The sequence below is a fragment of the Salipiger bermudensis genome (genome assembly GCF_017309175.1).
In the GTDB taxonomy this organism is placed as follows: Bacteria; Pseudomonadota; Alphaproteobacteria; order Rhodobacterales; family Rhodobacteraceae; genus Salipiger; species Salipiger bermudensis.
This window is the reverse complement of record NZ_JAEKJV010000012.1, coordinates 111,287-154,495: the sequence shown is the minus strand read 5'-3', so window position 1 is coordinate 154,495 and position 43,209 is coordinate 111,287. Positions and strand designations below refer to the sequence as shown.

The 43,209-nt window shown below is 67.6% G+C and carries 42 protein-coding genes and 1 pseudogene (1 of these 43 running past the window's edge); 26 read left to right on the top strand and 17 right to left on the bottom strand.

Translation table 11 applies throughout. From position 1 onward, the window contains the following. Positions 1–848 precede the first annotated feature (848 nt). Positions 849–1,082 (bottom strand): annotated as a pseudogene (locus JF542_RS16705) (transposase); the annotation flags it as partial. A gap of 23 nt (positions 1,083–1,105) precedes the next feature. Further along, the gene (locus tag JF542_RS16700) at positions 1,106–1,390 is read right to left on the bottom strand and encodes a LysR family transcriptional regulator (RefSeq protein WP_007800308.1); all 285 of its coding nucleotides are present in this window, start codon (positions 1,388–1,390) and stop codon (positions 1,106–1,108) included. Positions 1,391–1,609: 219 nt separating this feature from the next. On the opposite strand from JF542_RS16700, the gene JF542_RS16695 reads away from it, so the two are divergent. After that, positions 1,610–2,230: a MarC family protein gene (locus JF542_RS16695; RefSeq protein ID WP_007800306.1), complete on the top strand. Its 621-nt coding sequence runs from the start codon at positions 1,610–1,612 to the stop codon at positions 2,228–2,230. Positions 2,231–2,291: 61 nt separating this feature from the next. Next, the gene (locus JF542_RS16690; protein WP_007800304.1) at positions 2,292–2,873 is read left to right on the top strand and encodes a retropepsin-like aspartic protease family protein; all 582 of its coding nucleotides are present in this window, start codon (positions 2,292–2,294) and stop codon (positions 2,871–2,873) included. A gap of 51 nt (positions 2,874–2,924) precedes the next feature. On the opposite strand, the gene JF542_RS16685 is transcribed toward JF542_RS16690, so the two are convergent. Together JF542_RS16685 and JF542_RS16680 are read right to left on the bottom strand one after the other, a co-directional pair. Further along, positions 2,925–3,383, bottom strand: coding sequence for a DNA polymerase III subunit chi (locus tag JF542_RS16685; protein ID WP_207076665.1), 459 nt, complete (start codon positions 3,381–3,383; stop codon positions 2,925–2,927). Between the two features lie 59 nt (positions 3,384–3,442). Continuing rightward, on the bottom strand, positions 3,443–4,915 hold the full coding sequence (locus JF542_RS16680) for a leucyl aminopeptidase (protein ID WP_207076664.1): 1,473 nt from the start codon (positions 4,913–4,915) through the stop codon (positions 3,443–3,445). Between the two features lie 149 nt (positions 4,916–5,064). Here JF542_RS16680 and lptF point away from each other — a divergent pair, with 149 nt between their 5' ends. The 6 genes from lptF (at position 5,065) to rsmA (ending at position 12,579) form a co-directional block, all read left to right on the top strand. Continuing rightward, complete coding sequence (lptF, locus tag JF542_RS16675) at positions 5,065–6,180, top strand: LPS export ABC transporter permease LptF (RefSeq protein WP_207076673.1); 1,116 nt, start codon at positions 5,065–5,067, stop codon at positions 6,178–6,180. Further along, a complete protein-coding gene (gene lptG, locus JF542_RS16670) occupies positions 6,177–7,271 on the top strand; it encodes an LPS export ABC transporter permease LptG (protein ID WP_007800297.1) in 1,095 nt (364 codons plus the stop codon). Before lptF ends, lptG begins: the two co-directional genes overlap by 4 nt. Continuing rightward, positions 7,271–9,454 carry an LPS-assembly protein LptD gene (locus JF542_RS16665; RefSeq protein ID WP_007800295.1) on the top strand — a complete coding sequence of 728 codons (2,184 nt, stop codon included), beginning with the start codon at positions 7,271–7,273 and terminating at the stop codon, positions 9,452–9,454. Before lptG ends, JF542_RS16665 begins: the two co-directional genes overlap by 1 nt. Continuing rightward, the gene (locus JF542_RS16660; RefSeq protein ID WP_207076663.1) at positions 9,445–10,677 is read left to right on the top strand and encodes a peptidylprolyl isomerase; all 1,233 of its coding nucleotides are present in this window, start codon (positions 9,445–9,447) and stop codon (positions 10,675–10,677) included. The genes JF542_RS16665 and JF542_RS16660 overlap by 10 nt, the downstream gene beginning before the upstream one ends. After that, a complete protein-coding gene (gene pdxA, locus JF542_RS16655) occupies positions 10,674–11,663 on the top strand; it encodes a 4-hydroxythreonine-4-phosphate dehydrogenase PdxA (RefSeq protein ID WP_242533799.1) in 990 nt (329 codons plus the stop codon). Before JF542_RS16660 ends, pdxA begins: the two co-directional genes overlap by 4 nt. 79 nt (positions 11,664–11,742) lie before the next feature. Then, positions 11,743–12,579: a 16S rRNA (adenine(1518)-N(6)/adenine(1519)-N(6))-dimethyltransferase RsmA gene (gene rsmA, locus JF542_RS16650; protein ID WP_207076662.1), complete on the top strand. Its 837-nt coding sequence runs from the start codon at positions 11,743–11,745 to the stop codon at positions 12,577–12,579. 90 nt (positions 12,580–12,669) lie between these two features. Here rsmA and JF542_RS16645 read toward each other — a convergent pair whose 3' ends face one another. From JF542_RS16645 to JF542_RS16615, 7 genes are all read right to left on the bottom strand, one after another. Next, a complete protein-coding gene (locus JF542_RS16645; protein WP_207076661.1) occupies positions 12,670–13,392 on the bottom strand; it encodes a DUF4167 domain-containing protein in 723 nt (240 codons plus the stop codon). Positions 13,393–13,613: 221 nt separating this feature from the next. After that, positions 13,614–14,462: a peptide chain release factor N(5)-glutamine methyltransferase gene (gene prmC / locus JF542_RS16640; protein ID WP_207076671.1), complete on the bottom strand. Its 849-nt coding sequence runs from the start codon at positions 14,460–14,462 to the stop codon at positions 13,614–13,616. 11 nt (positions 14,463–14,473) lie between these two features. Then, entirely contained in the window at positions 14,474–15,523 is a 1,050-nt protein-coding gene (gene prfA / locus JF542_RS16635; RefSeq protein ID WP_207076660.1) for a peptide chain release factor 1, read from the bottom strand. Between the two features lie 93 nt (positions 15,524–15,616). Beyond that, complete coding sequence (locus tag JF542_RS16630; RefSeq protein ID WP_207076659.1) at positions 15,617–16,027, bottom strand: DUF1499 domain-containing protein; 411 nt, start codon at positions 16,025–16,027, stop codon at positions 15,617–15,619. A gap of 174 nt (positions 16,028–16,201) precedes the next feature. Next, complete coding sequence (gene speB, locus JF542_RS16625) at positions 16,202–17,161, bottom strand: agmatinase (protein ID WP_207076658.1); 960 nt, start codon at positions 17,159–17,161, stop codon at positions 16,202–16,204. Between the two features lie 22 nt (positions 17,162–17,183). Continuing rightward, positions 17,184–18,350, bottom strand: a complete 1,167-nt coding sequence (locus JF542_RS16620; RefSeq protein WP_207076657.1) for a M20 aminoacylase family protein — start codon at positions 18,348–18,350, stop codon at positions 17,184–17,186. A 58-nt stretch (positions 18,351–18,408) separates the two neighbouring features. Further along, positions 18,409–19,569, bottom strand: a complete 1,161-nt coding sequence (locus JF542_RS16615) for a M20 aminoacylase family protein (protein ID WP_207076656.1) — start codon at positions 19,567–19,569, stop codon at positions 18,409–18,411. Between the two features lie 63 nt (positions 19,570–19,632). Here JF542_RS16615 and mazG point away from each other — a divergent pair, with 63 nt between their 5' ends. Together mazG and JF542_RS16605 are read left to right on the top strand one after the other, a co-directional pair. Then, on the top strand, positions 19,633–20,469 hold the full coding sequence (gene mazG / locus JF542_RS16610) for a nucleoside triphosphate pyrophosphohydrolase (RefSeq protein ID WP_207076655.1): 837 nt from the start codon (positions 19,633–19,635) through the stop codon (positions 20,467–20,469). Between the two features lie 83 nt (positions 20,470–20,552). Next, the gene (locus JF542_RS16605) at positions 20,553–21,554 is read left to right on the top strand and encodes a Fe(3+) ABC transporter substrate-binding protein (protein WP_207076654.1); all 1,002 of its coding nucleotides are present in this window, start codon (positions 20,553–20,555) and stop codon (positions 21,552–21,554) included. Between the two features lie 355 nt (positions 21,555–21,909). Here the strand turns inward: JF542_RS16605 and JF542_RS16600 are convergent, their stop codons facing one another. The 3 genes from JF542_RS16600 to fabD form a co-directional block, all read right to left on the bottom strand. Then, on the bottom strand, positions 21,910–22,143 hold the full coding sequence (locus JF542_RS16600) for an acyl carrier protein (protein WP_007800270.1): 234 nt from the start codon (positions 22,141–22,143) through the stop codon (positions 21,910–21,912). A gap of 218 nt (positions 22,144–22,361) precedes the next feature. Next, positions 22,362–23,099: a 3-oxoacyl-ACP reductase FabG gene (fabG, locus tag JF542_RS16595; protein WP_207076653.1), complete on the bottom strand. Its 738-nt coding sequence runs from the start codon at positions 23,097–23,099 to the stop codon at positions 22,362–22,364. A 134-nt stretch (positions 23,100–23,233) separates the two neighbouring features. After that, a complete protein-coding gene (fabD, locus tag JF542_RS16590) occupies positions 23,234–24,175 on the bottom strand; it encodes an ACP S-malonyltransferase (protein WP_207076652.1) in 942 nt (313 codons plus the stop codon). 183 nt (positions 24,176–24,358) lie between these two features. Here fabD and JF542_RS16585 point away from each other — a divergent pair, with 183 nt between their 5' ends. The 12 genes from JF542_RS16585 (at position 24,359) to JF542_RS16530 (ending at position 36,021) form a co-directional block, all read left to right on the top strand. After that, positions 24,359–25,558, top strand: coding sequence for a cytochrome b/b6 domain-containing protein (locus JF542_RS16585; protein ID WP_207076651.1), 1,200 nt, complete (start codon positions 24,359–24,361; stop codon positions 25,556–25,558). Between the two features lie 289 nt (positions 25,559–25,847). Continuing rightward, entirely contained in the window at positions 25,848–26,882 is a 1,035-nt protein-coding gene (pyrC, locus tag JF542_RS16580) for a dihydroorotase (protein WP_207076650.1), read from the top strand. 172 nt (positions 26,883–27,054) lie between these two features. Next, positions 27,055–27,735, top strand: coding sequence for an orotate phosphoribosyltransferase (locus JF542_RS16575; RefSeq protein WP_207076649.1), 681 nt, complete (start codon positions 27,055–27,057; stop codon positions 27,733–27,735). Between the two features lie 245 nt (positions 27,736–27,980). Beyond that, positions 27,981–29,465 (top strand): replicative DNA helicase, encoded by a 1,485-nt coding sequence (locus JF542_RS16570; RefSeq protein ID WP_007800257.1) that lies wholly within the window; start codon positions 27,981–27,983, stop codon positions 29,463–29,465. 61 nt (positions 29,466–29,526) lie between these two features. Beyond that, positions 29,527–30,564: an alanine racemase gene (gene alr / locus JF542_RS16565; RefSeq protein ID WP_207076648.1), complete on the top strand. Its 1,038-nt coding sequence runs from the start codon at positions 29,527–29,529 to the stop codon at positions 30,562–30,564. Further along, a complete protein-coding gene (locus tag JF542_RS16560; protein WP_207076647.1) occupies positions 30,561–31,343 on the top strand; it encodes an MlaE family ABC transporter permease in 783 nt (260 codons plus the stop codon). The genes alr and JF542_RS16560 overlap by 4 nt, the downstream gene beginning before the upstream one ends. 17 nt (positions 31,344–31,360) lie before the next feature. Beyond that, complete coding sequence (locus JF542_RS16555) at positions 31,361–32,107, top strand: ABC transporter ATP-binding protein (protein WP_207076670.1); 747 nt, start codon at positions 31,361–31,363, stop codon at positions 32,105–32,107. Between the two features lie 3 nt (positions 32,108–32,110). Further along, on the top strand, positions 32,111–32,494 hold the full coding sequence (locus JF542_RS16550) for a hypothetical protein (RefSeq protein WP_007800252.1): 384 nt from the start codon (positions 32,111–32,113) through the stop codon (positions 32,492–32,494). A 4-nt stretch (positions 32,495–32,498) separates the two neighbouring features. Beyond that, on the top strand, positions 32,499–32,966 hold the full coding sequence (locus JF542_RS16545; protein WP_007800250.1) for a paraquat-inducible protein A: 468 nt from the start codon (positions 32,499–32,501) through the stop codon (positions 32,964–32,966). 174 nt (positions 32,967–33,140) lie between these two features. Beyond that, positions 33,141–33,986, top strand: a complete 846-nt coding sequence (locus JF542_RS16540; RefSeq protein WP_423734654.1) for a DNA repair protein — start codon at positions 33,141–33,143, stop codon at positions 33,984–33,986. A 57-nt stretch (positions 33,987–34,043) separates the two neighbouring features. Continuing rightward, positions 34,044–35,408 (top strand): DNA repair protein RadA, encoded by a 1,365-nt coding sequence (gene radA / locus JF542_RS16535; protein WP_007800245.1) that lies wholly within the window; start codon positions 34,044–34,046, stop codon positions 35,406–35,408. 40 nt (positions 35,409–35,448) lie between these two features. Further along, positions 35,449–36,021 (top strand): CvpA family protein, encoded by a 573-nt coding sequence (locus JF542_RS16530; RefSeq protein ID WP_207076645.1) that lies wholly within the window; start codon positions 35,449–35,451, stop codon positions 36,019–36,021. 425 nt (positions 36,022–36,446) lie between these two features. On the opposite strand, the gene JF542_RS16525 is transcribed toward JF542_RS16530, so the two are convergent. Genes JF542_RS16525 through JF542_RS16515 form a run of 3 tightly spaced genes read right to left on the bottom strand, consistent with a single transcriptional unit; the run spans position 36,447 to position 39,011 of the window. Beyond that, a complete protein-coding gene (locus JF542_RS16525; protein WP_007800242.1) occupies positions 36,447–36,551 on the bottom strand; it encodes a hypothetical protein in 105 nt (34 codons plus the stop codon). After that, complete coding sequence (cydB, locus tag JF542_RS16520; RefSeq protein ID WP_207076644.1) at positions 36,551–37,567, bottom strand: cytochrome d ubiquinol oxidase subunit II; 1,017 nt, start codon at positions 37,565–37,567, stop codon at positions 36,551–36,553. Before cydB ends, JF542_RS16525 begins: the two co-directional genes overlap by 1 nt. Positions 37,568–37,583: 16 nt before the next feature. After that, on the bottom strand, positions 37,584–39,011 hold the full coding sequence (locus JF542_RS16515; RefSeq protein WP_207076643.1) for a cytochrome ubiquinol oxidase subunit I: 1,428 nt from the start codon (positions 39,009–39,011) through the stop codon (positions 37,584–37,586). A 223-nt stretch (positions 39,012–39,234) separates the two neighbouring features. Between JF542_RS16515 and purF the strand changes: the two genes are divergently transcribed. From purF to trmFO, 4 genes are all read left to right on the top strand, one after another. Further along, on the top strand, positions 39,235–40,701 hold the full coding sequence (gene purF, locus JF542_RS16510; RefSeq protein ID WP_007800237.1) for an amidophosphoribosyltransferase: 1,467 nt from the start codon (positions 39,235–39,237) through the stop codon (positions 40,699–40,701). A gap of 167 nt (positions 40,702–40,868) precedes the next feature. Continuing rightward, entirely contained in the window at positions 40,869–41,132 is a 264-nt protein-coding gene (locus JF542_RS16505; RefSeq protein WP_242533798.1) for an amidophosphoribosyltransferase, read from the top strand. A gap of 32 nt (positions 41,133–41,164) precedes the next feature. After that, entirely contained in the window at positions 41,165–41,812 is a 648-nt protein-coding gene (locus tag JF542_RS16500; RefSeq protein WP_207076642.1) for an SDR family NAD(P)-dependent oxidoreductase, read from the top strand. Between the two features lie 238 nt (positions 41,813–42,050). Beyond that, a protein-coding gene (gene trmFO, locus JF542_RS16495) for a methylenetetrahydrofolate--tRNA-(uracil(54)-C(5))-methyltransferase (FADH(2)-oxidizing) TrmFO (RefSeq protein ID WP_040544808.1) crosses the window boundary here: on the top strand, positions 42,051–43,209 show its 5' portion. 194 nt of this gene lie beyond the right edge of the window; 1,159 of the gene's 1,353 nt are visible here — the first part of the coding sequence; the start codon lies at positions 42,051–42,053; the stop codon falls past the right edge of the window.

Genomic DNA, 43,209 nt, shown 5'->3' with positions numbered 1-43,209 from the left:
TTGAAACCTTGGCCCGCGTCACCGACAATCCAACCGTCAGGCTGCCCGCAGTGGCATCCTGATCAGGCCCGGACCTCTCCGAAGGTCGACGCTCCTACACCATGCCGTGGGGCACTATCTCTTGGCAGTTTGGTTACACCAGAGATTTTACCAAGCCCAGCATGGTGTTCTTGATCTTTCGATCACGGGTCCCGAACGGGTACCAAACCATGACGATCTGCCAATACCTTCACCGACGCGCTGACGACCTTTACTTCCGGCGCCGGATTCCGGGGTCCTCCCGAGAAAATCGCCCCATCATGCTTCGCCTGCCGATGTGGGACGAAAAATTCGCGCATACGTCGATAGAAATCCTCTCCCGGGAGTTCATCACGTTGTTCGAGTCCTTTGTCTGCCTGCAGCCACCTCTGCCCGACACTCTGGTCCACGCGTATATCCACGCGACGCTCTCCGAGTCGCTGGAGACGATCCGCAGGCAGCACCGCATGACGCGCATGTCCGGCCGCGTTCGCCCTGAAGACGGAATGCGGCGCGATGCCCTGCTGGTCGCGATCGAAAGCCTCGTCGAGGATGGGCTGCAGAAGACATTTCCTCCCTCCGCAATTAATCCGGATTGGTCTCCCGCCTGCCTTGAGGCCGTGGTTCACCAGCATGCGACGGAGCGCGACGCCATCCTGTCCCCGCAACGGACCGAACAGCTGTGCGAGACGTTCCGGACGATTTCCGGTTTCGCACCTTACGGTCTGGAGCACATCGGCCAGATCCGCGAGGCTTTCCTCATGGCGCGCGCAAACGCGCTGAGATCTCTGACGAGCCAGCTTGCGACACAGAAAGAGGCAGCAGGCCATGGCAACCATTCCGGTCGTTTGCTGAAGCGGCAGGCCGAAGAGCACCTTGATGATCAGACAGAACTGGATGGCGGCGTCGGAGAAGACCGGCGGACGTCCGGGCTTGCCTGCGTTCGGCGCAAGCCAGTCCATGTCCCGGTCTAGCCAGACGAGCAGAGGTCCGCGCCGCTTCAGCGCGTCGTTATAAGATTTCCGGCTGGTCGTACGGTAGGGGGCAGGTTCGAGCTTGCTCATGGCAGGCTCTTAACCCACCGGATTCACGCAGTTAATCCCGGAGGCTGATGAGTTCTGCAACAACGCCCATCGACCTGCCCGACCGCCCCGAGAATCCTCTGCGCCTCCTCGTAGAACAGCCGTCCGTTGTCGGTCAGCGACATCGACCGCGTCGACCGGGTCAGGAGGCTGGCGGCAAGGCTTTGCTCGAGCAGTTTCACCTCGCGGCTCAGCAAAGCCGGCGACACGCCGAGGTCTTCCGCCGCGCGGGCAAAGCTGCCGCGTTCGACAATGCGACAGAAGGCGTTCATGACCGAGAGCTTGTCCATGCCCCATCCAAAGCACGATCCCTGCGAGAGCGAAACCAGCAAAGCGTTGATCGCGCAGAGATCCCGCCACGCCGCAGGCCAAACGGCCCGCGCTCGCGGAGGGCGATCCGGCGCGGCGGGAAGGCGGCGACGGGCAGCCCCTTTCCTCCCGCGCCCGCGCGACCCAATCAGGTGAACACCGCGCTGGACAGGCCGGGCGCGCCGTCCTACCCCTGAGCCATGGACAGCGCCTTTCTCATCACCGCCTTCGCCACGCTTTTCGTGGTGATCGACCCGATCGGGCTCACCCCGATCTTCATCGCGCTGACCTCCGGGGCGGACAGCCGGCACCGTCGCATCCTCGCTCTGCGCTCCTGCGGCATCGCCATCGCGATCCTGATGCTCTTCACCTTCTTCGGCGAGCAGGTACTGGGCTTCATCGGCATCTCGATGCCCGCATTTCGCATCGCCGGCGGCATCCTGCTCTTCCTGACCGCGCTCGACATGCTGTTCGAGCGCCGCTCCAAGCGGCGCGAGGACAAGGCCGGGGAGGAAGACGCCCTGCCCGACCCGTCGGTCTTTCCCATCGCAATCCCGCTGATTGCCGGCCCCGGCGCCATCGCCACGATGATCCTGCTCGTGGGTCAGACCGGCTCGGCGCTCGAGATGGCGGCGGTGATCGGCGTGATGATCTCGGTGCTGCTGATCGTGCTGATGATGTTTCTCGCGGCCCCCATCATCGAGCGCCTACTCGGCCATACCGGCATCGTCGTGGTCACGCGGCTGCTGGGGATGTTGCTCGCAGCGCTCTCGGTGCAGTTCGTCATCGATGGGCTGCGCAACATCGGTGCGGTCGGATAAACCCTGTTATCCTGCGCCGGAGCCTCTACATTGAGGGAAACGCCCCGCCACGGATGAGACCATGACAGGACACGAATACGGACGTCTGGCCTATCTCGGCCTGCTCGCACTGGCGCTGGTCCTGTGGTTCTTCTTCCGCGACCGCACCCGGCTCGGCCTCAAGCTGCAATATCTGGGCGTCTGGGCGCTGATCCTGCTCGGCGCCATTGCGGCGGTCGGGCTCTGGGGCGACATCCGGCAGACAGTCATGCCGCAGCAGGCGGTGTTCGCCGAGGACGGTCGCGTCGCGCTGCCCCGCGCGCCCGACGGGCACTATTACGTCTCGCTCGATCTCAACGGCGTGCCCACGCGCTTCGTGGTCGACACCGGCGCCACCGGCATGGTGCTGTCGCGCAACGATGCCGAGCGCGCCGGGCTGACGCCGGATCAGCTGATCTTCCGCGGCCAGGCCAACACCGCCAACGGCATGGTGCGCACCGCGCCGGTGCGGCTCGAGAGCGTGGGTCTGGGGCCTTTCACCGACCGCAACGTCCGCGCCTATGTCAACGAGGGCGAGATGCGGACCTCGCTTCTGGGCATGAGCTACCTGCAGCGCTTCGACCGGCTGGAAATCTCGAACGGACAGCTGATCCTCGAGCGCTGAACCGGGCGATCCGGAACGACCGGGCAGGCAGCGCCGCGATGGCGGCGCCGCTCAGGCCTCGGCCTTTTTCTCCCAGCGGCCGCTCTCTTCCGACCAGTATTGCGCCTTGCACCCGGCGCCCGTGAGCGCCCGCCACTGGCCGCGCGCCGCGTCGAGCGCCATGCCGTCATGGCCATCGAAGAGGATGCAGACCCGTTCGAGCCGGTTGACCTCCTCGGGCGCCACGCCCGCGCCGTCCACCGCCATCAGGCAGGCGGGATCGTTGGGCAGCGCCTCCTGCACCGTGAGCAGCACCGGCTGCAATGCATCGTGCTTTCCCCCCGCCTGCCCATGCGGCAGGAAGCCGTCCTCGGGCCCCATCCAGAGCCTCTGATCGAGCCAGTCCATGCGCCCGGGATCGGTGCCGCGCACCGCCACGCGCCAGCCCGCCGCCAACGACTTCTCAAGCAAGAGCGGCAGCGTCGCCTCGAGCGGGCGCTGGGTCAGGTGGTAGAAATAGGCCGCCCCCATCTCAGCCTCCCGCGATCGCGAGGCTCAGGGCGCGGCCGGCCAAAGCGGCGGCCATGGGCTCAGCCCTCCTTGCTCTCGAACCCCTCGCGCACCAGCCGATCGAGCGCCATGACGCCCCAGCCGGTGGCGCCCTTCGGTGCCAGCGTGCTCTCGGACTTGAGCGAGGCGACCCCGGCGATGTCGAGATGGATCCACGGCATCTCGTCCTTGACGAAACGCTTGAGAAACTGTGCCGCGGTGATCGAGCCGCCGGGGCGTCCGCCGACGTTCTTCATGTCGGCAATGGGGGATTTCAGCATGTCGTCATAGGCCTTGCCGAGCGGCATCCGCCAGGCGCCCTCGCCTTCGGTCTCGGCGGCCTTGAGGAAGCCCGCGGCGAAGCGCTCGTCGTTGGAGTAGACCGCGGCGTTCTCGTGCCCCAGCGCCACGATGCAGGCGCCCGTAAGGGTGGCGAGATCGACCATCGCGGCGGGCGTCTCGAATTCCTGCGCGTACCAGAGCACGTCGCTGAGAACGAGCCGGCCCTCGGCATCGGTGTTGATGACCTCGATCGTGTCGCCCTTCATCGAAGTGACCACGTCGCCCGGGCGCACGGCATTGCCCGAGGGCATGTTCTCGACCAGCCCGACGAGCCCGGTGACGTTGGCCTTGGCCTTGCGCAGCGCCAGCGCCTTCATAACGCCCGAGACCACGCCCGCGCCGCCCATGTCCATCGTCATGTCTTCCATGCCGCCGGCAGGCTTCAGAGAGATGCCGCCGGTGTCGAAGACCACGCCCTTGCCGACCAGCGCCAGCGGCGCGCCCTCGCCGCCCTTCCAGCGCATGATCACCAGCTTCGAGGGCGACACCGAGCCCTGCCCGACACAGAGCAGCGCGCCCATGCCAAGCTCTTCCATGCGGTCCTCGTCGATCACCTCGACCTCGACACCCAGCTCGCGCAGCCCCTCGAGCCGCGCGGCGAACTCGGTGGTGGTCAGCACGTTGGCAGGCTCGCTAACCAGATCGCGGGTGAAGAACACCCCGCCGGCCACCGCCAGCATCGGCGCCACGGCCGCCTCGATCTCGGCCGGCTTCGAGCAGAACACATGCGCCGGGGCCAGAGCCGTGCCCTTGTCGCTCTTGTGGTCGGTGAAGGTGTAGCCGCGCAGCGCAAGGCCGAGCAACGCCTGCTCTAGCCCGATCTGGCTCTCGCCCAGCACCGTGACCGGACGCGATCCCGCCGCCTTGGCGATGGCGGCGCCCGCCTTGCGCGCATCGGCGACATCCGGCCGGCGCTCGAGCTTCACGATATCGACCGCCTCGGCTTCCATGCCGGAGGGATAGGAGAGGCTCACCACGCTGCCGGCAGGCTTTTTCGCCCACCCCTCATCGGCCACGGCGCGGGCCACCGCACCCTTGGTCAGCCGGTTCAGCCGCCGCGCGCCGCGTCCGAGCTTTCCCGCGCTGTCGATGAAGACGGCGACGCGGCCTTCCGCGCCCGCCACGGCGTCGAGATCGGTTTCGGCAAAGGTGAACTCGCGCAGATCGGTCATCATGCTCTCCTGTTGTCTTTCCCTCAGAGTCGTAGAGCCGCGTGACGGCATTGACCAGAGGCAGCTTTTCCAGCACATACCAATCCGATAGCTTGGACCGCAGCACAGGATCTGGAGGGCACATACGCGTGCAGAGATTCGACAGATACATGCTGTCGCAACTCATGGTGGTGTTTGGGTTTTTCGCCCTGGTGCTCGTCATGGTCTATTGGGTCAACGCGTCGGTCAGCCTGTTCGACGAGCTGATCACCGATGGCCACTCGGCCCGCATCTTCCTCGAGTTCAGCCTGCTCAGCCTGCCCGGCGTCATCGCGCTGGTGCTGCCGATGGCAGCCTTCGGCGCGGCGGTCTACGTGACCAACCGCATGTCCAACGAATCCGAGATGACGGTGCTGCAGGCCGGCGGGCTGTCGCCGTGGCGGCTGGGCCGCCCGGTGCTGGTCTTCGGACTGCTGATCGCTCTGATGATGTCGGTGCTGACCCATGCGCTGGTGCCCGCCTCGGTGGCGCAGCTGCGCGATCGCGAAAGCGAGATCTCCGAGTCGGTGGCCGCACGGCTGCTGCACGAGGGCACCTTCCTGCACCCGGCCCGCGGGGTGACCTTCTACATCCGCGAGATCACCGACGATGGCGAGCTGCGCGATGTCTATCTCAGCGACCGCCGCAACGACCAGCGGACCGTGACCTATACCGCCGAGACCGCCTATGTCACCCGTGACGAAGGCGGGCCGAAGCTGACCATGCGCAGCGGGTTGGCGCAGGAGCTTCAGACAAAGGACCTGACCCTTTCGACGACCAATTTCACCGATCTGACCTATGACATCAGCGGGCTGATCACCTCAGGCGGCTCCGAGCGGCGCCGGGCGCGGCAGATCCCGACGCTGGAGCTGCTGACCCAAACCGAGGCGGTGGCCGAGGAGGTCAATGACAGCATCGGCGAGGTGCTCGAAGAGGCGCACAACCGCTTCCAGATGCCGCTGCTCTGCGTGGTCGCCGCGCTGATCGGCTATGCCGCGCTGATGACCGGCACGTTCTCGCGCTTCGGCGTCACCAAGCAGATTGTCGGCGCGATCTTCCTGCTGGTTCTGGTCAAGCTGGTCGAGAGCGCCATCACCGAACCCGTGCGCTCGACCCCGGCGTTCTGGCCACTGGTCTACCTCCCCAGCCTCGTGGGTTTCGCGCTGGCCGCCGTGCTGCTCTGGCGCGCGGCGCGGCCGTTCCGCCCCGAGCGCCGGCGCGGGCAAGATGCCGAGGTGGCCGCATGATCCTGCACCGGTATTTCGCCCGCCGCTTCCTGACCATGTTCCTGTCGATCCTGACAGTCTTTGCGCTGTTTCTCGCACTGCTCGATCTGGTCGATCAGCTGCGCCGCTTCGGCAGCGACGTGAGTTTCGGGCAGGTCGTCTACCTGACGCTTCTGAACCTGCCCTCCGGTCTCTACGAGATCCTGCCGCTGGTGATGATCCTCGCCACCGCCGCACTGTTCCTGATGATGGCACGCAGCTCCGAGCTGGTGGTGGTGCGCGCCGCCGGGCGCTCGGGCCTGACGGCTCTCGCCGGTCCTGTGGCGGTCGCCCTGGTGATCAGCGGCGTGTCGGTCGCCATTTTGAACCCGATCGTCGCGGCGACCTCGCGGCAGTCTTCGGATCTCACCGAGAGTTACAAGAGCAACGGCGCCTCGACGATCTCGATCGGGCGCGAGGGGCTGTGGCTGCGCCAGGGCGGCGACGAAGGAGATACGGTGATCCGTGCCGCGCGCGCCAACCCCGACGCCACCGTGCTCTACGAGGTGAGCTTCGTCGAATACGAGGCCGAGAGCGGCCCGCTGCGCCGCATCGAGGCCGAGGAAGCGGCGCTTCAGGACGGTGCCTGGGTGCTGCGCGACGCCAAGGCCTGGCCGCTGCAGAGCGGGCGTTCGCCCGAGGGCATGTCGGAGCGGTTCGAGCGCCTCGAGCTACCGTCGGACCTCACTCAGGACGGTATCCGCGACCGCTTCGGCAAGCCGTCCTCGGTAGCGATCTGGGACCTGCCGGAGTTCATCGAAGGGCTCGAGATGGCCGGCTTCTCGGCCCGGCGCCACGTCGTCTGGCTGCAGATGGAACTGGCCCGGCCGGTCTTCCTCGTGGCGATGGTGTTGGTCGCCGCGGGCTTCACCATGCGCCCCGCCCGGCTTGGCCGCACCGGCTTGCATGTACTGGCGGCGGTGCTTCTGGGCTTCGGCCTCTACTACGTGCGGAACTTCGCGCAGATCATGGGCGAGAACGGCCAGCTGCCGCCGATCCTCGCCGCGTGGATTCCGCCCATTGCCTCGCTGCTGCTCGCGCTGGGGCTTGTCCTGCAGATGGAGGACGGCTGATGAAGACCGCCCGCGCCGCGTGGCTCGCCGCCCTGCTGGCGATGACCGCCCCTGCGCCGCTCTTGGCGCAGACCGTGACCGTGGCCGCCGATGCCTCCGACGAAGGTTCCGAGCCGGCGCTGCTCGTCGCCGACCAGGTGTTCGTCGAGGACGGCTCGCGGCTTGTCGCCACCGGCAATGTCGAGGCGCTGCATGACGGCATACGCCTGAGCGCGACCCGCATCCTGTTCGATCAGGACGCCGGCCTGCTGACCATCGAGGGCCCGATCCGCATCACCGACGAGGCCGGAAACCAGCTGCTCGCCGATGCCGCCGAAATGGAGGAGGGTCTGCGCAACGGCCTGCTCAGCGGCGCGCGGATGGTGATGGACGACCAGCTCCAGCTTGCCGCCGTCGAAGCGCAGCGGGTCGGCGGGCGCTACACCCAGCTCAGCCGCGTCGCGGTGACCTCCTGCCAAGTCTGCGGCCGCAACGAGACGCCGCTCTGGCAGATCCGCGCCGACCGGGTGATCCACGACCAGGACGCGCGCCAGCTCTACTTCGAGGGCGCCCAACTGCGGGTGCTCGACGTGCCGATCCTGTGGGTACCGCAGCTGCGGCTGCCCGATCCCACCCTCGAGCGCGCCCGCGGCTTCCTGACCCCGACGCTTCGCAGCACCTCGCTGCTGGGCACCGGTCTGCGCCTTCCCTATTTCATCCCGATCGGCGACCATCAGGACCTGACCCTGACCCCGTACCTGTCGAGCGAGACCCGCACCCTCGAGGCGCGCTACCGCCGCGCCTTCACCTATGGCAACATCGAGCTCAACGGTGCGATCACCAAGGACTCGCTGCTGCCCGGCGACACCCGCGGCTACTTCTTTGCCGCGGGCGAATTCGCGCTGCGCAACGGGTTCCGCTTCGATTTCGACATCGAGACCGTCTCGGACGACTCGTATTTCAACGACTACGACTACGGCGACAACGAGCGCCTCGACAGCGCCTTCACCCTCAGCCGCGCCCGTCGGGACGATTTCTTCTCGACCGATCTGATCTACTACGAGACGCTGCGCGCCGCCGAAGACGACGAGACCCAGCCCTCGGTGATGGTGAACACCGAGTACGAGCGACGGTTCTTCCCCGATCGCATCGGCGGCGAGTTCCGGCTCGGGGCGATCCTGCACGGCCATTACCGGCGCTCGGATCTCGACATCGACAGCGATGACGAGGACAGCGTGGTCGACGGGCGCGACATGGCGCGTCTCAGCGCCGAGGCCAGCTGGCGGCGGCGCTGGACGCTGGCGGGCGGCCTCCGGCTTGGCGTGCTGGGGCAGCTCTGGGCCGACCGCTACGCGGTCTGGGACGATGCCAGCGCCGATGCCGAGGCGTCGCAGCTTACGCCGGGTGCCTCGGTGGAGCTGCGCTGGCCGCTGGTCAACAGGCAAGCCTTCGGCGGCCGTTCGCTGCTCGAGCCGGTGGCACAGGTCGGCTGGATCGGCGGCGACCGACCCAACATTCCCAATGACGAGAGCACCCGCGTCGAGTTCGACGAGGCGAACCTGCTGTCGCTCAGCCGCTTCCCTGCGAGCGACCGCCACGAGCGCGGTCTCGTGGGGGCGGCCGGGCTGCGCTGGCAGCACCAGGCGCCCACCGGCTGGACCGCAGGCGTCACCGTCGGACGGGTCTGGCGCGAGCAGGTCGACGACGATTTCGGCCGCTCTTCCGGTCTCGATGGCAAGACCTCGGACTGGCTGATCTCGGGGGGGTTCGCCAACCCGCTCGGGCTCAGCCTCTCGGCCCGCGGCCTGCTCGACTCGAACGGCGAGTTCGACAAGGGCGAGGCCCGCGCGAGCTGGTTCAACGACCGCACCGAGCTTGACGCTTCCTACCTTCTGCTCCTTGCCGACCCGCTCGAGGACCGTGACGAGAGCCAGGCGGAGTGGCGCTTCGAAGGCCGCTACCGGATCAGCCGCCACTGGACCGGCTCGGGAGAGTGGCGCTACGATCTCGCGGACCGCCGGGTTGACCGCGCCGGTCTGGGGCTGCAATACCGCAACGAATGCGTTCAGGTGGAAGCGTCGGTCTTGCGCCGTTTCGCTTCCTCGACCAACCTCGAACCGTCCACGGAGTTCGACCTCACGGTCGCCCTGACAGGCTTCGGCACCGCCGCAAGCGACAAGGAGTATCGACGCACATGCAAATGACCCCTGCCCGCCTTCTTCGCGCCCTCACCCTGACGGCCGGGCTGGCGCTGACCGTGACGCCGGGCACGGCACCGGCGCAGAACCTCTTCGCCCCCGCCATCACCGTCGACGAGATGGTGATCACCGGCTACGAGATCGAGCAGCGGCGCCGCATGATGACCCTGCTGAACGCCCCGGGCAACGTCAACGAGCTGTCGCGCGAGCAGCTGATCGACGACCGGCTGCGGCTCAAGGCGGCGCGCGCGGCCGGCATCGAGCCCTCCGAACAGGACATCCTCGACGGCATGGACGAGTTCGCCGGCCGCGCAGACCTAAGTCGCGAGCAATTCGTCGCCGTGCTCAACCAGGGCGGCGTCGACGAAGAGACATTCCGCGATTTCGTCCGCGCCGGCACCGCCTGGCGCGATCTGGTGCGGGCGCAGTTCGCCTCGCGCACCCAGGTCACCCCCGAAGAGGTCGACCGGGCGCTGGCCAGCGGCGGCGGAAGCTCCGACGTGCGGGTCCTGCTCTCCGAGATCATCATGCCGATCAATGCCCAGAACGCCGAGTCCGTGCAGGCCCGTGCCGAGCGCATTTCGCAGATGACTTCGACCGCGGATTTCTCTGCACAGGCACGGCAGTATTCCGCCACAGCGACGCGCGACAATGGCGGCCGTTTGCCGTGGCGCGATCTCACCGAACTGCCGCCGCAGATCCGCTCGCTCGTGCTTGGGCTGGCGCCGGGCGAGGTCACCGACCCGCTGCCGATCCAGGGCGCGGTGGCGCTGTTCCAGCTGCGCGACATCGAAGAGACCGGCTATACCCGCCCGGACTACGCAGCCATCGATTACGCCGCCTACTACATGGCCGGCGGCCGGTCGCCCGAGACCCTTGCCCAGGCGCGGGTGCTGGCCGAACGGATTGACCGCTGCGACGATCTCTATGCCGTCGCCAAGGGCCAGCCCGAGGAGGTGCTCGACCGTGGCGCCCTGCCGCCCACCGAGATCCCGACCGACATCGCCTACGAGCTCTCCAAGCTCGATCCCGGCGAGGTGTCGACCGCGCTGACGCGCGCCGATGGCCAGACGCTGGTGTTCCTGATGCTCTGCGGCCGCACCGCCGCGGTGGCCGAGGATGCCGATCGCAGCCAGGTCGAGATCGGCCTGCGCAACCGCCGCCTGAGCGAGGTCTCCGACAGCTACCTCGCGCAGCTGCGCGCCAACGCGCGCATCGTCGAGCAATGAGCCCTCGGCCCGCCCCCGTGGCGATGAGCTGCGGGGAGCCCTCGGGCATCGGCCCGGAGCTCGCGGAAGCCGCTTGGAAGGCGCTCGGCGCGGCGCTGCCCTTCGTCTATCTCGGCGCACCGGAGCATCTGCCCGGCACCGTTCCCCACATCGTGGTGGAGCGCGCCGAGGAGGCGGCGCAGGCCGCCAAGGACGGCCTGCCGGTTCTGGCGCTCGACATCCCCGGCCCGCGCGTGCCGGGCACGCCGCAGCCGACCCAGGCCGCAGGGGTCATCGCCTCGATTGCCCGCGGTGTCGGGCTGGTGCAGGAGGGAGCGTGCTCGGCACTCTGCACCCTGCCGATCTCCAAGCAGGCGCTGGCCGAGGGCGCGGGCTTCGCCTATCCCGGCCATACCGAGTATCTCGCCGCCCTCGGCGGGGTCGACGAGGTGGTGATGATGCTGGCCTCGGACGAGCTGCGGGTGGTGCCGGCCACGATCCACATCCCGGTCTCCGAGGTGCCCTCGGCGCTCACCCCCGCGCTGCTCGAGAAACGCCTGCGCATCACCCATGCGGCGCTGATCGAGCGCTTCGGCATCAGCGCGCCGCGCATCGCCGTGGCCGGCCTCAACCCGCATGCAGGCGAAGGCGGGCGCATGGGCCGCGAGGAGATCGAGCTGATCTCGCCGGTGCTCGAGAAACTGCGCACCGAGGGCATGGATCTGATCGGCCCGCTGCCCGGCGACACCATGTTCCATGCCGAGGCGCGGGCAGGCTATGACGCGGCGGTGGCGATGTATCACGACCAGGCGCTGATCCCGATCAAGACGCTGGCCTTCGACCGTGGGGTCAACGTCACGCTCGGCCTGCCCTTCATCCGCACCTCGCCCGATCACGGCACCGCCTTCGGCATCGCAGGACAGGGCGTGGCCAACCCGACCTCGACCATCGAGGCGCTGCGCATGGCGTGGCGGATGGCCGGGGGAGAGCTGGAGGGCGCCGCGTGAGCGGGGCGGTCGTTGCGGGGGCGCTGCCCCCGTCCGCCGGGGGCGGACTCCCCCGAGGTATTTTGGAACCAGAGAAGACATGAGCGCCATCGACGGGCTTCCACCGCTGCGCGAGGTGATCGCCTCGCATGATCTGTCGGCGAAAAAATCGCTTGGGCAGAACTTCCTGCTCGACCTGAACCTCACCGCCAAGATCGCGCGGCAGGCGGGCGACCTGTCGGGCATGGACGTGCTCGAGATCGGGCCGGGCCCGGGCGGGCTGACCCGCGGGCTGCTGGCCGAGGGCGCGCGCAAGGTGCTGGCGATCGAGAAGGACACCCGCTGCCTCCCGGCGCTGGCAGAGATCGCCGGGGCCTATCCTGACCGGCTCGAGGTGATCTCGGGCGATGCGCTGCAGATCGACCCTCTGGCGCATCTGACGCCGCCGATCGCGATCTGCGCCAACCTGCCCTACAATGTCGGTACCGAGCTTCTGGTGCGCTGGCTGACCCCGGAGGACTGGCCGCCATTCTGGCAGACCCTGACGCTGATGTTCCAGCGCGAGGTGGCCGAGCGCATCGTGGCGCAGCCGGGATCCAAGGCCTATGGCCGGCTGGCGGTACTGGCACAGTGGCGCACCGAGGCGCGCATCGTGCTCAGCCTGCCGCCCGGCGCCTTCACCCCGCCCCCCAAGGTCTCCTCGGCGGTGGTGCATCTGCGCGCCCTGCCCGAGCCGCGTTTTCCGGCAGAGCGCGCCGTGCTCGAGCGCGTGGTGGCCGCGGCCTTCAACCAGCGCCGCAAGATGCTGCGCGCCGCGCTGAAGGGGCTGGCGCCGGATATCGAAGACCGGCTCGAGGCTGCGGGCATCGCCCCCACCGAGCGCGCCGAGCAGGTCTCGCTCGAGCAGTTCTGCGCCCTGGCCCGGGCGCTGGCCTGACACCCGCGAGCCGCGTCACGCACCAGAAAAGAAAAGACGCCATCTCCGCGGCTGGAGATGGCGTCTTTTTTGTCTCGAAGGTGGCGTGCCTTACTCGGCGGCGTCGGGCGTCGGTGCCTCGTCGCTGCTGGCCGGCTTGCGGCTGCGACTGGTCTTCTTCGCGGGCTTTTCGCTGGCCTCGGCCGGCTCGCCCTCGGCAGAGGGCTCTGCCTTCTTGCGCGGGCTGCGACGGGTGCGCTTGGGCTTGTCCTCGGTCGGCGCAGGCGACGGGGCCGAGCGGTTCTCGGGGGTCTCGACCAGGCCTGACTCAGTGCCCTCGCTCGTGTCGATGACGTCGTCCTGAGCGGCAGGCTTCGGCTCGGACCGCTGCTCTGCCCGCGGCGCCGGCTGCGGTTGCTCGCCATTGCCATTACCATTGCCATTGCCACCGTCGGGCTGGCCCTGGTTGCTGTCGCGATCTTCGCGCTCGGCGCTCTTCTGCGCGTCGCGCTCAGCACGCTCCTTGTCGCGCTGCGCCTGACGCTCGCGGTTCTCGCGCTCCTGCTGCTCGCGCTTGGCGTCGACCTCGCGCTGCGCTTCGGAGAGCATGCGCAGGTAATGCTCGGCGTGTTGCTGGAAGTTTTCCGCAGCCACCCGGTCATTGCCAAGCGCCGCATCACGGGCCAGCTGGTTGTACTTGTCGATGATCTGCTGCGGCGTGCCGCGCACCTTGCCCTCGGGGCCATTGCTGTCGAACACACGGTTGACGACGTTGCCCAGCGAGTTGCGGTTGCGGTTGTTCTTCGACCGCGAACGGGATTTCGAGGATCGCATCTGTTCTGCTATCAGCCTTGTGTCTGACTGTCCCTGTGACCCTGCGGCGCCTCTGGCGCCATCGTGTGCGGGGTCACATCAATGTTGGGTTGAAGTCGGGCGGGACCGCCGAAGGCATCCACCGCACCGAACCCCTCCTGCTAACCATGTCGGGGCCGCGGAAACAAGGGAAAATGTCGAAACAGCAGAGAAAACCGCTGAAAGTTGCGACGATCCGCGGCTCAGACCGCGGCGATTCGCCCGACCACGACCCGGTCGCGCCCGTCGAGATCGATGATCACCGCCACCTCTTGAAGCCCCGCGGAGCGGAACAGATCCGCCACGGCGGCGCCCTGGCTGGGGCCGATCTCGACCATAAGCCGCCCGCCCGGGAGCAGGTGCGAGGGCGCACCGGCGGCAATCATGCGATAGGCGGTCAGGCCGTCGCCCTCGTCGGTGAGCGCCATGCGCGGCTCGTGGTCGCGCACCTCGGGGGACAGGTCGTCCATCTCGTCGAGGGCGATATAGGGCGGGTTCGAGACGATCAGGTCAAAGCGCTCGCGGTCGTCCTCTCCCAGCGCGCCGAACCAGCTGCCTCGGGCCAGCGCCGCGCGGGCCTCGAGCCTGAGCGCGTTGCGGTTCCAGAACGCCACCTCGAGCGCCTCTTCCGACAGATCGGTGCCGATGCCGGTGGCCCCCTCGCGCTCGCAGAGCAGGGTCAGCAGGATGCAGCCAGAGCCGGTGCCGAGATCGAGCACGCGGGAAAACGGCCCGGCCAGCGCCGCCTCGATCAGGATCTCGGTCTCGGGGCGCGGGTCGAGCACCTCGGGGGTGACGAGGAACTCGCGGCCATAGAACTGGCGCCGCCCTGTGATATGCGAGACCGGAACATGCGCGGCGCGGCTCGCGATAACCGCGTTGAAGAGCAGCGCGTGCTCGCTTTCCACCGGATCCGGCAGGAACAGCGTCAGCCGCCCCGGCGGCACCTTGAGCACGTGCGCCAGCAGGCGCCGCGCGTCGCGGCCGGGATCGGGGATACCCGCCTCGGCCAGCCGCCGCGTGGCCTTTGCCAGCAGCGCCGAGCCGGTCATCTGGGCTGCGCTCACGCGCCCATCTCCGCCAGCTGCGCGGCCTGCGCGTCGGCGGTGAGCGCGTCGATGATCTCGTCGAGGTCACCGGCGAGGATCTGCTCGAGCCGGTAGAGCGTCAGGCCGATGCGGTGATCGGTCATACGGCCCTGCGGGAAGTTGTAGGTGCGGATGCGCTCCGAGCGGTCCCCGGAGCCGACCTGCGCCTTGCGGTCCGAGGCCCGCGCATCGGCGGCCTTCTGGCGCTCGAGGTCGAACAGCCGCGTGCGCAGCACGTTCATCGCGATCTCGCGGTTGCGGTGCTGGGATTTCTCCGAGCTGGTCACCACGATGCCGGTGGGAATGTGAGTGATGCGCACCGCCGAGTCGGTGGTGTTGACGTGCTGGCCACCGGCGCCCGAGGCGCGCATCGTGTCGATGCGGATGTCGGCGGCGGCAATGTCGATATCCACCGCCTCGGCCTCGGGCAGCACCGCCACGGTGGCGGCAGAGGTGTGGATGCGGCCGCCGCTCTCGGTCTCGGGCACGCGCTGGACGCGGTGCACGCCGGATTCGTATTTCAGCCGGGCGAAGACGTTGTCACCCTCGATCCGCACCACCAGCTCGCGCAATCCGCCAAGCTCGGTGGGCTGTTCCTCGATCACCTCCCAGCGCCAGCCACGCGCCTCGGCATAGCGCTGGTACATGCGCGCGAGGTCGCCGGCGAAGAGTGCCGCCTCCTCGCCGCCGGTGCCGGGGCGGATCTCGAGCATGGCGGGCCGCGCATCGGCGGCATCCTTGGGCAGCAGCGCCAGCTGCAGCGCCTTTTCGGCCTCGGGCAGCCGCGCGCGCAGAGCGGGAAGCTCTTCCTCGGCCAATTCCTTCATCTCGGGATCGTCGAGCATCGCCTCGGCCTCGGCGAGATCGGCCTGCAGGCTGGTCCAGTCGTGGATCTGGTCGACCACGGGCCGGAGCTCGGCATATTCGCGGCCAAGCGCGGCAATATCGCCCGATCCGTCGGCCATGCGGGCCTCGAGATACTCGAAACGTTCACGAATTTGCTGAAGACGGTCAGAGGGGATCATGGCGCAACTGTCTTCCCCGAAACCACCGGCGGGTCAAGTGCGGGCCCGACGCCAGGCGCGAGATTTCCGCCGCCGGCCCCTCCGAGACGAGGCTCACTCCGCGGTGTCGAGCTGCGCCAGCCAGCCGTCGACGCGGGTTTTGTTGGTGCCCATGTCGGACTGGCCAAAGCGCTGCCGGCCGTAGAGCTCGAGGAAACCGTCGTTGAACTGCGCGGTGGTGTAGTCGGGAAAGCCCATCCACTGCGACCGGGTGATATAGGTCACGCGACCGTCATCGGGGCTGCCGGCAAGCACCTCGGTGCGCGGGGTCTCGAGGATGGTGCGGTGGAGCATGGCGAACATCGCCTCGTTGCCCGGCACCCGGCGGCGCACGCCGTGAGCGAGGTCCTGGTCAGCCGAAACCTTGGGATCGACGTGCCATACCTCGGGGTCAGAGGGGGCGAGCCGGATCCAGGCCAGACCGCCGATGACGACAAGCACGATGAGCCAGAAAATCTTACGCACGGAGACCGGTCCTTTCGGGTCTTGCGGTTGGGTCGGAACAGATCCCGGACCGCGCGCGGCGACCGGCACACTCGGCACGGACCGTCCAACACACGGACGGCCCTGTGTTCCCATGATTCCGGCGGCAGGAAAAGGCCGACGGTCTCACGTTCGCGGTATCCCGCGCAGCATGGCTCAGCGGCGGGTCCAGCCCCAGAGGCAGAGCAGCTCGGTGGCCACGTGGGCGCCGGCGATGGCAGTGGCGCCAGTGGTGTCGAAAGGCGGTGAGACCTCGACGACGTCCCCGCCCTTGAGGTCGATCCCGGCGAGCCCGCGCAGCATCACCGCCGCCTGATGACTGGTCAGCCCGCCCCAGACAGGCGTTCCGGTGCCCGGCGCGAAGGCCGGGTCGAGCGCATCGATGTCGAAGCTCAGGTAGACCGGGTGATCGCCGACGATCGCCTTGGCCTGCGCCACGATGGCCTCGGGCCCCTGCCCGTGCACCGCGCGCGCATCGAGGATGTGAAAGCCCAGCGTGTCGGGATTGTCGGTGCGGATGCCGATCTGAACCGAGCGCGTGGGATCCACCAGACCCAGCTTCACCGCCTTGTACATGAAGGTGCCGTGGTCGATGCGGTCGAAATCGTCATCCGCCCATGTGTCGGTGTGGGCGTCGAACTGGATCACGCTCAACGGGCCGTACTTGGCCGCATGGGCCTTCAGCAGCGGCAGGGTGATCGAGTGATCGCCGCCCAGCGTGACCATCGCCGCGCCCTGCTCGAGGATGCCCTTGGCATGCGCCTCGAGCGTGGCTGGGAAGGCCGGTACGTTGGCATAGTCGAAGGCCAGATCACCATAATCTGCGATGGCGAACTCGCTCAGCACGTCATAGCCCCAGCCATAGGGCGCATCGCAGGGCTGCAGGAGCGAGGCCTCGCGGATCGCGCGCGGCCCGAGCCGGGTGCCGCTGCGGTTGGTCACGGCCTGATCGAAGGGCACGCCGGTCACCGCCACGTCGACCCCGCGCAGGTCCTTGGTATACTTGCGCCGCAGGAACGAGGCGGCGCCGCCGAACACGTTCTCGAAGCTCGGCCCCTTCAGCTCCTCGCGGGTGAAGGCGTGATCGATCTGGGTCTTTGCGTCTTCCAGTGCCATGCTGTCCCTCGGTATTCTTTTGTCAGCTCTTGAGCGGCAGCGCGGTCTCGATCAGCCGCGCGAAGAAGCTCGCGCCGATCGGCGCGATCGCGTCGTTGAAATCGTATTGCGGGTGGTGGCAGTTCGGCGTGTCGCCCTGCCCGAGGAACAGGTAGGCGCCTGGCCGCGCCTCCAGCATGTAAGAGAAATCCTCTGCCGGCATGATCGGGTCGATGTCGTCGCGCACGTTTTCGGGCCCGACCACCTCGCGCGCGACCTGCGCGGCAAAGCGCGCCTGCTCGGTGTGGTTCACTGTCGGCGGGTAGCCGCGATGGTAGGTCACGGTGGCGGTGCAGCCATAGACCTGCGCCTGCATCTCGGCGATCTCGCGCAGGCGTTTCTCGGCGAGGTCGCGGATCTCGGGCCGGAAACTGCGCACGGTGCCGGCGAGGAAGGCGGTGCCGGGGATGATGTTGTGCGCGGTGCCGGCGTGGATCTGCGTCACCGAGACCACCAGCTTGTCGATCGCCGAGACGTTGCGGCTGACGATGCTCTGGAGCGCCTGCACCATGGCCGAGGCCGCCGGGATCGGGTCGACGCTTTCCTGCGGTTCGGCGCCGTGGCCGCCGACGCCCTCGATATCGATGCGGAACTCGTCCGCCGAGGCCATGAGCGGGCCCGGTGCGGTAACGATATGGCCCTCGGGCTCGCCCGGTGCGTTGTGGATGCCGTAGACCTCTTCGATGTCGAAGCGGTCCATGATGCCCTCCTCGACCATCACCTTGCCGCCACCGCCGCCCTCTTCGGCGGGCTGGAAGAGCAGCGCCACGCGGCCGGCGAAGTTGCGCGTCTCGGCGAGGTACTTGGCCGCGCCCAGCAGCATGGTGGTGTGACCGTCATGGCCGCAGGTATGCGCCATGCCGGGGATCTTCGAGGCGTGCTCGGTGCCCGAAAGGTCCTCCATCGGCAGCGCGTCCATGTCGGCGCGCAGCCCGATGGTGCGCCCGGGCTCGCGCCCCTCGATGATCGCCACCACCCCGGTCTGGGCGATGCCGGTGTGGATCTCTGCGATGCCGAAGCTCTCGAGCTGCTCGACCACGAACGCGGCGGTCTTGACGCAATCGAAAAGCAGCTCCGGCTGCTGGTGCAGGTGCCGGCGCCACGCGGTCAGCGTGTCGGCCTCGGCGGCAATGGAATTGATCACTGGCATGTCGCTCTCCCTCGCGGGGTCCCCCGAACCCGCTTTTGAATATCGAACCTCAAAGCGCTCAGCGCTGCAAGGGCTGCCGGGCCTCGACCAGTTTGACGAAGAAGCTCGCCCCGATCGGCGCCGCCTCGTCGTTGAAATCAAACTTCGGATGGTGGCAGAACGGCCCCTCGCCCTGTCCAAGATAGAGGAAGGCACCGGGCCGCGCCTCGAGCATATAGGAGAAATCCTCCGCCCCCATCGAGGGCACGCTGTCATCGACCACCTCGGCCACCACCTCGCGGGCGACCTCGACGGCAAAGGCGGTCTGCTCGGCGTGGTTGATGGTCGGCGGGTAGTTGCGCTGATAGTCGAGCTCGGCGGTGACGCCATAGGCCATCGCCTGCCCGGCAACGATCTCGCGGATGCGCTTTTCCGCCATGTCGCGGATGCCGGGATCGAAGCTGCGCACGGTCCCCGCCAGATAGGCGGTCTCGGGGATCACGTTGGTGGCCGAGCCGGTCTCCACCACGGTGAGCGAGACCACGAGCGATTCCAGCGGGTCGGTGTTGCGGGCGGGCACGGTCTGCAGCGCCTGCCCGATGGCCAGCGCGCAGGGGATCGGATCGATGCAGGTGTCGGGATGCGCCGCGTGTCCGCCGCGCCCGGTCAGCCGCAGCTCGAAATCGTCCACCGCCGCCATCAGCGGGCCGGGCCGCGTGGCGATCTCACCCAAGGGACGCGACGGATCGGTGTGCAGCGCGTAGACCTGCTCGATGCCGAAGCGCTCCATGATGCCTTCCTCGACCATGATGCGGCCGCCGCCGATGGTCTCTTCCGCCGGCTGGAAGATCAGCGCCACCTTGCCCGAGAAGTTGCGCGTCTCGGCGAGGTATTTCGCCGTGCCCAACAGCATCGTCGTGTGGCCGTCATGGCCGCAGGCATGCATCTTGCCCGGCACCTCCGAGGCGTAGTCCGCGCCGGTCTCCTCGTCCATCGGCAGTGCGTCCATGTCGGCGCGCAGACCGGTCACCGGCCCCTCGCCCTGCCCCTCGACAATCGCCACCACGCCGCTTGTCGCGATGCCAGTGTGAATATCGGTGATGCCGAACTCGCGCAGCCGTTCGACCACGAAGGCGGCGGTCTCGTGACACTCGAGGCTGAGCTCGGGGTTGCGATGCAGGTGCCGCCGCCAGGTCTTCATCTCCTCGGCGTAATCGGCGATGCGGTTGACGATGGGCATGGGTGGACTCCGGGACTTCCTTGGCGCAGGACTGCACCCAATACCGAAACGCGGGGGAAGTCCATGAGCGACACGCAGAGCGACGCAGCGGCGCATGACCTGATCCACGATCCGAAGGGCGGCATGCCGCGCCTGCTCGAGATCATGCGCCGGCTGCGCGATCCCGAGACCGGCTGCCCGTGGGACGTGGCGCAGGATTTCGCCACCATCGCGCCCTACACGATCGAGGAGGCCTACGAGGTCGCCGATGCCATCGAGCGCGAGGCCTGGGGCGAGCTGAAGGGGGAGCTCGGGGACCTGCTGTTCCAGTCGGTGTTCCACGCCCAGATGGCCAGCGAGCGCGGGCTCTTCACCTTCGACGAGGTGGCCGACACCATGTCGGACAAGATGGTGGCACGGCACCCGCATGTGTTCGGCGACGAGTCGAACGAGAAGTCGCCCGACCAGCAGGTCTCGGACTGGGAGGCGATCAAGGCCGAGGAGCGCGCCGCGCGGGCCGAAAAGGGCGTGCTCGACGGCGTCGCTCTGGGACTGCCGGCGCTGCTGCGCGCGGTAAAGCTGCAGAAGCGCGCCGCGCGGGTGGGCTTCGACTGGCCCTCCACCGACGAGGTCATCGACAAGATCGTCGAGGAGGCGCAAGAGCTGCGCGAGGCAACCGACCCGACACATGTCGAAGAAGAGTTCGGCGACCTGCTCTTTGTCATGGCCAACCTCGCCCGGCACCTGAAGATCGACCCGGAAGCGGCCCTTCGCGCGGCCAACGCCAAGTTCACCCGCCGTTTCGAGGCGATCGAGGCCGGGCTGGCCGAGCGCGGCAAGCGCCCCGAGGACAGCGACCTTGCCGAGATGGACGCGCTCTGGGACGCGGCCAAGGCGCGGGAGAAGTCCGAAAAATCCTGAGGGGAACAGTCGGTCATTGACCTGACCAAAACCATCAGGTTATGTCGCGCCATCTGCAATCCGCACCGATGGGAGACCGATATATGCGCCTTGCAACCACTGCCCTTGCCCTGATCGCCGCCACGAGCCCGGCGCTGGCCGAAGAGGTAAATCTCTATTCCTACCGCCAGCCGGAACTTCTGGCGCCGCTGACCGACGCCTTCACCGAGGCCACCGGCATCGACGTCAACGTGGCCTTCCTCGACAAGGGCATGGTCGAACGCCTGCAGGCCGAGGGCGACCGCTCGCCCGCCGACCTGGTGTTCACCGTGGACATCTCGCGCCTGTCGGCGGTGGTGAATGCCGGGCTGACGCAGGCGGTGGAAAGCGACGTGCTGAACGAGAACGTGCCCGAGCAGTATCGCGACCCCGAGGGCCACTGGTTTGGCCTGACCACCCGCGCGCGCATCGTCTACGCCTCCAAGGACCGCGTCGATCCGTCCGAGGTGACGAGCTACGAGGATCTTGCCGATCCCAAGTGGGAAGGCCGCATCTGCACCCGCTCCGGCACCCACCCCTACAACGTGGCGCTGGTCTCGGCGATGCTGCACCACCACGGCGAGGAAGAGACCAAGACCTGGCTCGAGGGCGTGAAGTCCAACCTCGCGCGCAAGCCGCAAGGCAATGACCGCGCCCAGGTCAAGGCGATCTGGTCCGGCGAATGCGACATCTCGCTCGGCAACACCTATTACATGGGCAAGATGCTCGAGGATGACGAGCAGACCGAATGGGCCGAGTCGGTCAACGTGCTGTTCCCCGAGTTCGAAGGCGCCGGCACCCACGTGAACATCTCCGGCGTGGCGATGACCAAATCCGCTCCGAACCGCGAGAACGCGCTGAAGATGATGGAATTCCTGACCCAGCCCGAGGCGCAGGAAATCTATGCCCACGCCAACTACGAATACCCCATCGCGCCCGGCACCGAGGCCGACGCGCTCGTGCAGGGCTGGGGCAGCTTCGAGGCCGACGACGTCAACCTGATGACGCTGGCCGATCTCCGCGCCGACGCGCTGCGGATGATCGAAGAGGTCGATTTCGACGGCTGACCCGCCGTCCTCTCACGGACCGATCTCAGGCGCGGTGCTCTTCGGGGCCCGCGCCTTTTTCATGGCCGGCGGGTGTGCCCTGACCCGGGACCTGCGCCCGGCCGCGATCCACGGCCTGCCTCCGGCGGGAGTATTTTTGACGAAGAGAAGCCAGGGGTGCAGCGCCCTTGTCTTCTTCTGGCTCAAAATATCCCGGGGGAGTCCGCGCGCCTTGCGCGGACGGGGGCAGCGCCCCCCACGGCCCGACAGCACGGACGCGGCGCGCCGCCGGGCAGATACGAGCGCCCGTCCAAAACGAAAACGGCGCCCCAGGGGGACGCCGCTTGATAACTTCCGGTCGGTCCGGAGGCGTCGCTTACGACGCTTCCTTGATGAACTTGACCGCGTCGCCGAAGGTCTGGATGGTCTCGGCGGCGTCGTCCGGGATCTCGATGCCGAACTCTTCTTCGAAGGCCATGACCAGCTCGACGGTGTCGAGGCTGTCTGCGCCCAGATCGTCGATGAACGAGGCGCTCTCGGTCACCTTGTCTTCTTCAACGCCGAGATGCTCGACAACGATCTTGCGCACGCGATCAGGGATATCGCTCATGTTTCCGTCCTCACATTTGTCCGGGCCCTGCGGCCCTCTCTGCCCTTGCCCCACCGGGGTGGCGGCTCAACTTCGCCCGTAGCGGGCGCCTCATCCCGGGATGGTCCGGGTCCGGCCTTGCAGTGCGACGTATCGCACCCCCCGGCCTCGTTCATTGCGCGCCTATATCATAAGGGACCGGGTTGGCAAATGCTTTCCGCCCCTGATGAAACACGCTTTTACAGCATCGCCATGCCGCCGTTCACATGCAGCGTTGCACCGGTCACGTAGCCCGCTTCGGGGCTCGCGAGGTAGAGCACCGCCGAGGCGATCTCGTCGGCGCTGCCCATGCGTCCCGCGGGGATCTGGCCGAGGATGCCGGCCTTCTGATCTTCGTTCAGCTTGTCAGTCATCGCGGTCTCGATGAAGCCCGGCGCCACCGCGTTGACGGTGATCCCGCGCGACGCGACCTCGTAGGCCAGCGACTTCGACATGCCCACCATGCCGGCCTTGGCGGCGGCGTAGTTGCCCTGCCCCGGGTTGCCGGTGGCGCCGACCACCGAGGAGATGTTCACGATGCGACCCCAGCGGGATTTCATCATGCCGCGCAGCACGCCCTTGCAGAGCTTGAAGGTGGCGGTGAGGTTGACGTCGAGCACCGACTGCCACTCCTCGTCCGACATCCGCATGAACAGGTTGTCGCGTGTGATGCCGGCATTGTTGACGAGGATGTCGACGCTGCCCATGGCCTCGGCCGCCTGCTTGGGCAGCGCCGCCACGGCCTCGGGGTCGGACAGGTTACAGGGCAGCACGAACGCGCGCTCACCCAGTTCATCGGCCAGCGCCTGCAGCGGCGCCTCGCGGGTGCCCGAGAGCCCCACCGTCGCGCCCGCCTCGTGCAGCGCCTTGGCGATGGCACCGCCGATGCCCCCGGAAGCCCCGGTGATCAGCGCGCATTTTCCAGTCAGATCGAACATGGCTCGGCTTGCCTCTCTATCTCTTGTCAGTTCTGTCAGGTCTCAGTGCTTGCCGTCGCGTATCGCACCGGCCCGCCCGTAGGGCAAGGGCGAGAGCGCCGCGCGGCGCCCTCCCTCGCGCGGCCGGGCGCACCTTACTCGGCCGCTTCCAGCACCTTGGCGACGTCCTCGGGCGTGCCAACCGTCTGAACGCCCGCGGGGCGGTGAATGCGGCGCACCATGCCGGTCAACGCCTTGCCGGCGCCGATCTCCCAGAACGCGGTGACGCCCTGCGCCACCATGTATTCCACCGACTCGCGCCAGCGCACCGAACCGGTCACCTGCTCGACCAGAAGCGCGCGGATCTCGGCCGGATCGGTGACGGCGCTGGCGCGCACGTTGGCGACCAGCGGCACGCTCGGCGCTGCGATCTCGACCGCGGCCAGCGCCTCGGCCATGACCTCGGCCGCGGGCGCCATCAGCTCGCAATGGAACGGCGCGCTCACCGGCAGCATCACGGCGCGCTTGGCGCCCTTTTCCTTGGCGATCTCGACGGCGCGCTCGACCGCGTCCTTGCTGCCCGAGATCACCACCTGCGCGGGATCGTTGTCATTGGCCGCGGCGCAGACGCCGCCGCCCTGCGCGGCTTCGGCGGCCACCGCCTGCGCGGTGGCGAGATCGAGCCCGAGCAGCGCCGCCATGGCGCCCTCGCCCACCGGCACCGCCTGCTGCATGGCGCGCCCGCGGGTGCGCAGCAGGCGCGCTGCATCGGCGACGCTGAGCGCGCCGGCAGCGGTGAGGGCCGAATATTCCCCCAGCGAGTGCCCGGCGACGAAGCTGGCCGCGCCGACGGCGATGCCCTCGTCCTCGAGCGCCCGCATCGCCGCCAGCGAGGTCGCCATCAGCGCCGGCTGGGCGTTTTCGGTGAGGGTCAGCGTCTCGGCCTCGCCCTCCCAGATCAGCGTCGAGAGCTTCTCGCCGAGCGCCTCGTCGACCTCCTCGAACACCGCGCGCGCCGCCGGGTAGGCGTCGGCCAGCGCCTTGCCCATGCCGATCGCCTGTGCGCCCTGGCCGGGGAAAATGAATGCTCGGGACATCTGCGGTCCTCCCAACTGTTGCAGTTTGCGCACGTCTGCCGTGCCGATGGAGGCCTCCCTTAGCGCCGTTGCCACGGCTTCGCAACGCTGACGCACGAGACCTGTGCGCGGCTCCGCAATTGCGCTGCGGCGCAGCAAGGCTAGGTTTGCCGACATATCAATCACTCCCGACAGGAGCCCCGGATGCCCCTCTCCAACACCGCCACCTCCTACGGCAGCCTCGCGCGGACCTTCCACTGGCTGATCGCGCTCGGCATCCTGATCATGATCCCGCTGGGCTGGATCGCGCATCTCGCGCCGATGCAGGACGCAGGCCAAATCGCGCTCAAGACGGCGCTGTTCTCGGCCCACAAGACGCTTGGCGTGGCGATCTTCCTGCTGGCGCTGGGGCGCATCTTCTGGGCCATCGTGCAGCCGCGCCCGGTGCCGCTGCATCCGGAGCGCCGCGCCGAGACCACGCTGGCCGACACCGTGCACTGGGCGCTCTACGCAGCGCTGGTGATCGTGCCGCTGTCGGGCTGGATCGAGCACGCCGCAACCGACGGCTTCGCGCCGATCTGGTGGCCCTTCGGCCAAGACCTGCCCTTCGTGCCCAATTCGCCGGAGCTGGCGGAGACCATGGCGACGGTGCATTTCCTCGCGCAGTGGCTGCTGGTGGGGGCGCTGGTGCTGCATGTGGCGGGCGCCATCAAGCACGCCGCGGTCGACCGCGACGCCACCCTGCGCCGCATGGCCCGCGGCGAAACCGCCGGCCAGCCCGGCGGGCGCCACGGCGGCGCAGCCCCTGCGGCGCTGGCGCTTGCAGCCTGGATCGCGGTGATTGGCGGCGGCGCGGCAGCCGGGTACTTCACCAACGACGAAAGCAGCGACGCGCCGGCGCTCGAAGCCGCGGCCTCGGACTGGGAGGTGCAGGAGGGCACGCTCTCGATCAGCCTCGTGCAGATGGGCTCCGAGGTCACCGGCAGCTTCGAAAACTGGACCGCGGCGATCGCCTTCGAGCCGCAGGACGCGCCCGGCAAGGCCGGCGAGGTCGATGTGACGATCTCGATCCCCTCGCTGACGCTCGGTTCGGTCACCAGCCAGGCACTGGGAGCGGATTTCTTTGCCGCCAGCGAGTTTCCCACGGCCAGCTTCCGCGCCGACCTCATGAACGTGGCCGACGGCTACGAGGCACAGGGCACGCTGTCCCTGAAGGGCGCCGAGATGCCTGTCACCCTGCCCTTCACACTGACCCTCGACGGCGACACCGCCGAGATGCAGGGCCGCACCACGCTCGACCGTCGCAACTACGGAATCGGCGACAACATGGCCGACCCCGGGCAGTTGAGCTTCGAGGTCGAAGTGCTGATCGATCTGACCGCCACCCGCAGCGACGGCACCTGAGGCGGCACCAGGCCCCACCGACCGGCCTGCCTCCGGCGGGAGTATTTTTGACGAAGAGAAGCCAGGGGCGCAGCGCTCCTGGCTTCTTTGGTTCAAAAATACCTCGGGGGTGAATTGGCGCACAGCGCCAAGAGGGGGCAGCGCCCCCCTCCTTTCCTTCGAAGGCACACCTCCGGCGTGACAGGGGCAGCGCCTCCTGACCGCCCGCCCCCCAAACGCTGAATCGAGGCGGGGCGCTCCGGGCGCTTCCCGCTGGCCCAGATCCGCGCCGCGTGCTATCGGCTCGGCCATGACCCAGATCACCCTGCGACGCCCCGACGACTGGCACCTGCATCTGCGCGATGGCGCGATGCTGCGCGCCGTGACCCCCGAGACCGCCCGCCATTTCGGCCGCGCCATCATCATGCCCAACCTCGTGCCCCCGGTGGTGACCGGCGCGCAGGCGGCGGACTATCGCGAGCGCATCCGCGCCGCCATTCCCGAGGGCAACGGCTTCACGCCGCTGATGACGCTCTATCTCACCGAGGAGACCGATCCGGCGGACGTCGCGAAGGCCAAGGCCGAGGGCATCATCACCGCGGTCAAGCTTTACCCGGCGGGCGCGACGACCAACTCGGCCTCGGGCGTGCGCGATTTCGACAAGGTCCGTCCGGTGCTCGAGACAATGGCCGAGCACGGCATTCCGCTCTGCGTGCATGGCGAGGTGGTCGATGGCGATGTCGACATCTTCGACCGCGAGGCGGTGTTCATCGACCGCGTGCTCGACCCGATCCGCCGCGCCACGCCGGGGCTGCGGGTGGTGATGGAGCACATCACCACCAAGGACGGCGCCGATTACGCCCGTGCGGGCGGCGACGACCTTGGCGCCACGATCACCACGCATCACCTGGTGATCAACCGCAACCACATCCTCGTCGGCGGCATCAAGCCGCATTACTACTGCCTGCCGGTGGCCAAGCGCGAAATCCATCGCCAGGCCCTGCTCGAGGCGGCGACGAGCGGAGACAAGAGCTTTTTCCTCGGCACCGACAGCGCGCCGCATACCGATCCCAACAAGGAAAGCGCCTGCGGCTGCGCCGGTTGCTTCACCGCCACCAACACCATGTCCGTTCTGGCGGAGGTGTTCGAGCAGGCCGGCGCGCTCGACCGGCTCGAGGGATTCACCTCGCTCAACGGTCCGGCCTTCTACGGGCTGGAGCCGAACGAGGCGCGGATCACGCTCGAGAAAGGCGACGCGGTGCGCTATCCCGAGAAGATCGAGACCGGCGACGGCCCGGTCACCGTGTTCGATCCGGGCTTCCCGCTGCACTGGCGCGTGCTCTGAGGCGAACCGCGCTCCGGAAACCTTTTGCCGGTGTGAGGGGCGCTGCCCCTCTGCCGCGCGGGGCGCGGCATTCACCCCGAGGTATTTGTCGAACCAGAGAAGATGCAGGGCCTTCCCTGCGGGGGCGGTTTCGGGCTAGAGGGACGGCGTCTTTCAGCCTGGAGTGCGCCCGATGATCCCCTCGTCCTATCCCTCGTCCGAAGAAATGGCCCGCCTCACCGCGCGCATGCTGTGGGAGATCGGCGCGGTGCATTTCATGGAGAACGGCCAGCCGTTCAAGCTGGCCTCCGGCCTGCCCTCGCCGGTCTATATCGACTGCCGCAAGCCGAACTCGTTCCCGCGCGTGCGCTCGACCCTGATGGATTTCCTCACCGTCACCGTGATGCGCAATGCCGGTTTCGAGGCCTTCGACAACATCGCCGGCGGTGAGACCGCGGGCATCCCCTTTGCCGCCATGGTGGCCGAGCGCATGGCGCTGCCGATGACCTATGTGCGCAAGAAGCCCAAGGGCTATGGCCGCAACGCCCGCATCGAGGGCGTGATGACCGAAGGCCAGCGCGTGCTGCTGGTCGAGGATCTCACCACCGATGGCGGCTCGAAGCTGAGCTTCGTCGACGCGATCCGCGAGACCGGCGCCAGCTGTGCCCACACCGCCGTCATCTTCTATTACGGCATCTTCCCCGAGACCACCAAGACGCTCGGCGATCACGGCGTCGAGCTGCACTATCTCTGCACCTGGCACGACGTGCTGGCCGAGGCCAAGGCGCGCGGCGGCTTTGACGCCGACACCCTCGCGCAGGTCGAGGCGTTCCTCGCCGACCCGCGCAAATGGCAGGCGGAAAACGGCGCATAGGCCAGTTTTCAAGCCGGACGACGCGCCGTGGAGAATCGCGACGGGCTCTCTAAATGTTGCGATACTTCCCGGCCGTGATACGATATGAAGACGGTCGCGGGCGCTGTTCGCGATCTCCACCGGCTTATCCGCCGGTTGTCCACAAACATATCCCGATTGGTGTTTGCGCCGTCATTGGCTATCACGCACGAACCACCTGGGCAGTGGGATAACAGGGCAGAGACAGGCAAGGACAGGGCAGAGCAATGAACGATCACAGCGTGTTCAATCCGACCGGCGTCGAGGTCGAGCAGCCGGAAACGATGCCGCATTCGATCGAGGCCGAGCAGCAGCTGCTGGGCGCGATCCTGACCAACAACGACATCTACGACCGGGTCGCTGCGATCCTCAGCGCGCACCATTTCTTCGAGCCGGTGCACGCCCGCATCTACGAGATCGCCGCCGCGCGCATCGCCAAGAACAACCTCGCCTCCCCGGTGACGCTGAAGGCGTTCATGGAGGATGACGAGGGCCTGAAAGAGCTCGGCGGGCCGGCATATCTTGCGCGTCTCGCCGGCGCCGCGGTCTCGAGCTTCGCGGTCCGCGATTACGCCCAGATGATCTATGATCTCGCGGTGCGCCGCGACCTGATCCAGCTGGGCCGTGACATCGCCTCGAAGGCCGCCAAGGTCGACGTGAAATCCGAGCCCAAGGAGCAGATCGTCGAGGCCGAACAGGCGCTCTACAAGCTGGCCGAACAGGGCCAGACCGAGGGCGGCTTCCAGTCCTTCCTGCGCGCCGTGACCGAGGCCGTGAACGTGGCCAACGCCGCCTACCAGCGCGAGGGCGGTCTGGCCGGCATTTCGACGGGGCTCATCGACATGGACAAGAAGCTCGGCGGCCTGCACCCGTCGGACCTTCTGATCCTCGCCGGGCGCCCCTCGATGGGCAAGACGTCGCTCGCCACCAACATCGCCTTCAACATCGCCAAGGCCTACAAGCGCGGCCAGAAGCATGACGGCTCCGAGGGCGCCATCGACGGCGGCGTCGTGGGCTTCTTCAGCCTCGAGATGAGCGCCGAGCAGCTCGCCGGCCGGATCCTCGCCGAGGCCTCGGAGATCTCGAGCCACAAGATCCGCCAGGGCGACATGGACGAGAAGGAATTCCGCCGCTTCGTCGAGGCCGCGAAGGAGCTCGAGGCCTGCCCGCTCTTCATCGACGACACCCCGGCCCTGCCGATCAGCCAGGTTGCCGCGCGCTCGCGCCGGCTGAAGCGGACCCACGGGCTCGATCTGATCATCGTCGACTACCTGCAGCTGTTGCGCGGCACCGCTGACAACCGGGTGCAGGAGATCGCCGAGATCTCGATGGGCCTGAAGGCCATCGCCAAGGAGCTCAACATCCCGGTGATCGCGCTGTCGCAGCTGTCGCGCCAGGTGGAAAGCCGCGACGACAAGCGGCCGCAGCTCTCGGACCTGCGCGAATCAGGCTCGATCGAGCAGGATGCCGACGTGGTGATGTTCGTGTTCCGCGAGGAATACTATGTCGAGCGCGAGAAGCCCTCGGACGACCGTCTCGACGAGATGGCCGCGTGGCAGGAGCGCATGAGCCGTCTGCACGCCAAGGCCGAGGTGATCATCGGCAAGCAGCGTCACGGCCCCATCGGCACCGTCGAGCTGTCCTTTGAAAGCCAGTTCACCCGCTTCGGAAACCTCGTCAAACCGTGGCAGCAGGACGGCGACGGCTTCTGAGCCGCTGCCCGCGACCGCTTTCCCACTTGACGCCCCTGCGGGGTTGGATTTCAAGCAAGGCATGGCACAGGCACAGCTTTCTATCGACCTCGCCGCGATCCGCGCCAACTGGCACGCGCTCGCAGATCTCACCACCGGCGAGGCCGGGGCCGTCGTCAAGGCGGATGCCTACGGGCTGGGGGTCGACAAGGTCGCCCCGGTGCTGGCCGACGCCGGCGCCAAGCGCTTCTTCGTCGCCATCGCCTCGGAAGGCGTGACATTGCGCCGGGTGCTTGGCGAGGGGCCCGAGATCTGCGTGTTCTCCGGCCACATGAAGGGCGATGCCGAGGCGCTGCGCGCCGCGAACCTCGTGCCGATGATCAATTCGATCGACCAGATGCTGCGCCATGTCGAGGCCCTGCCCGGCCATCCGTTCGGCATCCAGCTCGACAGCGGCATGAACCGACTTGGCATGGAGCCGTCGGAATGGGCGGCGCTGCGCGAGATCGCACTGGCGCAGAAGCCGCGGCTGGTGATGTCGCACCTGGCCTGCGCCGACGAGCCCGAGCACGGCATGAATGCGCTGCAGCTGCGCACCTTCCGCGAAATGACCGACGACATCGATGCGCCGCGCTCGCTTTCGGCCACCGGCGGCATCCTGATGGGCCCGGACTACCATTTCGAGGTCACCCGCCCCGGCATCGGCATCTATGGCGGTCTGCCCTTCGCCGATGCCACGCCCGTGGTCGGGCTGATGCTGCCGGTGATCCAGACCCGCGAGGTCACGCCGGGCGAGTCGGTGGGCTATGGCAACGCTTGGGTTGCGCGCGTGCCCACCAAGGTCGCCACCATCGCCGCGGGCTATGCCGACGGCATCCACCGGGCGCTGGCCAAGAAGGGCTATGTCTGGGCTGGAAACACCCGCTGCAAGATCCTCGGCCGGGTCTCGATGGACCTGATCACCATCGACGTCACCGCGCTCAGGGAGGTGCCCGAGCAGGTCGAGCTTCTGGGCCAGAAACAAGGCGTCGACACCGTGGCCGACGCCATCGGCACAATCGGCTACGAGGTTCTGACCTCGCTCGGCAACCGCTACGCCCGGACCTATACCGGGGCATGAGCCTCGCCACGCCACTGGCGCTGATCGGCCGCGCGGCTCTTGGGTTGCTTGCCGCCATCGGGCGCGTCGCACTGTTTGCGTGTTCCGCGATCAGCCATGTGGTTCGCCCGCCGGTTTACGGCCGCGAGTTCCTCAACGCGCTGTTGCAGATCGGCTGGCTGTCGCTGCCGGTGGTGGGGCTGACGGCGGTGTTCACCGGCGGCGCGCTGGCGCTGCAGATCTATTCCGGAGGCGCCCGCTTCAATGCCGAGGCGGTGGTGCCGCAGATCGTCGCCATCGGCATGGTGCGCGAGCTCGGGCCGGTGCTGGTGGGGCTGATGATCGCCGCGCGGGTGACCTCGAGCATCGCCGCCGAGATCGCCACGATGAAGGTGACCGAGCAGATCGACGCGCTGGTGACGCTCTCGACCCACCCGATGAAATACCTCGTCGCCCCGCGCCTCCTCGCCGCGCTGATCGTGGTGCCGCTGTTGGTGGCGGTCGGCGACGTGATCGGCATCTTCGGCGGCTATTTCGTCGCCACCGGCTCGCTCGGCTTCAACCCGGCGGCCTATCTCGAGAACACCGTCGATTTCCTCGAGCCGCTCGACATCGTGTCGTCGCTGGTCAAGGGCTGCGCCTTCGGCGGCATCGCGGCGCTGATGGGGTGCTACTACGGCATGCAGTCCGGTCGCGGCGCGCAGGGCGTGGGCCGCGCCACCAAGGGCTCGGTCGAAGCGGCGGCGGTGCTGATCCTTGCGGCGAACTTCCTGCTCACGGGGGTGTTCTTCTCGATATGACCGACGCGCTGCCCCCGATGATCGAGATGCGCCACGTGGCCAAGGCCTTCGGTGACAAGACCGTGCTGCGCGACGTGCATCTGAGCATCCCGCGCGGCACCTCGATGGTGATCATCGGCGGCTCGGGCACCGGCAAATCGGTGACGCTGAAGTGCATCCTCGGGCTGATCGAGCCCGATGCCGGGCAGATCTTCGTCGATGGCCATGACATGCACGAGGGCGACCGCGATGCCTTTCTCGCCCGTTTCGGAATGCTGTTCCAGGGGGGTGCGCTCTTCGACTCGCTGCCTGTCTGGCAGAACGTCGCCTTCCGCCTGCTGCGCGGCGCGCTGAAGCGCCCGAAACGCGAGGCGCGCGAGATCGCCATCGAGAAGCTACGCCGCGTCGGCCTCACCCCGGACGTGGCCGATGCCTTCCCGGCCGAGCTCTCGGGCGGGATGCAGAAGCGCGTGGGCCTCGCCCGCGCCATCGCCGCCGACCCCGAGATCATCTTCTTCGACGAGCCCACCACCGGGCTCGACCCGATCATGGCCGGCGTGATCAACGATCTGATCCGCGAGATCGTCATCGAGATGGGGGCCACCGCGATGACCATCACCCATGACATGAGCTCGGTGCGCGCCATCGCCGATGACGTGGCGATGCTGCATGACGGCGTCATCAAGTGGACTGGCCCTGTGGCCGAGATGGACCGCGCCGCCGACCCCTATCTGCAACAATTCATCCACGGGCGCGCCGAGGGCCCGATCGAGGCCGTGAGGTAAATCATGCTAGAGCCCACCCCCATCCTGCTTGCCTTCCTGATCTTCAAGCGCTTCATCTTCCTCGAGCTTGTCGCCGCGCTGGCGCTGGCCCGCGCGATGCGCGCCGCCGGCCCGTCCCGTGGGGCGGCGGTGGTGGCGCTGGTGCTGGCGGTGTTCGGGGCCATCGTGCTCCTTGCCCCGGTGGCCGGGCTGACCGGGGGCGCCGTGGCCGGAGCGGCGGCGCGGTTCATGGCTATGGGCGGCGGCATCCTGCCTCTGCTGATCCCCTCGCTCGTCCTGGCCGCCAGCGCCTACCTGCCCGGCAGCCGCGGACGGGGGCTCGACATCGCGCATGTGGTTCTGCTGATCCTCCTTTTTGGCCTCTGGCTCGCCACGCGTCTGGTCTGAGCCGATGGCCGCCCCGCGCCTGACCGTACCGGTGCTGAAAGCCGCGAATCTCGCGCTTCTCGTGCTCTATCCGGTGGCCTGGGCGGCGCCCCTGGTGCGCGCGGGCTTCCTGCCGCTCTTCGGGCTCGACGAGATCAGCGTGCTGTCCGGGCTTCAGGCGCTGTGGGACAGCGACATCTTTCTCGCGCTCATTGTCACGGTCTTTGCGCTCTTCGCGCCGTGGCTCAAGACACTGGGCCTTGCACTCATCCAGTTCGGCCTGCTCGACCGGCGCGCCCTGCCCGCCGTGAACATCCTCGGCAAGCTGGCAATGGCCGATATCTTCCTCATCGCGGTCTATATCACGCTGGCCAAGGGCATCGGCGTGGGCCGGATCGAGACCGCTTGGGGGCTCTACCTGTTCACCGGCTGCATCCTCGCATCGCTCCTGATTTCGTTGGCGGAATCCCGGGATAAAACACGCCACAGTTGACCTGAATCAGGAAACAGTTCTCTGATTCGGTTAAGAATTACCTAACCTCGACCGGGTTGCTCTCGCCGCCTTCAAAAAAAATCTAGGTGAAATTGCAACCTTCGGCGTATTCTTGCCGTTGTCGATTTATGCAATTCATAATTTTTCCGGGGGCATAGACCCATGATGACGCAGATGCGTGCCACGGCCCTACTCATCCAATATCTCATGCAGCGGGTCTCCTTCCTGCTGATCCTCTCCCTCGGACTTGGCCTTGGCGCATATTCTGCCGCCGCCGCGCTCGGTTATGCCGACTGGCTGACCATGCCGCTCACCTTCGGAGATCAGGTCATGCCGCAGGCCGGCATCTACATCCAGCTCGGCCTTACCGCACTGGCGTTGGGGCTGATGTTCTTCCTGCCCTCCAACGCCCGCATCATGACGCTGGAAAACTCGCATCGGCGCTTCCACATGACCATGCGCGACGTTGCCCGCGCCTATGCCGCCTCGCACCGGGCCGACCGCGAGGGTGTGTTCACCATGTCGTCCGAGTTCGATTCGGTGCGCGAGCGCATCGCCTTCCTGCGCGATCATCCCGATCTCGGCGATCTGGAGCCGTCGGTGCTCGAGGTGGCGGCCCAGATGAGCCACGTCTCGCACGAGCTGGCCGAGGTCTATTCCGACAGCAAGGTGCAGCGCGCCCGCGATTTCCTCACCGCGCGCCAGCAGGAGATCGAGGATTTCAACATCCGCCTCGAAGAGGCCAAGCGCGTCGCCAACGAGATCCACAACTGGCACATGCGCGTCGAGCTCGAAGAGGACGTGGCCGAGGCCCAGCTGACACGGCTCTGCGAACAGCTCGAGGGCATCCTGCCCGAGATCAACGTGTCCGAACACCAGGAGCCGGCGCAGAATGTCGCCACGCTGAGCAACGTGCAGTCCGGCTGGGTCACGGGGCCGGATCACTACGAGGACGACGAACACGAGACTGCCCATCCCGAGCCGGTGGTCGCGATGCTGGCGCGGCGCGCGGCGGAATAACTCTCGCCGCGTTCCGAGGCGCTTGCACCTCACCGGCCGCTGCGCCAAAGAGGCGGCATGGCGCGTGCATCCACCAATTTTGTCTGCCAGTCCTGCGGCAACACCACCTCGAAATGGTCGGGGCGCTGTGAAGCCTGCGGCGAATGGAACACCATCGTCGAGGAGGCGCCGCTGTCGAGCGGCCCCTCCGGCAAGACCCTCGGCAACGCGCGTGGCCGCGCTGCCAAGCTGACCGACCTGTCGCATCCCGAAGCGCCGCCGCCGCGCACCGCCTGCGCCATCGGCGAGCTCGACCGGGTGCTGGGTGGCGGGCTGGTCCCGGGCTCGGCGATCCTCGTGGGCGGCGATCCGGGCATCGGCAAATCGACGCTGCTGCTTCAGGCCGCTGCCGCCTTCGCGCAGGCCGGGCTCAAGGTGATCTATGCCAGCGGCGAGGAGGCCAGCGCGCAGGTTCGGATGCGGGCGCAGCGGCTGGGTCTCGAACAGGCGCCGGTCAAGCTCGCCGCCGAGACCAACCTGCGCGACATCCTGACCACGCTCGAGGAAGAACGCCCGACGCTGGCGATCATCGACTCGATCCAGACCATGTGGGCCGACAACGTGGGCTCGGCGCCGGGCTCGGTGGCGCAGGTGCGTGCCGCCGCGCATGAGCTCACGACCTTCGCCAAGAGCCGCAACACGAGTGTCATCATGGTCGGCCACGTGACCAAGGATGGCCAGATCGCCGGCCCTCGCGTGGTCGAGCACATGGTCGACACGGTGCTGTATTTCGAGGGCGAGCGCGGCCACCAGTTCCGCATCCTGCGCAGCGTCAAGAACCGCTTCGGCCCGGCCGACGAGATCGGCGTCTTCGAGATGACCGGCGCGGGGCTTTCGGAGGTGGCAAACCCCTCGGCGCTGTTCCTGTCCGAGCGCGGCAAGCCGGCCCCCGGCTCGGTGGTCTTTTCGGGCATCGAGGGCACCCGCCCTGTTCTGGTCGAGTTCCAGGCGCTGGTCGCGCCCACGCCGCAGGCCAACCCGCGCCGCACGGTGGTGGGCTGGGACGGCAGCCGGCTGGCGATGATCCTCGCGGTGCTCGAGGCGCGTTGTGGCATCCCCTTCGCCGGGCTCGACGTCTATCTCAACGTGGCGGGTGGCATGAAGGTAAGCGAGCCGGCTGCCGATCTCGCCGTTGCCGCAGCCCTTCTTTCGGCGCGCGAGGATGTGGCAGTTCCGCCCGAGACGGTGGTTTTCGGGGAAATCAGCCTCTCTGGCGCGCTGCGTCCGGTGGGTCAGACCGAAAACCGGTTGAAAGAGGCGCAGAAACTTGGTTTCTCCACAGCCATTCTGCCGCGCGGCGGCAAGGCCAAGGGTTCCGGGATGGAGCTGACCGAAATGGCGGATCTCGCCAGCGTGGTTGGCGAGGTCTTCGGCGCCGGTTAAGAGGGCCCGCACAGACCGGGACGACAAGGGACAGGATCGGATGGAAGGTTTCACTGTAGTTGATGGCGTCGTTGCCGTCGTCATCGTGCTGTCGGCGCTGCTGGCCTATTCCCGCGGCCTCGTCCGCGAGGCCCTGGCGATCGCCGGCTGGATTGCCGCCGCCATCCTGGCCTACATGTTCGCGCCTCAGGTGCAGCCGCTGGTGCAGGAAGCGCCGGTGATCGGCGAGTTCCTCACCGACAGCTGCGAGCTGTCGCTGATCGCAGCCTTCGCCGCGGTGCTGGCGCTGGCGCTGGTGATCATCTCGCTCTTCACCCCGGTGTTCTCGAGCCTGGTGCAGCGCTCGGCGCTTGGCGGGCTCGATCAGGGGCTTGGCTTCATGTTCGGGGTCGCACGCGGCATCCTGCTCGTGGCGATCGGCTTCTTCGTCTACCAGACGGTGATCACCGCGCAGGGCATCCCGATGATCGACGACTCTCGCTCGGCGGCGGTTTTCGCCCAGTTCACCGACCGCATCGAGGAACAGAACCCTGAGGCCGCGCTCGGCTGGGTTACCCGCCAATACGAAGAGCTGGTCGCAGTCTGCCAGGCGCCGGGCCCGAACGACGCCTGAGCCAAATAGGCTTCCCGGAATGCAAAGCGCGCGGCCGTCTCGGCCGCGCGTCTTCGTTTCCAGAGACGCTTGCGACCTCTCGACCCGCCGCGCCATCGCCAGCCTGCGGGGTGGCGAATGACAGATTGAATTTCTCGATTTATCTCGGCCAAGTCCGAAGGACCTCGAAGTTGAGTACCCAGCCCCACCATATCGCCAGGCCGGGGGGCGGGTCTTGCCGGAGGCATGCTTTCAGCATGACCGATGGCGCGGCGGCCTCCGGCCTTGATTCCGCGCCCCACAGCGCTCGGACCTCGCCGCAAACGGCTGACCCGGCGATGCGCAGGGCCATTGGCGCCGATCCCGCGCGTGCCGTGAGCGAGAGGCCGCAGAAAGCGGCAGCGTCAGCCCCTCGCCTTGCACAGCGCGCACCTAATTGCCCGCCCCTACAGCAGCACGACCCGGATCGCGTAGGCCACCGCCCCGACCGCGGCGAGCCCGCACAAATACAGCAGCACGAACCACCCGACCCTGCGCAGCCGCGCCGCCATCAGTGATAGCCCTCGCCGAGCTGAAGCTTGCCGCGAAACACCCAGTAGGCGTAGATGGTGTAGGCAAGGATGATCGGCACCAGCACCACCGCGCCCACGAACATGAAGAGCTGCGACCTCTCTGGCGCAGCGGCCTGTTCGAGCGTCACAGAGGGCGGGATCACATAGGGCCACATCGACACGCCAAGCCCCGCGAAGCACAGCAGGAACAGACCCAGCGCCAGCACGAAGGGAAGCCAGTCCGGCCCCTTGCCGGAGGTCAGCGACCGCGCCAGCCACAACGTCAGAACACCAACCAGGACCGGCACGATGGCCACCTCGAGAATGCCCGGCCAGGCCAGCCAACGCTCGAAGTAAGCGGTCTCGAGGAAGGGGGTCGCCGCGCTCACCGCGACGATGCCGGCGACGGTCAGCAGCCCGGCGATCCGCGCCATCCAGCGCGAGCGTTCCTGGATCTCGCCCTCGGTTTTGAGGTTGAGCCAGCAAGCGCCCAGAAGCGCGTAGCCCGCGACCACCGACACCCCGCAGAGCAGCGTGAACGGCGTCAACCAGTCCCACCAGCCGCCGGCATAGGCCCGGCCCTCGACGGTGATGCCCTGCAAGAGCGTGCCGAGCGTCATGCCCTGCGCCAGCGCCGCCACGGTCGAGCCGCCCATGAAGGCCATGTCCCAGCTCCAGCGCGAGAACCGGCTGGTCGAGCGCCAGCGGAACTCGAAGGCCACGCCGCGGAAGACCAGAGCAAGCAGCATGGCGATGATCAGCGGGTAGGTCGCCGGCAGAATGATGGCATAGGCCAGTGGAAAGGCCGCGAAGAGCCCGCCTCCGCCCAGCACCAGCCACGTCTCGTTGCCGTCCCAGACCGGGGCGACGGTGTTCATCATCAGGTCGCGGTCGTCCTTCTTGGGGAAGAACGGGTAAAGGATGCCGAGCCCGAGGTCGAAGCCGTCGAGCACCACGTAGACGAAGACGGCGAAGGCCAGCAGCAGCGCCCATGCGGTGGTCAGATCGAGTGCCATTGCGCGTTCCTCCGGCTCATTCCGCCGGGGCCGAGCGGCCCCGGTCGATCTGTTGCTGCGGCGTGATGCCGGCGGCGCGGGTCGGACCGGGCTCGGCGTCCGCATCGTCCTCGCCCGTGTCGGGCTCGCGGTGCATGAGCCGCAGGATGTAGAGCACCCCTGCCCCGAACACCGCGAAATAGATCACGATGAAGGCGATCAGCGACCAGCCCACCGCGCTCGCCCCCAGCGGCGAGACCGCGTCGGCGGTACGAAGCTGGTTGTAGACGACATAGGGCTGCCGTCCGACCTCGGTGGTGATCCAGCCGGCGATCACCGCCACCAGCCCCGACGGCCCCATCGCCACCATCGCCCGCCAGAGCCAGGGCGAGGCGTAGAGATGCCCGCGCCAGCGCGCATACAGCCCCCAGAGACCGGCGCCCACCATCAGGAAGCCGAGGCCGACCATGACGCGGAACGACCAGAAGATCACCGCCACCGGCGGCTCCTCTTCGTCGGGCACCACGTCGAGCCCCTCCATCGCCCCGTTCCAGCCCAGCCCGAAGATCACCGAGCTCAGATGCGGGATCGACAGCTCGTAGCGCATCTCGCCCGCCTCCTGGTCCGGCAGGCCGAAGAGGATCAGCGGCGCGCCGTCCTCGTGGCTGTGGAAATGCCCCTCCATCGCGGCGATCTTCACCGGTTGATGCTCGAGCGTGTTGAGCCCGTGCTCGTGGCCCACCATGACCTGCAGCGGCGCGGTCACGACGATCATCCACATCGCCATCGAGAACATCCGCCGCGCCGCGGCGTTGTGTGCCCGCCCCCGCAGCAACTGCCAGCCGCCGACGCCGCCAACGATGAAGGCGGTGGTGAGGTAGGCGGCGGTGAGCGTGTGCGCCAACCGATACGGGAAGGAGGGCGTGAAGACGATGGCCCACCAGTCCTCGGGAATGAACTGACCGTCGGCGTTCATGCCGAACCCCTGCGGCGTCTGCATCCACGAGTTCACCGACAGGATCCATGTGGCCGAGATCGCCGTGCCCACCGCGACCATGGCGGTCGCGAACATGTGCAGACCCGGACCCACCTTGTCGCGGCCGAAGAGCATGATGCCGAGGAAGCCGGCTTCGAGAAAGAACGCCGTCAGCACCTCGTAGGCCATGAGCGGTCCGACCACGGGCCCTGCCAGATCCGAGAACACCGACCAGTTGGTGCCAAACTGGTAGGACATGACGATGCCCGAGACCACGCCCATGCCGAAGGCGATGGCAAAGATCTTGACCCAGAAGTTGAACACCCGGAGGTACACTTCATCCCGCGTCCAAAGATACAACCCGTTCAGCACCGCGAGGTAACTCGCGAGGCCGATGCTGATCGACGGGAAGATGAAGTGGAACGACACCGTAAAGCCGAACTGGATGCGTGCCAGCAGCGTTGCGTCGAGGCCGAGGAATGTGTCCATGCCGAGGTCTCCAAATGCGGTCGCAGCATCACCTAGAGCGGATTTCTGCACGTGCCAGTGGCAGATCGCGGCAATGCGTCGCGCCTGCGTGGCGCCGACTCGCGCTGTGATTGCGCGAACCCAGAGTTTTATGATCCTTCCGTGACATGTATCGCGGATGCGATTATGTGGGGGCCATCTCTCCCCAATACCGGATTCGGAGCTGCCCTTGTCCGAGCGCCATATGCCCCCCGCCCATCCCTTTGATTTCGATGCCGTCGACGGCGACACGCTGCACGAGGAATGCGGGGTCTTCGGAATGATCGGCGTCACCGACGCCGCCAATTTCGTCGCCCTCGGCCTTCATGCCCTGCAACATCGCGGGCAGGAAGCCGGTGGGATCGTCTCCTACCACCCCGAGCACGGCTTCAATTCGGCCCGCCGCTTCGGCTATGTCCGCGACAACTTCACCAAGCAGTCGCTGATGGAAACCCTGCCCGGCGCGCTGGCCATCGGCCATGTGCGCTACTCCACCGCCGGCTCCAAGGGCGCGCAGATCCGCGACGTCCAGCCCTTCTTCGGCGAGTTCTCGATGGGCGGCGCGGCGATTGCCCATAACGGCAACATCACCAATGCCGAGGCCCTGCGCCGCGAGCTGATCGAGCGCGGCTCGATCTTCCAGAGCTCGTCGGACAGCGAATGCATCATCCACCTGATGGCGCGCTCGCTGCAGCGCGACATCCCGGCCCGGATGGAAGACGCGCTGCGCCGTGTCGAGGGCGCCTTCTCGGTCGTCGCCATGACCCGGACCAAGCTGATCGGCGTGCGCGATGCGCTCGGTGTGCGGCCGCTGGTGCTGGGCAAGGTTGGCGACGGCTGGTGCCTCTCGTCCGAGACCTGCGCGCTCGATATCATCGGCGCCGAGTACGTGCGCGAGATCGAGCCCGGCGAGATGGTGGTGATCACCGAGAAGGGGGTCGAAAGCACGCATCCCTTCCGCAGCCGCAACTCGCGCTTCTGCATCTTCGAGCACGTCTATTTCTCGCGCCCCGATTCGATCATCGGCGGCCGCTCGGTCTACGAGACCCGCCGCCAGATCGGCGTCGAGCTGGCCCGCGAGGCCCCGATCGAGGCCGACCTCGTCTGCCCGGTGCCCGACAGCGGTACCCCGGCGGCGATCGGCTACGCCCACGAGAGCGGCATTCCCTATGGCATGGGGATCATCCGCAACCAGTACATGGGCCGGACCTTCATCGAGCCCACCGAGCAGATCCGCAACATGGGGGTGCGCCTCAAGCTCAACGTCAACCGCGCCCTGATCCGCGGCAAGCGCGTGGTGCTGGTCGACGACTCGGTGGTGCGCGGCACCACCTCGCGCAAGATCAAGGAGATGATCCTCGATGCCGGCGCCGCCGAGGTGCATTTCCGCATCGCCTCGCCGCCGACCGCGTGGCCTTGCTTCTACGGCGTCGACACGCCCCAGCGCGAGAAGCTGCTGGCCGCGACCATGTCCGAGGACGAGATGTGCGAGCACCTTGGCGTCGACTCGCTGAAATTCATCTCTCTTGACGGTCTGTACCGCGCCGCCGGCGAATCCGAGGGCCGCAACAACAGCTGCCCGCAATATTGCGATGCCTGCTTCTCGGGCGAGTACCCGGTCGAACCGGCCGACATGATCGAGAAGGGCTTCAAGCTCAAGGCGGCGGAATAATCGCCGCATCGGCGCGCCCTTGCCGGCGCGCCGGCTCCTTCCCGCCAATCTTCCGCCAAGGCTGCCCCAAACTCACGGCGGCGTGACGGCACCCCGTCTTTCCTGTCCGGTTCACCGGCTTTATCCAGCCGTCCATCCCAAGGGGACCAGACAGGAGGATGGCCAGAATGGCTCAGCAACAAACCCCGAGACAGGTCGCAGAACGCGCCACTGAATCCGTCGAGATGCCGCGCACCGGCCCGATGCTGCTTGGCGTGTTCGGCAACGAGACCGCCCCGGAAGCGCTCGTGCGTCTGCCCAACGGGCAGCTCGACACGGTGGCGCTTGGCGATCGGGTGAACGGCCGCCAGGTGGTGGCAATCGATACCGGTCGCATCGCGCTGGCGCGGGGTGGCAAGGCCTACTGGCTCGAGCAGCTCGGCGGACGTTGACAAACCCCGCCGCGCGGGCCAATGGGGCAGGCATGACCGACCAGATTGCCATCGTCACCGGCGCCTCGCGCGGCCTGGGCTTCGCCCTCGCCGAGGCGCTCGCGCCCCGCTACCACGTCGTCGCCGTCGCCCGCACCGTGGGCGGGCTCGAGGATCTCGACGACCGCATCAAGGCTCGCGGCGGCAGCGCCACGCTGGCTCCCATGGACATCACCAAGCGCGACGCCATGGCGCAGCTCTGCCGCTCGGTCTACGACCGCTGGGGCGGTGCCGCGCTCTGGGTCCACGCGGCGATCCACGCCGCGCCACTGGCGCCGGCGAGCCTCATGGAGCCCAAGGACTTCCAGAAGGCGCTCGACATCAACGTGGCGCCGATGGGCTATCTCGTGCCCTACATGGCGCCGCTTCTGGGCGAGACCGGCCAGGCGCTGTTTTTCGACGACCCGCATGCGGGCGCGCGCTTTTACGGCAATTACGGAGCGACCAAGGCCGCCCAGATCGCCCTCGCGCGGTCCTGGAAGGCCGAGAGCAGCAAGACCGGCCCGCGGGTGCAGATCCTGGAGCCGCGCCCGATGAACACCACAACCCGCATGCGCTTTCATCCCGGCGAGGACAAGGACGCGCTGGCCACGCCCTATGCCGAGGCCGCGCGCCTGCTTGAAGAGGCCGGGCTCGCCTGACGGTTCGCAGTCCGCGCGTGGCACGCGAAGGACGCCTCCGGCGGGAGTATTTTTGACGAAGAGAAGCCAGGGGCGCAGCGCTCCTGGCTTCTTTGGTTCAAAAGTACCTCGGGGGTGAATTGGCGCACAGCGCCAAGAGGGGGCAAGCCCCCTGCCACGGCGCTTCCCGCACGATCCGCGGCCCGGTGGCGCATCTTGCCCCTTAACACCGGCCTCGCGATCCCCTATCTGCCCCTTCATGACACAGAGATTGCATATCGTCGGCGGCGGCATGGCCGGTTCGGAAGCCGCCTGGCAGGCCGCGGAGGCCGGCATTCCCGTGGTGATCCACGAAATGCGCCCCAAGGTTGAAACCTTCGCTCACCGCACCGGCGACCTCGCCGAGATGGTCTGCTCGAATTCGTTCCGCTCGGACGATCACGAGCAGAACGCCGTGGGCCTCCTGCACTGGGAGATGCTGCAGGCCGGCGGGCTGGTGATGCGGCAGGCCTATACCCACCGCCTGCCCGCGGGCGGTGCGCTCGCGGTCGACCGCGATGCGTTCTCGGCCGGTGTCACCCAGGTGCTGCGCGACCACCCCAATGTCTCAGTCTCCGATGAAGAGATCACCGAGCTGCCCGAGGACGGCCAGTGGATCTTTGCCACCGGCCCGCTGACCTCGTCCGCGCTCGGCGCGGCCATCGCCCGCGAGACCGGCGCCGACGCGCTCGCCTTCTTCGATGCCATCGCGCCCATCGTCTATTTCGACAGCATCGACATGGACGTGGCCTGGCTGCAGTCGCGCTATGACAAGGGCGAGACCGAGGAAGAGCGCAAGGCCTACATCAACTGTCCGATGACCAAGCCGCAATACGAGGCCTTCATCGACGCGCTGCTCGCCGCCGACAAGACCGCCTTCCACGAGGGCGAGACCGCCGGCTATTTCGACGGCTGCCTGCCCATCGAGGTGATGGCGGAGCGCGGCCGCGAGACCCTGCGCCACGGCCCGATGAAGCCCATTGGCCTGACCAACAGCCACAAGCCCGAGGAAAAGGCCTATGCGGTGGTGCAGCTGCGCCGCGACAACGCGCTCGGCACGCTCTACAACATCGTCGGCTTCCAGACCAAGATGAAGTACGGCGCCCAGACCGAGGTGTTCCGGATGATCCCGGGCCTCGAGGAGGCCAAGTTCGCGCGGCTCGGCGGCATTCACCGCAACACCTTCCTCAACTCGCCAACCCTGCTCGATGCCCAGATGCGCCTGCGCTCGAAGCCCAATATCCGCTTCGCCGGCCAGATCACCGGCGTCGAGGGCTACGTGGAATCCTCGGCCATGGGCCTTGCCGCGGGGCGCATGGCCGCCGCCGAGATCCTCGGCCGCCCGCTGCCCGAGATCCCGCAGGACACCGCCCATGGCG

Excerpts from the sequence above, each read along its gene's own strand:
- JF542_RS16700 (WP_007800308.1), bottom strand. The coding sequence starts at position 1,390 with ATGGACAAGCTCTCGGTCATGAACGCCTTCTGTCGCATTGTCGAACGC.
- mazG (WP_207076655.1), top strand. The coding sequence starts at position 19,633 with ATGAGCGACACGCAGAGCGACGCAGCGGCGCATGACCTGATCCACGAT.
- lptF (WP_207076673.1), top strand. The coding sequence starts at position 5,065 with ATGCTGTCGCAACTCATGGTGGTGTTTGGGTTTTTCGCCCTGGTGCTC.
- JF542_RS16685 (WP_207076665.1), bottom strand. The coding sequence starts at position 3,383 with ATGGGGGCGGCCTATTTCTACCACCTGACCCAGCGCCCGCTCGAGGCG.
- JF542_RS16680 (WP_207076664.1), bottom strand. The coding sequence starts at position 4,915 with ATGACCGATCTGCGCGAGTTCACCTTTGCCGAAACCGATCTCGACGCC.
- JF542_RS16505 (WP_242533798.1), top strand. The coding sequence starts at position 40,869 with ATGGCTCAGCAACAAACCCCGAGACAGGTCGCAGAACGCGCCACTGAA.
- JF542_RS16550 (WP_007800252.1), top strand. The coding sequence starts at position 32,111 with ATGCTAGAGCCCACCCCCATCCTGCTTGCCTTCCTGATCTTCAAGCGC.
- JF542_RS16500 (WP_207076642.1), top strand. The coding sequence starts at position 41,165 with ATGACCGACCAGATTGCCATCGTCACCGGCGCCTCGCGCGGCCTGGGC.
- JF542_RS16530 (WP_207076645.1), top strand. The coding sequence starts at position 35,449 with ATGGAAGGTTTCACTGTAGTTGATGGCGTCGTTGCCGTCGTCATCGTG.
- JF542_RS16570 (WP_007800257.1), top strand. The coding sequence starts at position 27,981 with ATGAACGATCACAGCGTGTTCAATCCGACCGGCGTCGAGGTCGAGCAG.
- alr (WP_207076648.1), top strand. The coding sequence starts at position 29,527 with ATGGCACAGGCACAGCTTTCTATCGACCTCGCCGCGATCCGCGCCAAC.
- JF542_RS16555 (WP_207076670.1), top strand. The coding sequence starts at position 31,361 with ATGATCGAGATGCGCCACGTGGCCAAGGCCTTCGGTGACAAGACCGTG.
- JF542_RS16545 (WP_007800250.1), top strand. The coding sequence starts at position 32,499 with ATGGCCGCCCCGCGCCTGACCGTACCGGTGCTGAAAGCCGCGAATCTC.
- pdxA (WP_242533799.1), top strand. The coding sequence starts at position 10,674 with ATGAGCCCTCGGCCCGCCCCCGTGGCGATGAGCTGCGGGGAGCCCTCG.
- JF542_RS16540 (WP_423734654.1), top strand. The coding sequence starts at position 33,141 with ATGCGTGCCACGGCCCTACTCATCCAATATCTCATGCAGCGGGTCTCC.
- prmC (WP_207076671.1), bottom strand. The coding sequence starts at position 14,462 with ATGACCGGCTCGGCGCTGCTGGCAAAGGCCACGCGGCGGCTGGCCGAG.
- radA (WP_007800245.1), top strand. The coding sequence starts at position 34,044 with ATGGCGCGTGCATCCACCAATTTTGTCTGCCAGTCCTGCGGCAACACC.
- JF542_RS16665 (WP_007800295.1), top strand. The coding sequence starts at position 7,271 with ATGAAGACCGCCCGCGCCGCGTGGCTCGCCGCCCTGCTGGCGATGACC.
- JF542_RS16600 (WP_007800270.1), bottom strand. The coding sequence starts at position 22,143 with ATGAGCGATATCCCTGATCGCGTGCGCAAGATCGTTGTCGAGCATCTC.
- JF542_RS16695 (WP_007800306.1), top strand. The coding sequence starts at position 1,610 with ATGGACAGCGCCTTTCTCATCACCGCCTTCGCCACGCTTTTCGTGGTG.
- JF542_RS16615 (WP_207076656.1), bottom strand. The coding sequence starts at position 19,569 with ATGCCCATCGTCAACCGCATCGCCGATTACGCCGAGGAGATGAAGACC.
- JF542_RS16645 (WP_207076661.1), bottom strand. The coding sequence starts at position 13,392 with ATGCGATCCTCGAAATCCCGTTCGCGGTCGAAGAACAACCGCAACCGC.
- fabD (WP_207076652.1), bottom strand. The coding sequence starts at position 24,175 with ATGTCCCGAGCATTCATTTTCCCCGGCCAGGGCGCACAGGCGATCGGC.
- rsmA (WP_207076662.1), top strand. The coding sequence starts at position 11,743 with ATGAGCGCCATCGACGGGCTTCCACCGCTGCGCGAGGTGATCGCCTCG.
- pyrC (WP_207076650.1), top strand. The coding sequence starts at position 25,848 with ATGACCCAGATCACCCTGCGACGCCCCGACGACTGGCACCTGCATCTG.
- speB (WP_207076658.1), bottom strand. The coding sequence starts at position 17,161 with ATGGCACTGGAAGACGCAAAGACCCAGATCGATCACGCCTTCACCCGC.
- lptG (WP_007800297.1), top strand. The coding sequence starts at position 6,177 with ATGATCCTGCACCGGTATTTCGCCCGCCGCTTCCTGACCATGTTCCTG.
- JF542_RS16560 (WP_207076647.1), top strand. The coding sequence starts at position 30,561 with ATGAGCCTCGCCACGCCACTGGCGCTGATCGGCCGCGCGGCTCTTGGG.
- fabG (WP_207076653.1), bottom strand. The coding sequence starts at position 23,099 with ATGTTCGATCTGACTGGAAAATGCGCGCTGATCACCGGGGCTTCCGGG.
- cydB (WP_207076644.1), bottom strand. The coding sequence starts at position 37,567 with ATGGCACTCGATCTGACCACCGCATGGGCGCTGCTGCTGGCCTTCGCC.
- JF542_RS16620 (WP_207076657.1), bottom strand. The coding sequence starts at position 18,350 with ATGCCAGTGATCAATTCCATTGCCGCCGAGGCCGACACGCTGACCGCG.
- purF (WP_007800237.1), top strand. The coding sequence starts at position 39,235 with ATGCCCCCCGCCCATCCCTTTGATTTCGATGCCGTCGACGGCGACACG.
- JF542_RS16525 (WP_007800242.1), bottom strand. The coding sequence starts at position 36,551 with ATGGCGGCGCGGCTGCGCAGGGTCGGGTGGTTCGTGCTGCTGTATTTG.
- JF542_RS16660 (WP_207076663.1), top strand. The coding sequence starts at position 9,445 with ATGCAAATGACCCCTGCCCGCCTTCTTCGCGCCCTCACCCTGACGGCC.
- JF542_RS16585 (WP_207076651.1), top strand. The coding sequence starts at position 24,359 with ATGCCCCTCTCCAACACCGCCACCTCCTACGGCAGCCTCGCGCGGACC.
- JF542_RS16515 (WP_207076643.1), bottom strand. The coding sequence starts at position 39,011 with ATGGACACATTCCTCGGCCTCGACGCAACGCTGCTGGCACGCATCCAG.
- JF542_RS16605 (WP_207076654.1), top strand. The coding sequence starts at position 20,553 with ATGCGCCTTGCAACCACTGCCCTTGCCCTGATCGCCGCCACGAGCCCG.
- prfA (WP_207076660.1), bottom strand. The coding sequence starts at position 15,523 with ATGATCCCCTCTGACCGTCTTCAGCAAATTCGTGAACGTTTCGAGTAT.
- JF542_RS16690 (WP_007800304.1), top strand. The coding sequence starts at position 2,292 with ATGACAGGACACGAATACGGACGTCTGGCCTATCTCGGCCTGCTCGCA.
- JF542_RS16575 (WP_207076649.1), top strand. The coding sequence starts at position 27,055 with ATGATCCCCTCGTCCTATCCCTCGTCCGAAGAAATGGCCCGCCTCACC.